Source organism: Streptomyces polygonati (assembly GCF_042650325.1).
In the GTDB taxonomy this organism is placed as follows: domain Bacteria; phylum Actinomycetota; class Actinomycetes; order Streptomycetales; family Streptomycetaceae; genus Actinacidiphila; species Actinacidiphila polygonati.
This window is the reverse complement of record NZ_JBHSBB010000048.1, coordinates 1-42,557: the sequence shown is the minus strand read 5'-3', so window position 1 is coordinate 42,557 and position 42,557 is coordinate 1. Positions and strand designations below refer to the sequence as shown.

Annotated in this window: 41 protein-coding genes and 3 pseudogenes; 21 read left to right on the top strand and 23 right to left on the bottom strand. The window is 70.1% G+C overall.

Translation table 11 applies throughout. From position 1 onward, the window contains the following. Window positions 1–115 precede the first annotated feature (115 nt). Window positions 116–1,279, top strand: coding sequence for a hypothetical protein (locus ACFO3J_RS33480; protein ID WP_386437821.1), 1,164 nt, complete (start codon window positions 116–118; stop codon window positions 1,277–1,279). A gap of 1,115 nt (window positions 1,280–2,394) precedes the next feature. Here the strand turns inward: ACFO3J_RS33480 and ACFO3J_RS33475 are convergent. Then, window positions 2,395–2,949 (bottom strand): hypothetical protein, encoded by a 555-nt coding sequence (locus ACFO3J_RS33475; RefSeq protein WP_386437819.1) that lies wholly within the window; start codon window positions 2,947–2,949, stop codon window positions 2,395–2,397. After that, window positions 2,904–3,305, bottom strand: a complete 402-nt coding sequence (locus tag ACFO3J_RS33470) for a MerR family transcriptional regulator (RefSeq protein ID WP_386437816.1) — start codon at window positions 3,303–3,305, stop codon at window positions 2,904–2,906. Before ACFO3J_RS33470 ends, ACFO3J_RS33475 begins: the two co-directional genes overlap by 46 nt. Window positions 3,306–3,560: 255 nt before the next feature. On the opposite strand from ACFO3J_RS33470, the gene ACFO3J_RS33465 reads away from it, so the two are divergent. Further along, entirely contained in the window at window positions 3,561–4,073 is a 513-nt protein-coding gene (locus ACFO3J_RS33465) for a hypothetical protein (RefSeq protein WP_386437813.1), read from the top strand. A gap of 182 nt (window positions 4,074–4,255) precedes the next feature. After that, entirely contained in the window at window positions 4,256–4,414 is a 159-nt protein-coding gene (locus tag ACFO3J_RS33460; RefSeq protein WP_386437810.1) for a hypothetical protein, read from the top strand. Window positions 4,415–4,692: 278 nt separating this feature from the next. On the opposite strand, the gene ACFO3J_RS33455 is transcribed toward ACFO3J_RS33460, so the two are convergent. From ACFO3J_RS33455 to ACFO3J_RS33445, 3 genes are all read right to left on the bottom strand, one after another. Further along, window positions 4,693–4,830, bottom strand: coding sequence for a hypothetical protein (locus ACFO3J_RS33455; RefSeq protein ID WP_386437807.1), 138 nt, complete (start codon window positions 4,828–4,830; stop codon window positions 4,693–4,695). 112 nt (window positions 4,831–4,942) lie between these two features. Then, window positions 4,943–5,275 (bottom strand): hypothetical protein, encoded by a 333-nt coding sequence (locus ACFO3J_RS33450; RefSeq protein ID WP_386437804.1) that lies wholly within the window; start codon window positions 5,273–5,275, stop codon window positions 4,943–4,945. 129 nt (window positions 5,276–5,404) lie between these two features. Beyond that, on the bottom strand, window positions 5,405–5,671 hold the full coding sequence (locus ACFO3J_RS33445) for a hypothetical protein (RefSeq protein WP_386437801.1): 267 nt from the start codon (window positions 5,669–5,671) through the stop codon (window positions 5,405–5,407). Window positions 5,672–5,760: 89 nt separating this feature from the next. On the opposite strand from ACFO3J_RS33445, the gene ACFO3J_RS33440 reads away from it, so the two are divergent. Beyond that, window positions 5,761–5,886: a hypothetical protein gene (locus tag ACFO3J_RS33440; RefSeq protein ID WP_386437798.1), complete on the top strand. Its 126-nt coding sequence runs from the start codon at window positions 5,761–5,763 to the stop codon at window positions 5,884–5,886. Beyond that, window positions 5,880–6,224: a hypothetical protein gene (locus ACFO3J_RS33435; protein ID WP_386437796.1), complete on the top strand. Its 345-nt coding sequence runs from the start codon at window positions 5,880–5,882 to the stop codon at window positions 6,222–6,224. Before ACFO3J_RS33440 ends, ACFO3J_RS33435 begins: the two co-directional genes overlap by 7 nt. A gap of 48 nt (window positions 6,225–6,272) precedes the next feature. Here ACFO3J_RS33435 and ACFO3J_RS33430 read toward each other — a convergent pair whose 3' ends face one another. The 3 genes from ACFO3J_RS33430 to ACFO3J_RS33420 all read right to left on the bottom strand — a co-directional run bounded on the left by ACFO3J_RS33430 (window position 6,273) and on the right by ACFO3J_RS33420 (window position 8,200). Continuing rightward, entirely contained in the window at window positions 6,273–6,740 is a 468-nt protein-coding gene (locus tag ACFO3J_RS33430) for a hypothetical protein (protein ID WP_386437793.1), read from the bottom strand. After that, window positions 6,662–7,183 (bottom strand): replication-relaxation family protein, encoded by a 522-nt coding sequence (locus ACFO3J_RS33425; protein ID WP_386437790.1) that lies wholly within the window; start codon window positions 7,181–7,183, stop codon window positions 6,662–6,664. The genes ACFO3J_RS33430 and ACFO3J_RS33425 overlap by 79 nt, the downstream gene beginning before the upstream one ends. A gap of 426 nt (window positions 7,184–7,609) precedes the next feature. After that, window positions 7,610–8,200: a DUF6461 domain-containing protein gene (locus ACFO3J_RS33420; RefSeq protein ID WP_386437787.1), complete on the bottom strand. Its 591-nt coding sequence runs from the start codon at window positions 8,198–8,200 to the stop codon at window positions 7,610–7,612. Between the two features lie 1,111 nt (window positions 8,201–9,311). Between ACFO3J_RS33420 and ACFO3J_RS33415 the strand changes: the two genes are divergently transcribed. Together ACFO3J_RS33415 and ACFO3J_RS33410 are read left to right on the top strand one after the other, a co-directional pair. After that, on the top strand, window positions 9,312–9,986 hold the full coding sequence (locus tag ACFO3J_RS33415; RefSeq protein ID WP_386437784.1) for a polysaccharide deacetylase family protein: 675 nt from the start codon (window positions 9,312–9,314) through the stop codon (window positions 9,984–9,986). A gap of 57 nt (window positions 9,987–10,043) precedes the next feature. After that, complete coding sequence (locus ACFO3J_RS33410; protein ID WP_386437782.1) at window positions 10,044–10,208, top strand: hypothetical protein; 165 nt, start codon at window positions 10,044–10,046, stop codon at window positions 10,206–10,208. 73 nt (window positions 10,209–10,281) lie between these two features. Here ACFO3J_RS33410 and ACFO3J_RS33405 read toward each other — a convergent pair whose 3' ends face one another. Further along, the gene (locus ACFO3J_RS33405; protein WP_386437780.1) at window positions 10,282–10,929 is read right to left on the bottom strand and encodes a TetR/AcrR family transcriptional regulator; all 648 of its coding nucleotides are present in this window, start codon (window positions 10,927–10,929) and stop codon (window positions 10,282–10,284) included. A 376-nt stretch (window positions 10,930–11,305) separates the two neighbouring features. On the opposite strand from ACFO3J_RS33405, the gene ACFO3J_RS33400 reads away from it, so the two are divergent. Together ACFO3J_RS33400 and ACFO3J_RS33395 are read left to right on the top strand one after the other, a co-directional pair. Then, window positions 11,306–12,046: an oxidoreductase gene (locus ACFO3J_RS33400; RefSeq protein WP_386437777.1), complete on the top strand. Its 741-nt coding sequence runs from the start codon at window positions 11,306–11,308 to the stop codon at window positions 12,044–12,046. Between the two features lie 352 nt (window positions 12,047–12,398). After that, a complete protein-coding gene (locus tag ACFO3J_RS33395; protein WP_449343669.1) occupies window positions 12,399–12,899 on the top strand; it encodes an integrase core domain-containing protein in 501 nt (166 codons plus the stop codon). A gap of 674 nt (window positions 12,900–13,573) precedes the next feature. Here ACFO3J_RS33395 and ACFO3J_RS33390 read toward each other — a convergent pair. Beyond that, window positions 13,574–14,413, bottom strand: a complete 840-nt coding sequence (locus ACFO3J_RS33390; protein WP_386437771.1) for an SDR family NAD(P)-dependent oxidoreductase — start codon at window positions 14,411–14,413, stop codon at window positions 13,574–13,576. Between the two features lie 907 nt (window positions 14,414–15,320). After that, the gene (locus ACFO3J_RS33385; RefSeq protein ID WP_386437768.1) at window positions 15,321–15,977 is read right to left on the bottom strand and encodes a TetR/AcrR family transcriptional regulator; all 657 of its coding nucleotides are present in this window, start codon (window positions 15,975–15,977) and stop codon (window positions 15,321–15,323) included. 333 nt (window positions 15,978–16,310) lie between these two features. On the opposite strand from ACFO3J_RS33385, the gene ACFO3J_RS33380 reads away from it, so the two are divergent. From ACFO3J_RS33380 to ACFO3J_RS33370, 3 genes are all read left to right on the top strand, one after another. Beyond that, complete coding sequence (locus ACFO3J_RS33380) at window positions 16,311–16,691, top strand: SCO0607 family lipoprotein (RefSeq protein ID WP_386437765.1); 381 nt, start codon at window positions 16,311–16,313, stop codon at window positions 16,689–16,691. Between the two features lie 511 nt (window positions 16,692–17,202). Next, window positions 17,203–17,868 carry an SDR family NAD(P)-dependent oxidoreductase gene (locus ACFO3J_RS33375; RefSeq protein ID WP_386437762.1) on the top strand — a complete coding sequence of 222 codons (666 nt, stop codon included), beginning with the start codon at window positions 17,203–17,205 and terminating at the stop codon, window positions 17,866–17,868. 456 nt (window positions 17,869–18,324) lie between these two features. Further along, the gene (locus ACFO3J_RS33370; RefSeq protein WP_386437760.1) at window positions 18,325–19,830 is read left to right on the top strand and encodes a GMC family oxidoreductase; all 1,506 of its coding nucleotides are present in this window, start codon (window positions 18,325–18,327) and stop codon (window positions 19,828–19,830) included. A gap of 264 nt (window positions 19,831–20,094) precedes the next feature. Here ACFO3J_RS33370 and ACFO3J_RS33365 read toward each other — a convergent pair whose 3' ends face one another. Then, the gene (locus tag ACFO3J_RS33365) at window positions 20,095–20,709 is read right to left on the bottom strand and encodes an MBL fold metallo-hydrolase (RefSeq protein ID WP_386437758.1); all 615 of its coding nucleotides are present in this window, start codon (window positions 20,707–20,709) and stop codon (window positions 20,095–20,097) included. Window positions 20,710–20,713: 4 nt separating this feature from the next. On the opposite strand from ACFO3J_RS33365, the gene ACFO3J_RS33360 reads away from it, so the two are divergent. The 3 genes and pseudogenes from ACFO3J_RS33360 to ACFO3J_RS33350 all read left to right on the top strand — a co-directional run. Beyond that, the gene (locus tag ACFO3J_RS33360; protein ID WP_386437755.1) at window positions 20,714–20,962 is read left to right on the top strand and encodes a hypothetical protein; all 249 of its coding nucleotides are present in this window, start codon (window positions 20,714–20,716) and stop codon (window positions 20,960–20,962) included. Between the two features lie 37 nt (window positions 20,963–20,999). Next, window positions 21,000–21,848: a hypothetical protein gene (locus ACFO3J_RS33355; RefSeq protein ID WP_386437753.1), complete on the top strand. Its 849-nt coding sequence runs from the start codon at window positions 21,000–21,002 to the stop codon at window positions 21,846–21,848. 467 nt (window positions 21,849–22,315) lie between these two features. Next, a pseudogene (locus ACFO3J_RS33350) lies at window positions 22,316–22,411 on the top strand (hypothetical protein); the annotation flags it as partial. A 510-nt stretch (window positions 22,412–22,921) separates the two neighbouring features. On the opposite strand, the gene ACFO3J_RS33345 reads toward ACFO3J_RS33350, so the two are convergent. The 6 genes and pseudogenes from ACFO3J_RS33345 to ACFO3J_RS33320 all read right to left on the bottom strand — a co-directional run bounded on the left by ACFO3J_RS33345 (window position 22,922) and on the right by ACFO3J_RS33320 (window position 28,377). Further along, a complete protein-coding gene (locus ACFO3J_RS33345; RefSeq protein WP_386437750.1) occupies window positions 22,922–24,310 on the bottom strand; it encodes a serine/threonine-protein kinase in 1,389 nt (462 codons plus the stop codon). A 193-nt stretch (window positions 24,311–24,503) separates the two neighbouring features. Beyond that, window positions 24,504–24,659 carry a hypothetical protein gene (locus tag ACFO3J_RS33340; protein ID WP_386437748.1) on the bottom strand — a complete coding sequence of 52 codons (156 nt, stop codon included), beginning with the start codon at window positions 24,657–24,659 and terminating at the stop codon, window positions 24,504–24,506. A gap of 218 nt (window positions 24,660–24,877) precedes the next feature. Next, window positions 24,878–24,991, bottom strand: a pseudogene (locus ACFO3J_RS33335) (IS481 family transposase); the annotation flags it as partial. Window positions 24,992–25,096: 105 nt separating this feature from the next. Further along, the gene (locus ACFO3J_RS33330) at window positions 25,097–26,200 is read right to left on the bottom strand and encodes an endo-1,4-beta-xylanase (RefSeq protein WP_386437745.1); all 1,104 of its coding nucleotides are present in this window, start codon (window positions 26,198–26,200) and stop codon (window positions 25,097–25,099) included. A 372-nt stretch (window positions 26,201–26,572) separates the two neighbouring features. Continuing rightward, a pseudogene (locus ACFO3J_RS33325) lies at window positions 26,573–26,920 on the bottom strand (transposase); the annotation flags it as partial. A gap of 371 nt (window positions 26,921–27,291) precedes the next feature. After that, window positions 27,292–28,377, bottom strand: a complete 1,086-nt coding sequence (locus ACFO3J_RS33320) for a glycoside hydrolase family 11 protein (RefSeq protein ID WP_386437743.1) — start codon at window positions 28,375–28,377, stop codon at window positions 27,292–27,294. Between the two features lie 1,042 nt (window positions 28,378–29,419). On the opposite strand from ACFO3J_RS33320, the gene ACFO3J_RS33315 reads away from it, so the two are divergent. Next, entirely contained in the window at window positions 29,420–30,451 is a 1,032-nt protein-coding gene (locus ACFO3J_RS33315; RefSeq protein ID WP_386437740.1) for a hypothetical protein, read from the top strand. Window positions 30,452–30,661: 210 nt separating this feature from the next. On the opposite strand, the gene ACFO3J_RS33310 is transcribed toward ACFO3J_RS33315, so the two are convergent. The 3 genes from ACFO3J_RS33310 to ACFO3J_RS33300 form a co-directional block, all read right to left on the bottom strand. Next, window positions 30,662–31,372: a hypothetical protein gene (locus ACFO3J_RS33310; protein WP_386437737.1), complete on the bottom strand. Its 711-nt coding sequence runs from the start codon at window positions 31,370–31,372 to the stop codon at window positions 30,662–30,664. Continuing rightward, window positions 31,369–31,968, bottom strand: coding sequence for a SigE family RNA polymerase sigma factor (locus ACFO3J_RS33305; protein WP_386437822.1), 600 nt, complete (start codon window positions 31,966–31,968; stop codon window positions 31,369–31,371). Before ACFO3J_RS33305 ends, ACFO3J_RS33310 begins: the two co-directional genes overlap by 4 nt. Window positions 31,969–33,030: 1,062 nt before the next feature. After that, the gene (locus ACFO3J_RS33300; protein WP_386437734.1) at window positions 33,031–33,756 is read right to left on the bottom strand and encodes an HD domain-containing protein; all 726 of its coding nucleotides are present in this window, start codon (window positions 33,754–33,756) and stop codon (window positions 33,031–33,033) included. Between the two features lie 857 nt (window positions 33,757–34,613). Between ACFO3J_RS33300 and ACFO3J_RS33295 the strand changes: the two genes are divergently transcribed. After that, a complete protein-coding gene (locus tag ACFO3J_RS33295; RefSeq protein WP_386437731.1) occupies window positions 34,614–37,016 on the top strand; it encodes an Ig domain-containing protein in 2,403 nt (800 codons plus the stop codon). Window positions 37,017–37,196: 180 nt separating this feature from the next. Here the strand turns inward: ACFO3J_RS33295 and ACFO3J_RS33290 are convergent, their stop codons facing one another. Next, a complete protein-coding gene (locus ACFO3J_RS33290) occupies window positions 37,197–37,637 on the bottom strand; it encodes a VOC family protein (RefSeq protein WP_386437728.1) in 441 nt (146 codons plus the stop codon). A 463-nt stretch (window positions 37,638–38,100) separates the two neighbouring features. Between ACFO3J_RS33290 and ACFO3J_RS33285 the strand changes: the two genes are divergently transcribed. The 4 genes from ACFO3J_RS33285 to ACFO3J_RS33270 are packed head-to-tail and all read left to right on the top strand — an operon-like array spanning window position 38,101 to window position 40,941. Next, entirely contained in the window at window positions 38,101–38,925 is an 825-nt protein-coding gene (locus tag ACFO3J_RS33285) for a class I SAM-dependent methyltransferase (protein WP_386437725.1), read from the top strand. 12 nt (window positions 38,926–38,937) lie between these two features. Next, a complete protein-coding gene (locus ACFO3J_RS33280) occupies window positions 38,938–39,735 on the top strand; it encodes a tRNA-dependent cyclodipeptide synthase (protein WP_386437722.1) in 798 nt (265 codons plus the stop codon). Then, on the top strand, window positions 39,716–40,423 hold the full coding sequence (locus tag ACFO3J_RS33275; protein ID WP_386437720.1) for a hypothetical protein: 708 nt from the start codon (window positions 39,716–39,718) through the stop codon (window positions 40,421–40,423). The genes ACFO3J_RS33280 and ACFO3J_RS33275 overlap by 20 nt, the downstream gene beginning before the upstream one ends. Then, entirely contained in the window at window positions 40,423–40,941 is a 519-nt protein-coding gene (locus ACFO3J_RS33270; RefSeq protein WP_386437717.1) for a cytochrome P450, read from the top strand. Before ACFO3J_RS33275 ends, ACFO3J_RS33270 begins: the two co-directional genes overlap by 1 nt. Window positions 40,942–41,020: 79 nt before the next feature. Here the strand turns inward: ACFO3J_RS33270 and ACFO3J_RS33265 are convergent. Further along, window positions 41,021–42,557: discoidin domain-containing protein (locus tag ACFO3J_RS33265; RefSeq protein WP_386437714.1), on the bottom strand; the 1,537-nt coding region annotated here is incomplete at its 5' end.

The window sequence follows — 42,557 nt, the reverse complement described above, 5'->3', positions numbered from 1 at the left end:
GAGTACGAGACCGCATTCGCAGCCTGACCACCACACCAACGGTGTCCGTCAAAGCGGAACAAGCTCACTCCTGATTGTCACCTTCCTGCGGACCAGCGAGCCAGGCGTCTACCGGATGCTGGGACGGCACCGCGCCGAACTGACCGGGACCAGCATGGACCCGGCGCTGCGGGCCGACGCACGGCCCGGTGAGCGCGCCGAGCGGTGGAAGGAGCGCCTGCGACAGGCCGGTGTCACCGACGACAACCTGAACGGGGTACTCGGGCTGCTCGGGCTGCTGTTCCCCGCTGTCCAGCAAGCCGTCGGCAACGGCAGCAACGCCAATGCCGCTGCACGCTGGCGCGGGATCGGCAGCCTGGACTACTTCGACCGGTACGTCGTCTTCACCGTCCCCGCCGACGACCTCCCCGAGGCCGCCTTCGCACAAGCCCTCGCCCAGATCGCCTCAGGAACCGGAGGCGATCAGGCAGCCGAACTGCTGGTACGTCTGAGGGAGGACACCCACCGCATTATCCGGCGCATCGACCAAGCACGCACCGACGGCATCCCCGTACCCACGGCCGCACTGCTCCAGGCCCTGGCCGACAACTACGGCCAGTTGTCCGCAGAGCCGGAAGTGCTGGGCATTCTGGGCCCCGACCGGCGGGTGCGTTCCTTCGCTCCGAGCCTCCTTCTGGACCTACCCCCCGACCAGCGGCCCGCCGCGGTGGCCGCCATGGCTGTCACCTACGACGGAGCCGTCCTGGCCACCCGGACCCTCCAGAGCGCCACCAACCCCAACGACACCACATCCGAACACGCGACGACCACCGAAGCCTGGGCCGCCCAGGCCCGCGACGCCCTCACCGGCCGCCTGGCCGAACACCTCACACCAGCCGCCGGGCGGCCCGCCACAGACCTCACCGAGCAAGACGACACCCTGATCTGGATGTGGCGCCACACCGACCCCGACGGCATCCGCACCTGGCTACGCGACCGCCTCGACAACGGATGGGAACTCCTCCCCCTCCTCGCCAAACTCATCCCCCCCAGCACTTCCCCTTCCCCCTCATCGACAACGACACCTGGGCCGGCCTCGACGCCATGTTCACCCACAACGCCCTCTACACCCGCCTCACACCCCACCTCGACAACCCCGACGCCCGGCACCCCGCCGACCAACACCAGGCCGACATCCTCCAGGCACTCCGCGACTGCCGACCCGAACCGAATCAAACCACCCCGGACGCCCCCGAGACGCCGTGATGACCCGACCCTGCCCCTCCGGGACCGCCCATAGGATCAGCCACCCCCACAACAGCCGACCCGCCCCGGCCTCGCCGTTAAACAGCAGCCGCTTATTCACCCCATGACAGCAGACCAACCCGCATCAACAGCGCATGACCAGACAATCAACAAGCGAACACGGCTGACGCACAATCGCTGCCACCAGCACGCCCACTCACACGGACGTCCTCCGCAGGTTCGAGTTGCTCCCCCTACGCGCGGGGCAACACGGTCAACATGGCGCTGGGCGAGATCATGGGCCACTGCTCCCCCTTGCACGTGGGGGGTACCGCGCAGAGCCAGGTCAGCCAAAGCTTGAAGGAGGCCTGCTCCCCATGCGCGTGGGGGTACCGCGTGGGCGGCGAACATCCGGGCGGCCCGGCAGTTCCGCTCCCCCTGCTCGTGGGGGGTACCGCACCGGCCGTCAACAAGGGCTTCGGCGAGCTGCGCTGCTCCCCCGGAGTGAGGGGGTACCGCGTCGTAGGATCAGCCCCAACCAAAAAGAACGACCTGCTCCCCCTGCAGGCGGGGGTACCGCGTCGGCATAGGTGCCGAGCTTGTCCGCCAGGCCCTACTCCCCCTACGCGTGGGGGTAACGCGGCGATGGTCTTGCCCCGCTCCTGGAGCGTGTACTGCTCCCCTGCACGTGGGGGGTATCGCGTCGTAGGCCTGCGAGGCGGGCAACCGCAGGCACTGTTCCCCCAGCACACGGGGGTACCGCGCTCAACGCCCGGGGGCCTTCGACGGGTCCTCCTGTTCCCCCTGCACACGGGGGTACGCCACCGAGGCTGTCCTGGGCCCGGGACTTGGGTCTCTGCTCACCCTGCACGTGGGGGTACACCACAGCCAACGCGACGTCTTCTGGAGTTCCAGCCTCAATGCCAAACTCATCAAAGATCAACTGCTAGGAAAAAAACACATGCCCGAGCTGCGGCGACATGCCACACAGCTCGGATACGTCGTTAGAAATCAGGCGGCAGACCATCGGAATAACCTGGCCACCGAGCCTGTAGTTCACAGCCCAAGCCTCACTTTGTGTCGGCGAGCAGGGCATCGTCCCACTGGCGGGCGAGTTTCTTGATCTTCTTCTACCGCTCGTGGAACCGGTCCGCCCGCGCCCGCTCTTTTTTATCCGGACAGAGCGGTGCGCAGCCAGGTGTCGGCGGCGCCGGGGGATGACGGGTCGGGGGAGGCCGCGTCAGGGGTGGAGAGGCGGGCGACCAGCCGCCAGTAGTGGTCGATACGGGGCTCGGCCGCGATCTCGGTGGTGAGGGCGCGGCGGAAGGCGGGGGTGTCGCGAACGCCGCGGGCGCCCGCGTGGGCGGCGACGAAGCAGTCGAGTGCCTCGCCGGCGTGCGGCGGGCGGCCCGCGCGGATCTCGGGCGCCACCAGCGCGAACGCCTCCAGGAGTCCGTCGTAGAGCACGGCCGGACGGTGACCGTCACCGGGCCGGTGCACGGCGGGCTGGCTCTTGGGGAGGTCGGGGCGCAGGCCGCGGAGGCTGTCGTGCAGCCGGGCGAAGTCCAGCACCTGCGCGGGGGTCGGGTCGTCCGGAGGCTTCGGGACGGCCTGGTCGAGCACGGCCGACACCAGCCGGGCCGGCAGCCCCGCAGGCAGCCAGCGCCGCCAGAACAGGGTCAGGGCCTGCGTGCCGGGCGGGGCGGGCACCGCGCCGATAGCCACAGCCGTTCCGCCCGTTCCCGCGGTCCGCAGTCGCTCAGCAGGCTCAACGAGGCCTCGCGCCAGCGCAGTTCGGCCAGGCGTGTGGCAGTCTCGCGCAGCCGCGCGGCGACGACGTCCTCCAGCGCGTCCTCGTCGCGCAGAACCCGGCCCACGTCGGGCACCGGTATGTCGAGCCCGCGCAGGGCCCGGATCAGCCGCAGCCGTTCCAGCGCCTCGGGACCGTACCTGCGGTGACCGCCCGTGCTGCGCTTGCCCTGCGGAAGGAGTCCGCGGTCGGAGTAGAAGCGCACCGTCTTCACGCTGACGCCTGCCCGCGCGGCGAGTTCCCCGATGCTCCACAAGGTTGTCTCAGTCACCTCTTGAACCTCCCTCCGGGGGAGTTCCTACGCTGTCCGCATGCCCTGGGGGCCGGTCCGCCCGGCTCGCAACGGCAGAGTCCGGCGCGGGGTCGACGGGAGAGCCCGGCGCCCTGTCGGCGGCCGCCACCCCGGGGGACCGGGAAGAGGGACGTCACAGCATCCGCTGCCGGTGGGTGGGCCTCCGCAATGCCCAGGCCACTGGAGATCAAAGCCGCCTCACGGGCGGTCGATCCAACGAGAAGGAGCAGAAGGATGACACTCACGAAGGTCCGGACACAGATCGGGGTTCTCGCGGCAGCGCTGGGGCTCGCATTCGTCGGCGCCGCCTCCGCGACGGCGGCCGCCGCACCCCAGACCGCCGCCAGGCACGCAGACACCTCCGCAACTGCAGCCAGCCTGAGCGTGTGTACCAAGCACTTCACGGACGGGCCGGCGGACGCCGTGTACGCGTGCGGCACCCAGGTCTGGATATTCCAGTGGCCCAACGGGCATTACGAGGTCAGCCTGGTGGGCACCGACGGCGCCGCGTGGGATTCCTGGCAGCTGTCGGACGGGACCTACTCCGCGTGGACGAGCATGGGCGGCCACGACTTGATATGGGGTATGGAGTTGGGCTACGCCGACGGCAGTTCCGGATCCAATCTGGTGACGATGCGGGCAGTCGGCAGCGACGACCACTACTGGTGCCGCACCTACGTGTCGGGGTGGGGCAACTGGTACGACTGCAACAACACCACCTTCAGGACATCGGGACGTGCGCTCTGAGCGCTTCGTCTCGGCCTGAGGCGGAATGGCGACGGCCTGCCTCTGCCCCCTCATATGAGGGGGCAGAGCGGGAAGTTCGCCCGCCGGCGGCTGCGAGCGGTGGGGGCCACTTGCCGGTGACCGCCGGCGTTCACCTGCTGGCGATGCAGGCGAGGCGAGAACGGTGGAGAACGCCCCTGTCGATGGCGGTGAACTGGACGGCGAACGCGGTGCACACCGCCCGCTGGGAGCGCACGCACGGTTTGCTCCTGTGGTGGGTCGAGGTCGCGGCGCAGCCGCTCGGGAAGGTGCAGCTCTACTACTCCTCGGTCCGACGTCCGGCGCCCGCGTCGGGCACGTAGCGCACGCAGGCTGGCCACGAAGGCCCGACCACACGGTTGCGTAGCCGCCCGCCGTCGCCGCCGCGGTCACCCACCGCGCCACTCAGTTGGAAGACGCGGGGGTCCACGGCGGCGATCCCCGGGGGGGGCAGGAACCGCGCGGGGACGCGAACCGGCGCCGCTGCCGAATTCCCGCACCCGGTCTTCTTCCTGGTCCTCCAGGGCACCGTCACCGACAAGGAATGAAGCGGCTGGAATGAGCTGACCCGCACCCCCACGTGGGTGGCGGGCGGCCGGGATCAGGTCGGGCGCAGGCGCCCCGTACGCAGGCCGGCAAGTGGACGGCGAACCCCGCAGCCGCCCGGCAGCACCATGCCCGCGAAGGACGCCTCCAGGTGCCCAGGAAGCACGTCGAAGTCGCGGACGGTGTCGGGCACGAGCCCGGCATGTTCGCGGACAACAGCCGCAGTCGGGCCGACAAGCTCATACCGGAGCGGCGAGCAGAACTGGACGTAGTGAGAGTGCGCTGACAGCGGGAAGCGGCCGCGGTTACGTCCCCTCCGGTTCGTCACCGGGGACCCAGGTGACGGCGGACAGCTCGAACGACGTCTGCGACAGGAAGACGTCCAACGCCTCTTCCCAGCCCATGCCCTCCGGATCGCCGCACAGCAGAGCGAACCCCCCAAGGGGGGTTCCGGGCGTGGCGGCCAAACAGAACACCAATCCGGCAGGAAGGCGCACTACCGCGGTGTGTTCGCCGTGTACCTCGTCGAGCTCGACGCCGAAGGCCAGGTTCTCCAGATCCTCCACCGTGGTACCGAGTTGCGCTACAACCAAGAACGACGCCGGCCGCCAGTCCCCCAGCGTCAAAGACTCCACCACACCATCCTCCCTCACCTCATGCCCCGCTGTCCGAGCTGAGGGATCCGCCGGTAGGACGCTGCGCGGCGGGCCGGCCGACCTCGCGGAAACTGCTGTTCGAAGGCGCCACGGGCCGGTAGGCCAGGTCGATCATGTCTGCGCGTCACCCGCTGTGTTGATAGCCGCCCTGAGCCGGAGCCAGGTGGGATCTCCTGCCGTTGCCGTGTCCACCGTTGCCGGATCGCCCGGGGTCCAGGTGCGGTCCCCGTCCGTGAGGACGAGGTGCTCCTCCAGGTCGCAGCCGTCGGGAACCTCGGACGTAGCGTCGAGGAACTCCGCGACCGCTGACGCTGCGACCGTGGACGCTTCGCTGTCGTCCGCGGCGAGGGTCTCCTCGGGGTCGGACCGCACGGACACGGGCACGAGTTCGCCGCCGCCGCTCGCCAGGACGAGCTCGCCTGCCGCCGTGGCGGCGGCGCGGATACGGGAGAACCGTCCAGCAGGCCGTGCTCGACCACGCGCGAGGCCCCGATGTCGACCTCGGCCAGACCCGGCTGCTGCGCCGCTACGGCGACCCGCTCTTCTACACCGTCGGGCGCCGCCCGGGCCGGTTCGGGACCGAGCGGTGCTGATCCAGCGCTTCGACGAAGGGGACATGCCCGACTTCGGCGAGCTGCTGACGGGCCGCACGGAGCGCGGCGCCCTGGTGTGCACGGCCTTCCAGCTCCACCCCTGGTACCCGGCCGTCAGCCGCACGGTCCACGGCACCACAGTGACCTCGGACGGACAGGACGACCTCCAGGTTCAGGCCGCCGGCCCTCCGGCTGGCGGAGGCGACCGGAGCGCCCGCCGTCTGGGCGTCCGCACCGGACTGGAACAGGCCGACCCCGCCGAACTGCGCGAGATGATCGACGCGCTCACCCACGCGGACATCATCACCGGCACCCTGGAACCCGAACCGTCGCGGTAACCGCCTGCCGCAACAGGCCCCGTCCGGTATCCGTCCTTGTGCGGCCTTTCACCCGCCGTGCTCGCGCCGTCCGTTGATCAGGGCGGTCAGGCGCAGCGGCGTCTCACTGGTGGGGCTGCGCCAGACCGGGTGGAGGGGACCGTGCTCCTGGAGCGCGGGGAGCGTGGTGACGCCGATGGCCAGCTCGCGCCAGCGGATGCCGCGCAGGGTGCGGATGCCCGCCAGGACGTCGGCGGCCCGGTTGTCCAGCAGGGTCTTCCGCTTGTCGGCCAGGACGACAGGCAGGGGCGGGAACTTCGACTCCGCACGTGCCCGGGGGCAGCGGGTGAACCAGTCCGGCAGCCCGCCGGGGCCGGCCCCGGCGGGACGCGGGGTGCGCGGACCGGCGGGACGGTGGGTGTAGGAGCGGTAGCGGTCGTACGCGGCGACCTTGCCGATCAGCCTGCCCACCGACATGGTGGCGCGGTCCAGTTCGGCGAAGACGTGCGGCAGGTCCAGGTAGCGCAGGTGCAGCACCGCGTCCGGGACGAGCAGACCGCCCGATCCGAGGGGTGGGCGACTTCCACCTCCCAGTCGCCGACCTCGCCCACCGCCGCACCGGACCGGCGGGAGAACGCGATGGCCGTGTCGGTGATGGCCAGGGCGTGCGCGAAAGCCGGGGAGGCGGCCACGTGCTCGCCGGTCACCTGCGTGGTGCGGTGGTCGGCCAACCCCGCGCGGCGGGCCTCGCTCAGGCCGGCGGCGGTCAGGAACCAGATGTGCGGCCGCCGCGTGTCGTTCGCGGCCGCCAGGCCGTCCTTCGCCAGGGCGCGCAGGTGCTTGCGGACCGTGCTGGTGTCCGCGGCCTCCGGGGTCAGCCACGTGTGGAGCTGGCGGGGCGTGGCCACCCGGGTGCAGGCGAGCACCTGCAGTATCCGAAGGCCGTGCTCCACCCCGTAGCCGGTGGAAGCAGGAGCCACAGAGGATTTGGCGCCCCGGGCGAAGCGGGAAACCCCCTTACGAGCAGGCACAACTCCGCGCGGGTCCGCGCCGCTCGTGGGTCCGCCGGTGTGCCCGTGAGCGGGACCGTGGGTGTGCCCGCGGTCGGGCGGCGTCCGCTCGGCCGGGGAGAGGCGGGCTGTGTCCGTACGGGGCGGCTGCTCGGGCGGTCCGGGGACCGGGTGGGCGGGGGTCGTCACGGTGGTCTTCTCCTGCCGGTCGGCTCCGCACCCCCCGGGCGGGAAGGCACGGCCCGGCGCGCACGGCCGTGAAGCGGCGCGGCGCGCACCGGAGAGCAGCCGCCATCGTGGAAAACAACCCCTAATGGGCGGTAAAGCTGGTGGATCTTGCAGCTGCTGCTTGACAGGCCTCTCCATCTGACTCGGACGGTCCAGTCACATGAGGAGTTACTCCGGCAAAGGGCTCAACCGGCCGCTCATACGCGGGTCGTCCACCTCTCCCGGGTGCGTCAGCCGAATACCGAAAGCGTTCTCGACAAGCGACAGGACGGCGTAGAGAGGCGCTCCGTCGCCAGGGACGAGCCCCAACGGTCGCATGTACTCGTTGAGCCGTGCCGGGTCCTGCCCGGTCGGCTCAATCGCCTGGAGAGTGTGAAACTCGACGATGACGTCGCCGTCGGCCGCGTACTTGAACCAGTACATCGGCTTCTCGTTGTAATGCAGGGCAACGGCCTCGGTGCCGACGGACACGGCGCTCAGAATCTGCTCTTCCAGCCCGTGCAAACCACCCTGTTCCCACGCCCAGGTCCATGAGCCGTCGATGCCCGTGGTGACGACGGGTTCCTCATCGTCGAGAAGGTTGTCGCCGAAGTCGTCCGACAAATCTATGCCGTCGCGAAGTGCGAGGGTTTCCTGGTCAACCCCCATGCGGGTGAGCAACTCGACAGGGCTCAACCCCCGTACGAAGGTCAACGTGTAGATGGGGAAGTCGCCTACCCGGAACATCTCCAGGCCGCGCCCTACGGGTGCACTTGTCATCCGCGGATGCTGTCACACCCCACTGACATCACAGCCAACCGCCGCCGCTTGACAGATCAACTGCACCGGATGTCCTGTCCGCAGCCTGACCGCCTCTCCCGGCGGAAGCGGTCCAGGGGAAACACCACGGCCGGCACCAGCGGACAAGGGGCACCCACCCCACAGCACGAACACTGGCGGCAGCGCGGACGACGGGGCCCGGTCCGTCTCCGGTCACCCCCGTGGTCCGCACTGGGACGCACCCCGATGCGCGCACTCAGTGCCCGGCGCGGTGCGCAGTGCAGTGCAGTGCGGTACGGCGCGCGCACCGGAAACCGGGAGGGCCGCACCCCAGACGGTGCGCGCACTGGTGCGGTGCGGCCGGTGTGGGAGTCGTTCCACGCTGCCGGGTTAGCATGATTCCACTCCGATACGCGAAGATATTTACGATTCCCAGATCATTGATCAGCTTTCATGTAGTTCCCAGACGTTCCATGACGATCCTGGACAGTATCGGGCGTTCCCAGTTGCTCCCGTCCGGGCGGGCACAACCGCCCGGGACAGCAGGTGCGGCGTTCGCCCGGGCCGCCGCTTACCAGCGTTCCACGGGCTGTGACCTGCGGTAGCGATGTCCGTGGAACGACTGCCGCACCGCCGCGCCGATGGTGTTCCACATGCCTCGCACTGCGCTCCACCAGGGAATCGAACCGAATTAGAACAGTGAGCGAGGACATGGACCGGGAGTTGCCGCAGGCCAACGGGCCGCTGGTGAAGGTCACACTTGCTGCCGCCGCGCGGCGCCGGACGCGATGCCTCCCTGACCCCCACGGTCGGCGCCGCGAAAGGGCTGCGCAATAGACGGTGGGGCTGTTTCCGTACCGGCGAAAGGTCAGGCGCGGAATGCCCCGTCGCCTGCTTCCTTGACAGTGTGCATGCCGTGGATGAGCGTCCTATGTGCGCCGAAAAGCCGCAATACCGGAGATATCGACCCGCCGGACCACCAGCCCGTCTGTCATCGGCCCGTCGGCCCAGGTCAAGACCGGTACAGCGGCGTCGGCAGCACGTCGGGCGTCGCACGCATCCGTCGGCGGGGTGCCGCTCGTTCCGCCCCTTTCGGTCGAAGGGAACGGCGATGGCATCAGACGACGCTTTCTGGCCCGGCGGCGCTCGGCTGGCGGTATCGCTGACGGTGCAGTTCGAAACCGGGGGGCAGCCGATCAGCAGGGCCCCCGGCCCTATCGATGAGACCATCCTCCCCGGGTATCCGGATCTCGGGCAGAACAGCTTCTACGAGTACGGCGCCCGGGAGGGCCCGCCCCGGCTGCTGGACCTCTTCGGCAAACACGGCGTCAAAGTCAGCGCGTACATGATCGGGGAAGCGGTCCGCCGCCACCCCGAGCTGGCAGCGGAGTTCGTGAGCCGGGGACACGAGGCCGGCGCGCACGGGCTCAGATGGCAGCGTCAGTACCATCTGGGGCGCGCCGAGGAAAAGCAGTGGATCGCCGACAACGTGCGGGCCATCCATGAGGTGACCGGGGCCCGCCCCGTCGGCTATACCGACTACTGGATCCGGCCGGGCGTCAACACGCTCGAGATCCTCCAGGAACTGGGGTTCCGCTACCACATCGACGATATGTCGGCGGACGAGCCCTTCCTGCAGAAGATCAACGATCAGCCGTTCGTCACGGTGCCGTACACGGCGCACCTGAACGACATCGTGAGCTACAACTTCGGCTGCCCTCTTCGTAGAGCTGCTCGAACTCGTCGACTACCTGCCGCTCGTAGGCCGCCGGGTCGAACCCACTGAAAGCGCCGGCTTCTCGTCCTGGCCCTTCACGACCGGCTCTCGGGGCACGCGTCGCGGGTGCGCGTCCTGGATCGCGTCCTCACGCGGTTGCGGGAGCGCGACGACGTGTGGTGGGCGCGCAAGGACGAGATCGCGGACCGGGTGCTGGCCCACCAGGAGAGCGCCGCGTGGGTCGACCGCGCACCGGCGCCTGTCAGCGGGCTCCCCGGCCGCAGCGCCTGAGCGCGGCGGGCTGGCCTCGGGCGGTCCCGGGGACGGCTCCGGATGAACGCGGCCGCCCCGAGGAGGGCAGCTCTCAGCCGAGCAGTTCGTGGTGGAGGGCGCGGGCGAGCCAGTCGCGGAACTCCTCGTGCGTCCAGTCCCGGTCGCCGACGAGGTGCCGGTGCAGCCCGGGGTCGTTGTAGACGGTGACCACGTCGGCGGCCCGGTCCGGGGCGAGGCGCGGGACGAGGGCGCCGGCGGCGGCGAGGAGGGCGACGATCTGCTGCGCGCCCTCGCGCCGCTGGCGTCCGATGTCTGCCCACAGCGCGGCCACGTCCGCGTCGGTGTCGGCCGCGGTGCGGACGGCTTCGTACAGGGGCGACACCCCTGCCACGATGCGCGCGAGGATGTCGGCGTAGGCGGCAATGATGGCGGGGCCGTCGCCCAGTTCGCGCATCCTCCGCGACTCGGGCCGGTCGGCGAGGGGGGCGGGGTCGTCGTCGCCGATCAGCGCCTGGTCGTAGGCGGTCCTGAGCAGCCAGGGCTTGCCACCGGCCGCCGTGAAGACGGTGGAGCGGCTCACTCCCGCGGCCTCGGCGATGGCGTCGATCGAGGTGGCCGCGTAGCCGCGTGCGGCGAAGAGCCCGGCTGCAGCGGTGACCACCGCGCGCCGGGTGGCTTCGGCCTGCCGGGCCCGGACAGCTGAGCGGTAGGTCGCTCTGCCGGGCTGGTTCGCGGTCATGGTCCCTGCTCCTGGTCCGTTCTGCCGTGCCGGCGCGCCGCCTTGCCCGCGCCTCCCGTGCGGCCCGGGGGCCAGGGTTCCGTCGATGTCGAGCCTAGCGGGCATGTCGGCGCGCCCATCCGCCCCCGCACCGGCAGCGACCTCAGCGCCGGCGCTTTTGCGCCTCGTGAGGGCGGCAGAGGCCCGTGGCGCGGACCCGTCCCGCACATTCATCAGACTCTGAGTATGATAGTTTTGCTCTCAACATTCGGGTCGCCGAGCCGGCGGTATCCCTCCTGGCCGTGCAGCAGTGCGGGGCCGGCAATTTGCCATGTCTTCATACGAAACGCCACACCTTGGAGTAGTCCACATGTCTGTTATAAACAGCTTTATTCCCATGGTTCCGGCCCCGGGCGAGTTCGCCGGGCGGCGCGCCCTCGTGACGGGCGGGTCGCGCGGGATCGGCGCGGCCCTGGCGCGGCGCCTCATCGACGGCGGGGCGACCGTGGTCACCAGCGCCCGCAGCCGGGTCGCGGGCACGCCGGAGGGATCCACCTTCATCAGTGCGGACATCCGCACCGCCGACGGGGCCCGCCGCCTGATGGAAGAGTCGCTCGACGCCCTCGGCGGCCTCGACATCCTGGTGAACAACGCGGGCGCCGCCCGCGTGCACTTCGACGAGATCCCCGACGAGGAGTGGGAGGACTCCCTCGCGATCAACTTCATGTCGGCGGTCCGGCTGACCGCAGCGGCCCTGCCGGCCCTCAAGGAGAGCGAGCGGGCGTCGATCGTCAACGTCTCCAGCGGCGTCAGCGCCAACCCGCCCGCGCCCCTCATGCACTACGCCGCGGCGAAGGCGGCTCTGGAGGCATGGTCGAAGGGCCTGTCCGCCCAGCTCGCCCCGGCCGGCATCCGCGTCAACACCGTCGTCCTCGGGATGGTGGACACCCCCGGTGGCACCGAACTCCTGGAGACGATGATGGGCGCGACGGGCGCGAACGCGGCCGCCGCGCACGCCCAGATCCCGCTGGGCCGCGTGGGCGACCCCCGCGACGCCGCCGAGGCGATCGCATTCCTTCTCTCCGACCGGGCCCAGTGGATCACCGGCAGCCCCCTCCACGTGAACGGCGGCGCCTGACGGCGGCAAACGGCGCCGGATAACAGGGCCGCGCGCCGGCACCCGGGGGTCGCGGACAAAGGCGGGTATGCCGCCGGGGTCCCGGAAACGGCCAGGCGCAGCGAGGCCGGAGCGGACCGGGCGGGCACACGGTGTCCGCATGGATGCCGACGCCCGCACACCGGGCGCGGCCGGGAGATCCGGGACGCCTGGGATGCGTCCGGCCCCGGGCCGGGGCCGCAGCGGGAGGGCCTCCCCCGGTCACCCGCTTCGGTCAAGGGAGCTTCGGCGGACTCAACCGGTCGTCGCAACACCCTCGTGAACTGGGGGTTTGTGATAGGTGCGGGGAACCGGCAGCGGGCGGTGCGGGAGTATCACGGGCAGACGCCCTCGCCTGGAAGACCCCCGCCGAAGCCCTCGACGAGCACCTGTAATCCCTCCAGGAATCCGGTGCTGCGACGACCGGCTGAACCCGAGCAGTACACCAGCCAGCAACTCGCCGCCCCGCCACCGGGATCCGCCTGTCGGTCGGCGCACCGGCCAGCGCCGGGACAACGCACTCGCCGAACCGTTCTTCACCACCATCAAACGCGAACTGCTCGACACAACCACCTGGCCCACCCGAGCCACCGCACGCACCTCAATCTCCGACTCCATCGAGAGCCGGTACAACCTGCACCACCCGCACAGCAGCCACGGCGACTACCAAACCGCACCCCCCACCCGACCACCACACCAACGGCGTCCGTCAAACCAGAACAAGCTCACATCCTCCCGGGGCAGAACCCCCGATCTCGAATGTCCGCCAAAGCGGATCAAGCCCAGTCAACGGCGGCCAGGCCATGGGCCGAGGTCTCCTTCTCCCCTCCGGTGAGTGCCGTCAACTGCGCGGCGACGGGCCTCATCGGACACCGGAGTGTCGCGATCCTCACTCCGCTCGTTCAGTCGTGCCGGGAAGGTATCCGCCGCATTGTCACCGGTCGGCGTCGGCAGGAACCGCGAGGGATGGTCTTCCAGGCGAGTCGCCTGAGCGGTTCTGAAGGGCTTGCAGGGTGATCGGGTGCTGTTCAGCAGCGAGCGCGGCCATGCTCTCTCGCCACGGCATGACGCCCGGCACGTACGCACCGACGCGGCCATCGGACGGCGGATTGCAAGAATGCCCACCGGCAGGCCGCGGCCGTCCGTGCCCCGGGTACCTTCGCCTCCCATGTACCGCGCGGGCTGTGGGTGGCGACGGACCTCGTCGGAACGGCGGTCCGTACCGGCCATTGTGAGAGGCAGCCGCTCATGTCCGCGCCATCCTGGACCTTGATGGGCTGATGTGCCGTCAGGTGCGCGGCGTGACCTCGGGTGCGGCGGGCCGTTGTGCTCGACGTACACGATGCCGTGCGGTCCGACGTGTGGTCGGGGGAACGGAAGGAACCGCTGGTGCACGTCGGCCACCGGTTCTCGCGGGTGGAGCTGCGATGGCGGCACCACCTGCCACGGCCGGCCCGCCCACCTCGCAAGGGGTGGCGGACGGGCCACCCGATCACGCAGGCCGCCGAGTCACTCCTGCACACCCTGCGCCAGGCGGGCGATGTGGTCCCACGCCCGGAACTCCGCGATCCTTCGGTCGTACTCCTCCCGCAGCGGCTCGATGCCGCCCGTGCCGAAGAGCACGCGCAGTGGCGGGTCGGCGGCGTCGACGATCGCGAGCAGCGCGTCCGCCGTCGTCGCCGCGTCGCCCGTGACGAACGGCGCGTCCTTCATCCCGGCCATGAGCGCTTCGCGGACTGGCTCGTACTCCGGCATCGGATCGACTGCCGGAGCGGTGGCACCGAGGCCGGTCGCGAAGGTGAGCGGCTCGATGAGGGTGACCAGGATTCCCTGATGGGCGACCTCGGCGGCCAGGGCCTGACTCATGCTCTCCAGCGCCCACTTGGAGGAGTGGTAGAGGCCCATAGTCGGGTACGCGACGAGGCCGCCATAGGACGAGACTTGAATGATCCTGCCATGTCCGCGGGCCCGCATGCCCGGGAGCACGGCCCGAGCGGTCCACAGTGCGCCGAAGAAGTTCACATCGAACTGCGCCCGCGCCTGCTCCTCGGAGACCTCTTCGACGGCTCCCCGCAGCGCGTGGCCGGCGTTGTTCACCAGGACGTCGATGCCGCCGAAGCGGTGTTCGGTTTCTCCCACGGCCTGCCGGACAGCAGCGGAGTCCGCCACGTCGAACGCCAGCGGCAGCACCTGATCGCCGAACTCGCCCACCAGCGGATCCAGTGACGAGGAGTTCCGGGCAGTGGCCGCAACGCGGTCGCCACGGGAGAGTGCGGCCCTGGCCCAGTGGAGGCCCAGTCCTCGGGAGGCTCCGGTGATGAGCCAGACGGGGGGTGACGAGGTAGCCATCGAGTCGATCCTTTGCGCAGTGTGGGTCAGGACAGCGCCGGGTAGGCGGCGCGGTCGACGGAAGACCAATCGGAGATCCATCTCCGTTTCACTGTACTCCGAATCGGAGATGGATCTCCACATCGTTCGGATGCACGATCCCGCGCGCGCCCCGCCGGGCCGACCGGAACCAGGCCCGCTCTTGCCGGCCTGCTGGGGCTTCGCCGGGCATGCCCCTATGGGCCATCCGCCGCAGCCGCCTGCCGGCGTGGGCGGAGATGTGTCAGGGACGGCGGCCGGGCCGAGGACTGTCGCCCCTACGGATCCAAGAGGACGGTGCACGCGGCGCGGGTGTCGTCCTGGGGCAGCCCGACATCCTCGGCCAGGACATCGCCGTGCCATTCCCTCGGCGCGTGCCGCCCGGCCGGGGCCGGGTCGCCGGCTCCCGCCGCTTCAGCCCCCGGCAGCCTCGAGTTTCCGCCGGAGGCGGATGCGGGCGGCTACGTCCTGCTCGCCGAGCGGCGCCACGGGGCACTGACGCACGGCTGCTTCGGTAGGTCCGGCCACCGCGTCCACATACGTACGGCCCTCCTCGGTGATAGCCGATCAGGGAGGCCGTCACCCTGGCCGACGCTGCGGCGCGGGTGGCCGCTGTCGATCAGTTCCTGCACCGGCCGGGACGCACGGGTGGGGCTCACGCCGACGAGTTCGCCGACCGTCGCCCGCACGGGCTACGGTTCCAGATCCCGCAGACGGCAGAGGATCTCGAAGGCGCTGGACGAGATCTTGTGCCGCTCCATCAGCACGGCCTCATCAGCACCCTTGTCGCGTCGGCGACCAGCGGCTACCTGCACTCCCGCCGTCCGGGCGGCCCGGCACTGCTCCCCCGCGCCGCCGTCCACGGGTACCTGACTGCGCTCCCACCGCGTCAGTCCCCTTCGCCGTTGACCAGGGCGAGGAACTCCCCACGCCCCAGGGGCGGGACGGGCAGCGGAGTGGGAACCCCGGAACGCAGGCCGTCGAGCAACAGGGGGACGAACCGGCGCCAGAGATCGGGGGCCGCCCTGCCGTAGGTATCGATGAGCGTTGTCATCAGGGACATCAGCACCCCGATGTCTGTCGATGTGATCTCCGCTCGGATCGTGCCCTGAGCCTGTCCGCGCTCCAGCAACCGCTCGATGCACGCCTCGACCCGGGTGCGGACATCCGGCAGCAGCGGGCCTTCGGGAGAACTGCGCAGGAAGTCAAGGAGTGCGCGCTTGGCGGCCTGCGGCCGCAGGACCGCGTCGAAGAAAGCCGCCAGTCCGGCCAGGGCGTCCCTGTGCGCGGCTGCCCGCTCGGCCTCCGCCAGCATGGCATCGAACGAGTCGGCGAGGACGGCGTCAGCGAGTTCGTACTTGTTGGCGAAGTGCCGGTAGGCGGTGCCCACACCGACTCCGGCCCGCCGCGCTACGTTGTCAAGAGTCGGACTGAGGCCGCCCGCGTCGAACAACTCCCGCCCGGCGGCGATCAGCGCCTCCCGGTTGCGCGCGGCGTCCTTGCGCCGGGGCCGCACCGACTGTCCGGGCTCTTCCGGCTCGCCCATGTCCGACCTCCCTCGACCGACCCCAGCCTAACTGAGCGGAGCAGCACCTCCGCTTCCGCGCCGGACCCCATGGGACCGGGCGGCTCCGTCGTTGCCGGGTACTGGCTGTACGTCCGCCGGGTGCTCGACGCCCGTTCAGGGGCCGGCGGAAATGCCTGCGCCCTTCAGCCCGTCCGACAACACAGGGCCGGGCGGTGCGCGCCTGTACTCACCGGGACCGGCCGTACGGACCGCCCGTACTCACCCTCGGTTGAGTACGAGCCCCGATGAGGGCACTGCGGCTGCTGGCCAGACTGATCTCACCAGCGAGAACCAACGTGAGAGGCAGCAACCGTGAAGATCACCGGCCGACACCAGACCCTTCCCGTCGCACTCCCCGCGACCCGCCCCCGAGGCCTTCCCGGTTACCGTCCCGGACGCCGCGGCACCCGGTGGTCGTCCTTAGCCGGCCTGTTCCTGACGGCCGCCGCATTGACAGGGCTCAGCACGGCCTGCGACACCGATGTCCGCGACCACATGTGCATGTCGAACGAATACCCGGTCGCCGCCGTCGGCTCCTCGCTCGGCGGCGCCTGCGTGACCAACGGCCAGCAACCGCCCGCCGGTTACGTCCGCTACCCCAAGGGCCAGGTCCCCCTTCATGTCGACGACACATGGGACACCTACTGGCAGTCCCACACCCTCGACGCCCACGGCCACCCGGCCATGAACTGACGCCCGCCCGGCCGGGTACCTCCTACCGATTCCGCGCGGCCGGTCATCCCGCCACCCCGGCCAACGGGGCGCCGCCCAGAGCGGCAACCTGCGATTGACGGGGCCTCCGGTCCAGAGCTGACCGGCGGCCAGGATCCAGCCGCCGACGGCCAGGTGATCGTGGACATCGAAGGTGTCCCGTTCTTCGCGCCCTCCGGGAAACACGACGCCACCGGCACCTGGAAGAAGACCTTCGGCCCTGCCTCGCCACGCATCTCAGGGCGATCGAGCGGTCGGGCTGGGACCGCTCCGCGGCTCACACCGTGGCCCCCGATCCGGAGATTGGCTCCGAGTTCTCCAGGAAGGCCGGTTTCGGGTCACCGGACGGCCGGGTGGCCGTCGCGTCAGCGACCGTGGGAGAAGGGCACGGACATGGGCAAAGCACTGGAAGACACAGTCGCGCTGGTCACCGGTGCCAGCAGCGACATCGGGGCCGCCACCGCACAACGGCCCGCCCGGGAGGGTGCTTCAAGTGGCCCTCGTCGCCCGCAGGGCGGACCGCCTGGCAGAGGTGGTCGCCACGATCGAATCCCAGGGTGGCACGGCCAAGGCCATCGTCTCCGACCTCACCACGCGCACGGCCGCTCACGAGGCCGTCGAACAGACGGTGAGCACCCCCGGCCGTCTGGACACGGTCGTCAACAACGCCGGCGTCGTGCTGATGGGGCCGTTCATGGACGCTCCGGAGGGCGAATGGGAGCGGATGATCGATGTCAACGTCCTGGGGGTGCTGTACGTCACGAATGCGGCACTTCCACAGCTGATCAAGGCCGCCGAGCAGGGCCCTCGACGGACCGCGGACCTGGTCAACATAAGCTCCTCCGGACGGCCTGTCGCCCGTCCCGGCACGGCCGTCTACAACCTCACGAAGTTCGGGATCAACGGCTTCTCCGAGGCGCTTCGCCAGGAGACGCAGCCCCTGCGGGTACGGGTCAGCGTCATCGAACCCGGCAACGTCGATACCGAACTGGCCTCCCACACGCGGGAAGAGCTCCGCGCGGGAATCGAGGCCCAGATCCAGGCCATCGAGAGGCTGCAGCCCTCAGACGTCGCAGAGACGGTCGCCTACATCGTCACCAGCGACCGCAGGGTGGCTGTCAGCGAGGTGTTCGTCCGCTCCGGGGACCAGAACTGGTAGGCCTGGCACACGGGTAGCGGGGGTGGAGCCCTCGTACGGCCCGGTCCACCCCCGCGCTTCCCAAACGGAGCTCGAAAACCTCGTAGACAATGCCGCCGGGCGATTCTGTGTATTGAAAGCCGACCGCCCTGGCCGCCCCCTTCACCTCGGCCACTATTTCGGCACACCGCACAACCGTGTGCTGCTCGCCGCCGGCATCGATCCGGCCAGCACCACTATTTTCACACATAGTGCCCTTCCGGCAGGCGACCAGCGGTTCCTGGCCTTGCTCGCCGCCCTGTGCCAGGGCCGTCCGCCCCAGAACATCCCTGATGAGATCGGCTCAGGCGGCGCCAGCGCACCAGGATTTCCGTACAGGACCACCTTCACGATTCCGTAAGGCCCCGGCAAGAGCGTGTCGCAGAGAACCGCGCCAACGGCGTCATGTAAAACGGACGTATAGGAAGGGGATCTCCCATGGAAAACTTCGATTATTTGGTGATCGGCGGCGGGACCGCTGGCTGCGTCCTGGCGAACAGGCTGTCCGAAGATCCGGCTACCACGGTTTTGCTGCTGGAAGCCGGAGCGGCGGACGGGCCGCCGATCATGTCGGATCCGGCCTTGTGGCCCATGCTGGCCGGCACGGAAGTCGATTGGGGTTTTTCGAGCACGCCGCAATCCCAGACGGACGACGCCGTGCATCCGCTGGCGCGCGGGAAGGTGCTCGGGGGGTCAAGCAGCATCAATGCACTGCTGCATTTCCGAGGCCATCCCCTCAGCTATGACGACTGGGAAACAGCAGGGGCTACAGGCTGGAATTATCAGTCGGTGCTGCCCTTTCTCAAACGGAGCGAAACCGCGCCGGGGCGTGATCCTTCTTACCGGGGTACGAGCGGCCCGATGCGCGTGGGTCCATCCGATCAAGTCAATCCACTGTTCGATGCTGTGATGGACGCTGCGATCGAAACAGGATATTCCCGAACAGACGACCTCAACGGTGCGGACGGCGAAGGCGTGAGCTGGAGCGAAGTGAACGTCGTTGACGGTGCGCGCCAGTCCGCCGCCGACGCATACCTGCGACCCGTCCTCCATCGTCGCAATCTGACCGTGCTCACCAACGCGCCAGCCCGCAAGCTCCTCATTGACAAGGGGGCATGCCGCGGGGCGGTCTACAGCCGAGGCAACGAGGAAAAAACGGCTTACGCGCGGCGTGAGGTCGTTCTCGCCAGCGGGACGATCGGGTCGGCGCAGCTCCTGATGGTGTCAGGAGTGGGTCCGGCGGATCATCTGCGCGAAGTCGGAGTCGACGTGGTGGCGGACCTCCCCGGAATCGGAGAGAACTTGCAGGACCACACACTGACGCCCATTTCCTACTCGGCTTCGCAAGAAGTAGGCAGGGCCTTCGTCCGCAGACCCCTGATCCGTTTCAGCAGCGGCCTCTCCGGACAGCCGGACTTGCAGATCATCTTCTTCGATTTTCCCCTGTATCCGCGTGCACGGCCCGGAGCCGAGAGCGGATACACCGTGACCGTCTCGCTGATGAAACCTGCCAGCCGCGGGTCGATTCGTCTTGTCAACGCCGACCCTTCCGCCCATCCCCTCATCGACCCGAATTACCTGGGCGACGAACGCGATATGGACCGGCTTTTGGTGGGTGTGCGACAGGCCCGGAAAATCGGCGAGGCTAAGGCGCTGACGGAATGGCGTGAGGCAGAGGTAGCCCCCGGCGCGGATAGCCGGAACGACAGCGATATCCGCCATTACATCCGCCGCAGCCTTTTCTCGTACAATCATCTCATCGGTACCTGCCGGATGGGTACGGACACTCACTCGGTGGTGGATCCCTACCTTCGCGTTCATGGAATCAGCGGACTTCGCATTGCCGACGCTTCGGTTATGCCCTCGATTATCTCGGGCAACCCGAACGCGACGGTCCTGGCAATCGCGGAACGGGCAGCCGCGTATCTGGCGTCCAGCGAATAACGGCACTCGGCGACCGCGACGGTCCTCTCGCGCGTCGATACGGTGCAGACGGTATCGAGGTGCTGTCCGTCTCGGCCGGGTGGTCGGGGTTCCCGCGCTTTTCGATTTCGCCGCTCGCAAGGGCCACACCCAGGCCGGCAACGCCCCCCGACGTCGCGCTCTCCCGGGCCACCAACAATCCATCAAGATCATCGCGGATCGCCCGGCTGGTCTTGGCGATGTTGCGGGTCTGCCGGCTGGGCCACTCGGTCGGACAGGCGCGGCTCATGCCGGCCGTGCGTCGGCGCCCCGCAGGCGCTGTGCCAGTTTGGCCAGTGAGCGTTCCTGAAGGCGCCCGTAGTGCGCGACGCGTACGTCGCCGCGGGCGGCGTCGATGATGGCGAGCTGGCTTCGCCGGGCGATGTCCAGGTCGTCGGCGAACAGCGGGAGTTCGGCGCCGTGCCGCGGGAAAAGGGCCTCGCCGAAGGCGTCTCCGGCCAGGACGGTGCCGGTGGGCAGCTGCACGCTCGCCGAGCCGGGGGTGTGGCCGGGGGTCCAGAAGGACCGGCCGATGCCACCGTGCTGGGTGAGGTCTTCATCGTCGTCGAGTTCGAGGTCTGGGATGACGGGTTCTTCCAACCCGCGCATGACACTGGGGGCGAGTACCCGGCCGAGGGGCCGGCGGGGGGTCACGTACAGCTGGCCGCCGGCGCGCAGCGCGCCGGAATCGGCGTGGTGGATGGCCACGCGGGCGCCAGTAGCGTCGCGCAGGGCGTCAGCACCGCCGACGTGGTCGTAGTGGAAATGCGTCAGCACGATCAGCTGCAGCTTGGCGTGGGTCTCGGTGAGCTTGGCCAGCACCTTCGGCGCAGGGGCCGGGGCGGCGGGGTCCACGAGCATCGCCGTGGGCCTGGCGATGCTGCGCCTGGACGCCGCGCTGCGAGTCCTGCCCGAGGAGGTCTTCACCCAGGCCCGGGACCGGGTGCTGGCCACGATCGTCGCCGCCGTGCCGATGGAATCCCTCAGCCACCCGACCGGGCGATGTGCCGCCTCTCATGCCCCGCCACCGCCGACCGGGCCCGCGCCACCGGCTCGGCCGCCAGGCGTCCGGCCTCTGCTGTCGGGCTGGATCATCGGCGTTACCGTGGAATGAGGGGGATTGTCCGTTTTCTAGCAATTCAAGGGATGCCATGGGCGACGCGGAGATCATCGAAGAGCAGAAGCGGTCGCAGACGCCGGAGGTCGGTGACGAGACTCCGGACCCCACAGCGGCGCCGCAGGCCCAGCAGGCCCAGCAGGCCCAGCAGACACCGGATGTCCTGCTCGACGTGCCCACGCTGCATGTGGACGAGATCGATCTGGAGGTCGAGGATCTGCGAGGTCGGGTCTCGCTCCAGGCCGAGGTCCTCGATCTGCTGAAGCTCAACGTCGGCGTCGACCTGGTCCTCGGGCGGGTGAAGCTCGACATCACCGGTGTGGACGCGCAGGCGCTGCTCAAGGTCCGGCTGGACAATTTGGCGCAGGTCATCGGCCGGGTGCTGACCACCATCGACCGGAATCCGCAGATCCTCGAAAATCTCACGTCCTCCGTCGGATCCGCTGTTGACGACGTCGGGTCCGGTGCGGGCCGGGCCGCCGGTGACATCGGCCGCGGTGCCGGAAGCGGGGTGGGGAACGTCGGTGAGGGGGCCGGGAAGTCCGCTGAGAAGGTCGGCGGCGGGGCCGGCCGAGCCGTCGAAGGAGCAACCGAGGACGCCCGGAAGATCGCCGGGGATGTCAGCGGCAGCGCCGGGCGAGTCGCCGACGAGGCAGAAGAAAGCGGCACCGCGGACGAGGACGACCGGGGCGACGCCGAGGAGACGGATGCGCGGTCGCACAAGGTGCGACGCGGCGCCGTCGACCGGCACCGGAAAGCGCCAGCAGGCGCCGACGGACACCAAGGCGCCCCGCGTCGGGCCGACAGCTCGCGCCGGGGCTCGGCGACAGAGCGGCGCGGGGGCAAGCGCGCCGCGGCCCGGCGGCGCGCCGAGCACCGATAGCGTCCTCCTCGACCGGCCCTCATGACCCGGCGCCGGACTGAACGGCCCAGCAGAGACCAGGCTGATCAGCCCGGGCGCCGCTGGTTCCCGGGCAGGGGCGACCGTGCCGGCGTCATCGTCGCACGGCCACCGCGCCTTCGGTGCGTTCGAGAAAGACGATCCGGCACGGCGCTACGACGCTGGAGATCACGGCCGACACCCTCGAGGAAGCTCTCCCGCTCCTGGAGGAGCTGCTCGGTGGACCGTGATCTGTCCAGGTCCCGTGCCCTGCTGATCGGGAACGCCAAGGACGCCCATCCGGATGTCCTCAACTTGGGCTGGGGCAAGGCCGGCCCGGCAGCGATACGAGATCTTCTGACGGGCAATCTGTGCGCGTGGCCGTCCGACCGGGTGACCCGCCTGCCTGATAGGCGCACCCTGCGAGTTGGCGCTCGAGGTGGTCTCCGCCGTCCGTGAGGCTATGCGGAATGCCTCGCCCCCTCACCGGCCACTATGGCGCCGTCTGGTCGGTCGCCTTCAGCCACGACGGCCGCACGGTGGCCGGGGCTTGTGGCGACTCCACCATCCAGCTCTGGCACCTCGACGCATCACAGTCCGGAACACGGTGGTTCAGCCAACGGTCCAGGACTGTGTGGAGGTGTCCGGCACACCTGGGCGGCCGAGGAGCCCGAGCACTGGGCAGCCCAGGTCGCACCCTGCCCGGTCTGCCCGGTGAGCTGCGCGGCCCTGGCACGCGCCGCCGAGGACGCAGACGATCTGCCGCGGCGACCGTGTCCCCACCCGGGTTCGCAACGAGGACGGTGGACAGCGCATCGGTACTGCGAGGATGGGCCAGAACTAACTGGGCGGACGCGGCCATCCGTGCCGGCAGAGTCCGCGCCAACGCCGCCAGCGACCCCCAGCTCAGGCAGGCGTTCCTTGCACCGCTCCCGCGTCCCCCTGGGCCAGGCACCCACCGACCAGGTCAGCGCCCGGGAATGGGCGACAAGGCAGACTCCCCTGACGGCGTATCAGCCCGATACACTCAGAAAGGTACCCCTGACCAGCAGCAATGGCGAACTGCAACGGGAGTACTAGGGCTGGAGCAGCTTGGCCACCGTGCCCGGGCCGGCCGCGGGGGCTGGCTGCACGCCCGCCGCCTTCTTCTTTCCAGCGGCTGGATGCTGCGGCGATCCGGCTCCCCTGGCCGCGGGCGCCGGTGCTTTCTTCTTGCCGGGGGGAGCCGGATGGGCGGCCGGCGCGGGCCGGTTTACGGCCGCGGGCGGGGCAGGGTGGCCAGCCGGGAGGGACCGTTTCGGCACGACTGAGTGTCGTGGCTTTCCGGAAGGTGCGCCGGTCGTCGGGGAGCCGATCGGCGCTGCTCTGCCCCCGCTGGACGGTGTGCCGGTCGGAGTGGCCTGGCTGGCCGGACTGTCCGGACTGGCCGGGGCAGAGCGGTGGGTGGTCGCGTCCTGGGCGGTGGGGCCGCCGTCCATGGCCAGCAGAGTCGCCCCCGTCGCGGCCAGCACGACGACGGCAGTGAGGCCGGCCAGCGCACCCCGCTGGCGCCCTGGGCGCGCGGGATCACCATGGCCGGTGGTCCGGCTGGGTCGGGTGGGGACATCGAGGGCGGCACCCGCACGCGGTGAACGGGAGAGGGCCGCTCGGTGCAGCAGTTCGGCGCAGCGCTGGGCGTCGGGTCGCTCCCGGGGCTCGGTGCGGGTCATCGCCTCGATGACGTGTGCCAGCTCTGCCGACAGCCGCTGCGGGATCTCCGGCGACCGGAGCAGCCGAGCCGCACTCGCTTCCAGCGGCGCCCCCTGATATTCTTTTTCGCCTTTCACCGCTTCGAGCAGAACCAGTCCAAGCGAGTAGATGTCGCTGGCCGGACTGGAACCTCTGCCGAGAACCTGTTCCGGGGCCAGATAGGGCACCGTGCCGACGACGGTGCCAGGCTCCGCTCGGGTGGGTTCGTCAATAAGACGCGAGATTCCGAAGTCGGCCAGATACGGGGTTTCGTCGGGACCGAGCAGGACGTTCGAGGGCTTCACATCGCGGTGGACGATCCCGGCCGCGTGGGCGTGCGCCAGCGCGAGGGCCAACTGCCCGCCGAGCCGTGCCACGTCCGCATCGGTGAGCGGGGCTCCGTCATGGATGCGCTCCCGCAGAGTGATGCCCTTCACCAGGTGCATCACCACGTAGGCACCGCCGAGGTACCGGCCTGCGTCGTAGACCGCGAGCAGAGCCGGGTGCGCCAGCCGGCCGAGCAGGATGGCCTCTTCGCAGAACCGATCGGCGGATATGGCGGTGGCGCCCGGGCGGAACACCTTGACCGCCACCTCGCGGCGCAGCCTCAGATCGGCCGCCCGGAAGACGTCGGCAGTCCCGCCGGTGCCCAGGATCTCGTCCAACCGGTACCGGTCGTCGAGGACATCGCCGGTCCGCGGGCCGGAAGGGCCAGCAGGACGTTCATGGGCAGACATGAGACCCCCGTAACGACGAGATGTGACCAGCCGCCTACCCCGGCACTCGTGGTGCATTCGGTCGGATCGGTGATCCCGACGCTCCGGCGGGCGCCGGGCCCGGGTTCGGTTCCCCGTTGATCTGTGATGCGCTGCCCTGTACCGGGCGCACGGTGGGGCAGAGCTGCTGTCGGTGTCCGGCGACCGTTCGCGGTTATCTTCTGCGGCTGCTCCAGATGATGGCCGAGGCCAGGATGAATGCTGGGCGGGTGTGGTGTGTGCCGGCCGCAGCATCCGGGGTGAGGTGGTGGTCGGCGAGGTCGCGCAGGATGCCGCGTGCCTGCTGGAGACTGCCGGGCGCGGCGATCATGAGTTCGAATGCGGTTCGGGCGGCCTGCTGTTCGGAGAGGGTCTCCTGGGCGAGGCCGAACATGATGGTGCGCAGGTTGTCGGCGAAGACATCGGTGATGGACAGCTCGGGGCACGGGTGACGGATGGATCCTTCGCGGTTGGCGAAGGATTTTCCGAGGAGGGCGATGACGGGGCTGGACTGGATCCCGCGGCTGGTGGTGTGGGTGACGCCGAAGGTGAGTTCCGTGAGATGCCCATCGCGGCGGCCACATGCGCGACCGGGCGACCCGAGCGGACACGCACAAGGATTCGTCTGCCGTGAACGGTCAGCCGGGCATTACGGTGGGACACGAAGACCTCCGTGCGGTGCAGTCCTAGACAGCTCCACCACACCGGAGGTCTTCGCCATGATCAAGCACCGGCACGTGTCAACAACGCTCGTGATCAATACACCTACTAGCTCCCGGAGCCGTGGCGGGGGACGCCTGCCGCGGTCTTCAGGTCCTGCTGGAGTGTGGAGTACGCCGTCTTGGGCTGCATGCTGACGTTGAAGAGCAGGCCGTAGCCCTCACCGCTGAACGTCCCCGGAATCCACGAGTCCCCGTCGTGGACGCCCCAGACCGTGAAAGAGATGCACTGGCGGACGAGCTCGCAGCCCTTGAGCAGCTCGGAGAACTCGTAGGGCTGGGCGAACTCGGCGAGCGAGCTGGTGGGCACCTGGTCGGTAGCGTTGTTGACGAAGGTGCGCACGTCGGCCTCGGTGACGGCGACCTTCAGACCCAGGTCGCCGAAGGCCTGCAGATCGGCCTGGTACTGCTGGGCGTTGAAGCCGTACTGGGTGTCGAGGTGGCCCTGCTCGCCGATGCCGTCGATCGGGACACCCTGCTTGCGCAGGTGCTTGACGAAGGTGTAGACAGCCTGGAATTTGACGTTGGTCCCGTCCTCGCCCGCGATGTTGTAGTCGTTGTACATCAGCAGGGCCTTCGGGTCCGCCTTGTGTGCCCAGCGGAACACGTCGGCGACGATGCCCGAGCCGAGGTGCTGAATCCAGAAGTCGTCGGCGTTCAGGCCGTCCGCTTGCGGGGTCTCCCAGGAGTTGGCGAAGACCTCGTTGACCACGTCCCACTGCCAGATCTTGCCCTTGAAGTGGGTGACCTCGTCGGTGACGTGCCTGCGGAGGATGTCGCGCAGCTGCGCGTTGCTGATGGAGCCGTCGCCGACCCCGGTGGTCAGCCAGCTCGGGAGCTGGTTGTGCCACATGAGGGTGTGGCCGCGGACCGCCTGCCCGTTGTGCTGCGCGGACCGCACCAGATCGTCGGCGGCCTTCCAGTCGTAGACGCCCTGGCTGGGCTCCACAGCGTCCCACTTCATGGCGTTCTCGGCCGTGACAACGGAGAACTGGGTATTGACGATGCCGGTGTAGGCCTTGTTGGTGCCCAGTTGGGACGCGTCGACGGCGGTGCCGAAACGCAGGCCCTGCTTGGACGCGAGCGCCCGCAGGGAGGTATCGGCGGCCGTGCCGTTCTCGTGGGCGAACGCGACAGCGGCGGGGACCAGCATGAGAGCGGCGGCACATGCGGCGACAACTGCGGATCTGCGTCGAAGCTTCACTGCGACTCCCGGGGGTCGGCGGCCTCGAAAGTTTCGGGCCAGCGTTCGATCGGAGCTGCAAGTTAGACCCGCCGATCTCGGCGAGTCAATGGCGCGGGCACATCCGAAATGCCACTGTCAGGGCATCTCATTCGGCTGCCGAAATCCCCTCGACGGTCCGTCAGCAGCACCGCCCCCGGCCCCGGTGGCCGCCGCCGGTCCGCGCTGCGACTCACCCGCGACCGGCCCGGCCCCGGCTCCGCGGGCGACAGGCCGGTCCGCCCGCCCGGGAGCGACGTGGACTGCCCCGCCGCGGCCGGGCAGCACGGGACCCCTTCAGCTCCGCCCCTCCGGCGCGCGCAGGGCGACCGCGTCCAACACGCACCGCGACCATGCCAGGTCGCCGTCGGCGCCGGCTCCGTCCTGGAGCAGGCGGTGCAACTCGGCCCAGACCCCCGTCCGGCTCCACTCGGTGAACCGACGGTGAGCAGTCGGGCCCGAGGGACCGAAGAGCGCGGGCAACTGCCGCCAGGCGCACCCGGAGCTCGCGACGAAGACGATCGCGGCCAGCACCTCCCGGTCGCCGTACCGCCGCCGGCCACCCCCCTGGGGTCGGGTCGGGGCGGCTGGCACCACGCACTGGAAGAGGTCCCACAGCCCGTCCGGAACCAGTCGCTCCACGATCGTCACCTCGCCAGATTACGCATGGACCAAATGAGACAGCCTCGGAATGCGCCAGAGCCGCTGACTTCCCCGGCATCACTCCACTACGGCGATCGAAAGTTTCGAACAACAGGACTCCCCAACCGCGTGTCCGTCAACCGCGCGGCCGCCGACCGCGATCCACCGTCGCGTTCAACGAAGCGGCACCCAGTAGCCGACTGCGCCGCCGCTCCCGTCCGGCGGCTTCGTCTCCGCAGGAAGCGGAGCCGCCGGTGCTCGGAGCCCCGACCCATCGGTCGGGACTCCGAGCAAGGGCGAGGGGTGGGTACCGGAGTCCTGGTGCCCACCCCTCGTCCTCATCGCGGTCGGTGCCGGCTCAGCCCCGCGTCAGCGGCGTCTCAGCGGGCGGTGCAGGAGACCGTCGGAGCGCCGTTGCTGCCCGAGTAGTTGGCATTGAACCCGAAGGCAGTGCTGGCACCGGCTCCCAGGGTGCCGTTGTAGTCCGCGTTGTTCACGGTCGCTGTGTTACCGGACTGGGTGTAGCTGCCGCTCCACAGATTGGTGACGGTCTGGTTGCCGGGGAAGGTCAGCTTCACTGTCCAGCCGTTGATGGCGGCCGAACCGTTGTTCTTGACGGTCACCGCACCCGTGAAGCCGGCACCCCAGTCGGAGGAGTTGGTGAAGGTCGCCGAGCAGCCGCTGCCGTTGCCCGGAGGCGGCGTACTCGGGGGCGTGCTCGGTGGTGTGGTCGTGGGAGGCGGCGTGGTCGGCGGTGTTGTACCGCCGCTGCCGCTGCCGAGGGTGATGTTGGAGCTGCCGCTGCTCTGGTAGCCCTCGGTGGCCAGGATCTCGTAGTTCATGGTGCCGAGGTTCATGCCATGGCTGGCCCAGGCATTGAAGTGGTTGGCCACGGTGATGGTGCCGCCGGTCCGCTTCGACTGGCGGACGCTCCAGTACTGGTTGAAGGTCGAGCTGTTGCCCTCGATCGAGGGGGCGTTGACGCGCTGCGTCTCATAGATGTCGTAGGTGCCGCCGTCAGAGGTGACGGTGCCCTTGAAGGTGCCGGTCGGCCGGTACGAGCCCCAGTTGTCGACGATGTAGTACTCGACGAGCGGGTTGGTGCTCCACCCGTACAAGGACAGGTAGGCGTTGCCGGAGGTGCTGAAGGTGCCGGAGTAGGTCACCGGGTTGCTGTTGCCGGGATTCCAGCCCTTGCCGGCCACGAAGTTGGCCACGTTGTTGAACGCCGTGCTGTATTGGCCGCCGGCCCCCATGGTCATGGACGCCTGGCCGCTGTTCTGGCTCCAGAACGAGTAGAAATAGCCGTTGTTGGTGCCGGTGCTGTTCGAGTTGATGGTCGTGTCGGCCTGAGCCGCGCCGGGCAGCGCGAAGGCGACCATGACCGCAGCCGCCACGGCGACAATCGCTCGGATGGCGGCCACGACATCGCGTCTGCGACGCATGTCGTGGGTCAGTGTCCTCATGGGGTGTTTCCTCCAATGGGCGTGGGGGGAGGTTGCGCGCCGTGGCGCCGGTCGTCACCGGCCGGGATGACCTGGACGACGGGGGCATGACGCACTTTCCGGCTGCCAGGAGTACTGCGACCGGAGGACCGGGTCATGGTGCGGCCCGGATCACCGGCGACGGGTCACCGGGGATGCCGAACAGTCTGATCCGCGCTCCTGGGGTGTCAATAGTTTCGGTAGAAGTTTCGAATATTTCTCCTGATGGCGCGTTCGGAGGTCAGACGAATTCCCTGATCAGAGGCCATGAGGGACGGTGAAGTCGCTCTGGCTGATCCACACATCGGCAATGCGGGTGGCAGAACAGCCACCAGCGAGGTCCATCATTACGAAAAGTTTCGAAAGTGCCTGAGCGCGTCCTGGCGGCCTGTGGGGTGGCGGAGATCTTCCAGGTCGCCCCGTGTAGGCGCTGTTCCACGCCGCTGAGGCTCACCTTGAGTCGTTGCGGCGAAGGCCCTGGCGAGCCCGCGAAACCGACATCGGCATAGTCGTCCCGTCCCCGCCTCAGGAGCAGGTGCGAACGAGCCCTTGACGCCAACACCCCCTACCACCAACGCTCCGGGTCGGCCCGGCCCGGTACATACGCCCGGTGGGCGGCACGGTGCGGCAGGCGGAGGAGAGACCCCGCTCCCGCTGGCCCGAAGTGGCCGTCGGTGCAACCTTCCGCGGAGCGGTGGGGTGAGTAGAGCGGAACCCGGGCCGTCCGGGCCGGGGCAGCGCCGGGAGTCCGGCAGCGCGCACCACCACCGGAAAGTGGGGAAATTCGATGATGAGCGGTATCGGCAGGTCAGGGGACGGGCAGAGCGGCGCAGCGCCAGCGGGGCGGACGCCGCCGCGCGGACGCGCGGGGGCGGCACGGCGGCTCACGGTGCCGGGGATGGTCTGCGTGCTCGCGGCAGCCGCACTCGCAGGTACGGGTCATGCGTCGGCCGCCCCGTCCGGGAACCGGGCGGCGATACGTGCGGCTGCCGCGACAGTCACCTGGCAGCAGACCCCGGTGCAGATGCGCTGGGGCAACCTTCTGGGCATCGGCGGCGATGGCACCCCTGGAAACACCTGGGCCACCGGCTTCTCCCTGACGGACGACGGGCAGGCCACTCTTGGAGCCGCCGCCAGCCGCTGGGACGGCAACTCGTGGGTGCAGACCCCGGTCCCGGTTCAGGCAGCGGGAAACGTCCGCACCTACGGCAGTCGTCTCGACAGCCGAGTCGCCGAAGTCGCCCCCGACGACGTCTGGGCCAGCGGTGACATCGAGACCGACGCGCCCGGCAGCGGCATGCAGCCGCTGATCGAGCACTGGGACGGCACGGTCTGGCACCAGACCCCGGCCGATGTCCTTCCGGCCGGCAGTCAGTTCTACGGACTGTGCGCACTCTCGGCCAAGGACGTATGGGCCGGCGGCCTGATCAGCGACGCGCCCGGTCTGGCCCACTGGGACGGCCGGACCTGGACCGCGGTAACACCGGCTGCGTTCAGCGGGCTCCCGGCGTTCAGTTACGTCACCTCCCTCAGCGCCGCGGGGCCGAGCGATGTCTGGGCGGTGGGTGCCGGCAACCTGTCCGCGCACTACGACGGGCGTACCTGGACGGAGGTCCCGCTGCCCGCGGTCGGCGACGACGAGATCTGGCTCGAGGGTGTGCGCACCGATCCGGTGCTCGGCACCTGGGCGGTGGGCTACCGGGTGGGGGCCGACGGAGTACGCCACACGCTGGCGTTGCACGCTGTCGGCGGCGCGTGGCACCAGGTGTCCCTGCCCGCGGCGGCCCATGCCCAGCTGGAGGATGTGGCGTTCACTTCAGCCGGCCCGGTCGCGTTCGGGTACGTCGACAGCGCCGCCACTGTCGCCGCCTACGGCGTGACGCTTCCCCTGACCTCGTCCGGGCGCGGCCGTGAGGTCGCCGCGCCAGCGACGGCCTCCGGTATCAATGGCGCCTTGGCCGGACCGGCGGGCAAGAGCGTGCTCGTGGTGGGCACCGGTCCGTTCGGCGAGTCGATCTTCCCGCCGTTCGCCGCCCGGACCACTTCACGGTTCTGACCCGTGGCGGGGGCGGCTGTCGCTGAGCCGGCGGGTCAGGCCAAAAGGCCCGACGGCGTACGGTTGCCTGCTGCCCCCGCTCCCCCCGCTGCCGCGCTGCCCCGCGACGCCGGCGCGGTCCGGTGTCGGGAGCGGGGGCTCCTCCTGCCCGTGTCCGTCGCGGACGGCTGCCCGCCTGCCGGTTCCCTCCGGGCCCGGATTCCTCCACGGTCAGTTCTCTGCCGACCCGGTGACCGTGGCCAGGATGTCCCACCGCTGGCCGTACGCCGTCACCGTCGTTTCGGGAAGGGCGCCGGAGGCCGGGGGTTTCGCGGTGGCCAGATAGCCGACGGAGTATCCGGGGGCTCCGGGCAGCGTGGCCAACCGGAGCGGGTAATGGTGGCCCTGCATGGTAAGGGTCATGTGCGCCGGGCTGCGGGGGCCGATGAAGAGCGGGACGTACACGGTGCCGTTCGGCGCGGTTCGTACCCGGGGGTCGATCCAGGGGACACCGCCGTCATCGCTCGCGGCGGCCTCGCACTGCCACGCGCCTCCGGCGGAGGAGAAGCAGACCTTGGTCGGGGCCAAGCGCATGCGCAGACCCGCCCCGATGTCGACGGACCGGCCCGGCGGGACCACCTCGACCGCCGACCCCTCAGTGCCTGCTGTGCTGCGCCCGGACGCCGCCGGCGTGAGTCCGGATGGTCTGCCCGTCGCCCGGTCGCGCATCTCCCCCGCTGCCAGGACGGCGGCGATCATGACGGCGGCCGCTATCGGGAGGACGGTCGCGAGACGGCGGGCGCGGCGCTGTCTGCCGGCGCGTTCCCGTACCGCTTCCGCGGGCCAGGGCGAGGGGGTGAACGCGCTGGCCGCGGTACGCAGGGCATGCCGGACGGCGCTTTCGGTGTCGTCCGGACAGTCGTCGTGCGGTGATGGCTTCACGGGGCCGCACCTTTCTCGGCACGCCGGGCGAGCGCGGCGGTCCCGGTCGGGCCAAGAGCGGGCGCCCCGGCCAGTTCCGCCAGCGCCGGGTGGTCGCGCAGCTTGCGCAGCCCTCTGCTCGCCTGGCTCTTCACGTTGCCCAGGGAGCACCCCAGGATGTCGGCGACTTGTTGCTCACTCAGATCCTCCCAGTACCGAAGGACGACTGCGGCCCGCTGGCGCGGCGGCAATGTGGCCAGGGCAGTCATCAGTAAGGCGCGGTCCTCGATGCGGGAGTGCTGGTCGGCGCGGGCGCGTTCGGGCAGCAGCGGGGTCAGCAGATGCGCGACCCGGCGTTTGCGAAAGCGGCTGATGTTGTTGTTCACGAGGGCGCGGTGCACATAGGCGTCGGGTACGTCGAGGCAACGGATACGCGACCATCCGAGGTAGACCTTGGCCAGCGTGGATTGCACCAGGTCCTCGGCGTCGTGGTGGTCTCCCGTCAACAGGTAGGCGGTGCGCATCAGGTGGGGCCAGCGCGTGGCAGCGAAGGTGTCGAAGTCCCAGCTCTCGTCGTCCTGCGGCGCCGGGCCGGGCGGCGCGGACCGCCGAGGCATACCGCCCGCAGGCTGACGGTCCCGCGACGCTGCCCGCGCCTCCTGCGGCGCGATGTCAGAGCCCTTCAAGAAGCTCCTCCGCGCCACCGCTCGCCGCCGCGCCTCTGCCGGCGACACTCCTCCAGATCCGCATCGCGCTCCTGTTCATCCTGCGTTCCGCTGCTCTCGTGTCCGTCGGCGCGGACCGGGCCGGCAGCGGCCCGATCGGAGCGGCACCGCCCGGTTCCTCACCGGCGGAACCCCGCCGTGCAGGCGCGGGCCCCGCTCTACTCACCCCCTGCGCCGGCGAAAGGTTGCACGGCCGCCGAAGAGCATCGGAGTGTCGTTGCCGCGTATTGCGTCCATGCGGTCATGCCGCCAGTCGGTACTGATGGAACTCGCCGCTGAGGCCGTTACTTCTTCATACGGTGGGGTGGTTGACCTGCTGGTGGTCGGTGATCGGTACGGTCCGGGGGCGCGGCGTGCGGGCCTGGCATCCCCGGGTCCGCCGGCGGTCGGACGGTCCGCTGGCGCGGACTCCGGATCGTCGCGGCGGCCAGGAGCAGACGGTCCACCCCGCTCGGGTGCTCAGCGCGGAGCTGGTCGGCACGACCATCGGTGCCTGGATTCCGCCCGGCACCGGGGTGTGGCTGTACCTGGAGCACGGTCGGGCCTCCGGCTGCCGGTGGAGCGTCGAGCGCTCGCGCCTGGACACGAAGGCCTCGGTCGGGTGGAGCTCCATCGGCATCCGGAAGGTGCCGACCGGCGTCGGCGGCCGCGGCGCGGTCATCAGCCGAGTTCGGCCACCGCGGCGGAGCCGCGGATGATGATCCGGGCCAGATAGGCGGTCATACCCGGGTGAGCCCGCCGGCGAGAGTTGGTCGGTGTGCCCCCGAGCGCGGGAGTCCAGCGCCCCCCACGGCAGGACCGCGCACACCCAGCTCGGCTTCGGCGCCACGCCTGAGGCGCCGACGTGCGTGAGGAACCGCCGACAGGTGACGGGCACGATGTCGTGCTCGGTCGCGCAGGTCGGGCAGGTCGCTCAGGTGCGGAGCGAAAGGGAGGTGCCGGGTCGGGCGGTTCTCATAGGAAGTTGTTGGGCCAGATCATGGTGCGCCACATGTGGGCGACAGGGGAGTTGTCGAAGCCCAGGCCCTGGGGCGGCTGGCGGAAGCGGCGGGCGACGATGTCTTCGAACTCGTCGAATTCGATGTCCACGTCGGGATCGAAGGTGTACACGTCGTTGACGGTGACCATGCGGGCCGACATGTACCAGCGGTGGCGACGAGCGGTGCGGTAGGCCTGACGGGCGTGTGCCGGGGGCTGGTACTCGGTTCCGAAGAAGACTTCGTAGGCTTTGGGATAGCCGTAACCGACGCTGTCGTCCGGGAAGTAGCGCAGCACCTCGTGCTGCCGGATGGCCCACGCCACTTCCTCGTCGACGTACGGCTCGACCAGTTGCGCGCCCCAGTGGCCATGATGGCTGCGCAGCAGCCCGGCGACGGAGATGTCGTGCAGCAGGCAGGCCAGCACCACGTTGTCGTCCATGCCCTGCTGCCGGGCCCGGCGGGCGCTTTGGAGCATGTGCCGCACGGTGAACGGGTCCAGGGCCAGCCGCAGCCGGAAGAAGTCGGCCAGCGTGGGCTGTTCGGGCATCGTCGGCAGTGCGTGGTGGTCGCCCATCATGAACACCTCGCCCGGACCGAGCGAGGCCAGCACCTGGTCGCCGGGCAGATGGCTCCCGGTTCCGAGGGTGGCGGCCGCCGGCGGGCAGATCACACGGGTGTAGTCGTGCTGGCTGTGGGACAACGCGAGACCTTCCGGATCGTGATGCTCCCGGCACCGGGCCGGGCTGACCGATCCCACCAGAAAAAACAGCGCCCGCACCGCCCTTGTCACCCGCCCGGCGGAGCACACATCGCAGGATCACAAGAACGAGCGAGGGAGCGGACCCCCGTGAGGCAGGGTGACGATGGCGACACGGCGTCGGCGAGGATCTCGTCGTGACCGATGACGAACTGCTTGAAGCAGTCCGGGCCAGGGTGCTGGAAGGCCGTCCGACCGGCCTTCCCAAAAGGCCGCCTACGCCTGAACCGGCTTCCCCGGCCGCTGCGGACCAGGCGGAGCAAATTGTCGGTCACCCCCCGCCTCCGCTCCTTCGCCGGCTCTCCGTAGAGGTCGCCGGTGGTGGCTTCGGGCCGTTCAGCGGTGTGGTGGGGGGCGACTGACGGTGAGGTGTTCGACGGGTACGTCGAGTACCTGGAAGGCGAACCGGATCCCGATGAGCCGCCGCCACCGCCCCGGGCGGGTGTTCTCGACGAGCGGCTGCACCCCGCTTTCATGGACGTACTCGGACTGCGGGAAGAGTCGAAGAGTCGTGGTCCCGGCCCGCGCAGGGTTGAGAGCGTGTCGTCATGTGCCGCGCCGGTTCGGACGTGTTGCCGAAGAACGGCCTCTGCGTCCGGCCCGGGCTCGGCGGGAGGGCTGAGGGTGCGTCAGGTCACTGGGGCTGGTGTTGCCGGCTGTGTACGGACTGTTGCGGAAGCGGCTTGTGCGGGCGGTAGGGCAGCCGTATTGTCCCGATCGGACTGCTGTGTGAGGCCGTCGGCGCATACTGCCCGTGCCCGGCCCGCACGGCTCGGACTGTTCTCGTGGGGGGATCAGCTATGAGTGGTTTACGTCGTCCGTGGGAGAGATCCGTACCGCCGCGCCGGGGGCCGGCCCGGCCGTTCGTCAGGGCGGTGGCCGTCGTCGTCGCCGTGCTGGCGGCCCTGGTCACCCTGTGCGGGCCGGCCGTGGCCGGCCCGGTCCGGCCCGCCGCGGCCGCTGCTGCCGCCGGGGAGAGCATCGGCAGCGCCGGCCTGCTGACCGGAACCGTCACCGGCGCCCTGGTGAGCGGCTCGAACGACTGGTGGGTGGTCTACGCCGCTTCGCCGGGTGCCGCGGTGACCGTCACGGTGCGCAGTACCGCCGCCGAGAACGCGCCCTGCGCGGGCATCCAGGCCGTGCTCTACAACGGGGACGGCACCCGGGGGCAGCTCAGTTCCACCGGCGGGATCAGCGCCGGATTCGCCGCCCAGCTCGCCGGACGGCAACTCGGCGCGGACCGCTACTACGTGGCGGTCACCACGTGGGGCTGCGCCTCGGTGGCCCCCTACAGCCTGGAGCTCACCGGCGGCGGGGGGCCGGCGCTCGCGCCGCCCTCCCTGCACATCCAGGCCGGGCGCTCGATCGGCTCCGCCTCGCTTCCGCTGCAGGGCGGCCACTCCTACGGCGGCACCCTGAACGGCAACGGCGGTGAGGACTGGTACGTCCTGTACAAGAAGGCCGACGCCAACCTCGCGACGCTGCGGGTGCAGGACACCACCGCCGACACCACCATCGCCTGCGGCGGCATCACCGCCACCCTCTGGGGATCGACCGGCACCCGCGACCAGGTCCAGTCGGTGTCCCTGCCGGTCAACGGCGCGGTCACCTTCGCCGTGCCCGCGAACGAGGCCGGCGACGCGCAGGGGCGGTACTTCGTGGAGCTGGTCCCGTGGGGCTGCAACACCGGCGGACAGACCTACACCGTCGAGCCGGAAGCCGCGGCGGAGTGGACCGCCCCGGCCGCGGTGCCGGGCGGCACGCCGGTGGCGGGCACCTCGATCGTCTCCGCCTGGCCGCCGCTGGCAGGCGGCACCCTCTACGGCGGCACGGTCGACGGGGCCGGCACCGAGGACTGGCTGGTGCTCTACAAGAAGCAGGACTCCGCCACCGCGACGGTGCGGGTGCAGAACACCACGGTGGACGGCTCCGCTGCCTGCGGCGGCATCACCGCCACGCTCTGGGGTTCCGCGGGCACCGGCAACGAGGTGCAGTCGGTGTCCCTGGCCACCAACGGGACAGTCACCTTTACGGTGCCGGGCAAGGAGGCTGGCGACGCGCAGGGCCGGTACTTCCTGGACCTGGTCCCCTGGGGCTGCAACACCGGCGGACAGACCTACACGGTGGAGAGCGAGTCCGCCGCCGAGTGGGTCGTCCCGGCGCGGACACCCACCGCCGTGGCCCGCGCCGCCGGCAGCGCCGCCACCGCCTGGCCGCCGCTGCCTGGCGGTGTCGCCTCGGCGCAGCACCTGGCGTCCGGCAGCGGCCAGGACTGGTACGTCCTCTACAAGAAGGCGGACGCCGCCACCGCGACGGTCCGGGTCCAGAACACCACCGTGAACGGCTCGCTGCCCTGCGGCGGCATCACCGCCACGCTGTGGGGGGCGACCAGCACCCAGCAGCTCAGCTCGGTCTCACTGCCCGTCAACAGTACGTACGCTTTCGTCCTGCCCGGGCAGGAATCCGCCAGCAGCGTCGGCCGCTACTACGTGGAAATCACCCCGTGGGGCTGCAACAGCCTCGGCCAGGGCTACACCATCGAACCGGAGGCGGCGGGCGAGTTCAGCGCGGCCTCCCGGGCCCTGCCCGTCGGCCCGAGCCGTGCCGCGGCCGCGGGCCCGCTGGCGGGCGGCACCAACTACGCCGCCGCGCTGAGCTCGGCGACCGCCCAGAGCTGGGCCTACTTCCACGCCAACAGCGCGGCTTCGCTGCTGGTCCAGAACACCACCACCGGCACCGGCAGCTGCCGGACGGTGCACGTGGCGCTGGCCCAGACCGGCTACGCCACTCTGAGCGCCGCCCCGGCACCCGGCGCGGTGGCCGTGCTGTCGGTCCATGCCGCGGGCGACTACGCGGTGGAGCTGACCACCGGCGGCTGCACGCCCTCGCCCGCCATCGGGGTACTGCTGGACCTGTCCGGCAGCATCCGCGGCCCGGTGCTGAGCCTCTCCCCGACCACGCTCAAGGCGGCCGCGCTGAACAAGAGTTACAGCGCCGCGGTCAAGGCGTCCGGCGGCAAGGCCCCGTACACGTACACCGCCCCCAGCGCCCTGCCGGCCGGCCTCACCCTGAACCGCACGACCGGCGCGATCACCGGCAAGCCGACCAAGGCCGGCAGCTACACCTTCATGACCGCCGTCGCCGACTCCACCGCGCCGACCCACGCCACGCTCACGGTGAAGATCTCCCTCAAGGTCTCCTGACCCCACCGTCGTCTCCCGCTCCTCCTTCGAGCGGGAGACGACGGCTTCCGGCCGGGCCCGCGCGGCGCCACCACCGCCCGCGAGGCACCGGCCACCGCAAATCCATCCGCCCCCACGCGGGCGACGGCGACCGCCGGCTGCCGCGCCTCTGCCGCGACCGCGTGGTCGGGTCGCTTCCGCTCAGCGCAGTTGCTCGGCCAGTCCGACGATGATGCCCTCGGGGCCGCGGATGTAGCAGAGCAGGTAGCTGTCCTCGAACCGGGCGATCCCGCCGAGGAGTTCGGCGCCGTGAGGGCGCAGGCGGGCAACGGTGTCCTCGATGTCGTCGACGGCGAACATGACGCGGTGCGTGCCCAGAACGTTGTGCGGCCGGTCGCGCGGCCCGGCGCCGATCGCCGCGGGACTGCGGTACTTCGCCAGCTCGAGCCGGCTGTGACCGTCCGGGGTCCGGACCATCGCGATGTCGCAGTGCACGCCGTCGAGTCCGGTGCAGCGGTCGGCGAAGGGGCCCTCGACCTCCGCTCTGCCCTCCAGCTCCATACCGAGTTCCACGAAGAACGCGATGGCGGCATCCATGTCCTCGACGACGATGCCGACGTTGTCCATCCGCTGAATCGCCACGCTGGTCTCTCCTTCTTCCTCGGGCGGCCGGGGGTGGCCGCCGATGTCCCTGGGCCGGAGGCCACCGCGGTGAGTGCGGCGACCCGAGGGGTGGCGCCGCGGGAGACGGGTTCGTCCCCTCGCGCCCCGCGGCCGGGGCTTCGGGGTCTGGCGGCTTTCACGATCGCACAAGGATTCAACGCGTTCACACTTTCGGCGAGCCTGTGCGCCCTTGCCGCGCCGTGACGCGGCAAGGATGACGGACACGAAGCACGGCCCCGAAGGGCGGAGTCCCGGTCGCACGGGCGTCATCGACCGAAGGTCCTCCGCTCCCCCACCGGGGATGCCCGCCGATGCCGGCGTCGAAGGTTTCTCCGCATCAGTGGAGTGGTTGTCCCGCTCCCGGGGGGCTTTCCAGGACGTGGCACCGGTCATGGGGCCGGCACGGGGCCGGGCATGACACACAACAGTGAGGAGATCGGGGATGGATTCCCAGTTCGACACGGCGGTCGCGGCGTACGAGCACAGTATGGAGGCGATGCCGTTTCGGGAGCACATCGAGGAGTACAGCTTCCTGAAGGCGGTCGGCGACATCAGCGGGCACGACGTGCTCGACCTCGGATGCGGCAGCGGGCTCTACACCCGTCGGGTCCGCGGCGCCGGGGCGGCCCGGGTGGTCGGGATGGACGAATCGGCCGCGATGGTGGAGCACGCACAGCGGCGTGAGGAGCGCGAGGGGCTGGGCGTCGAGTACCTGGCCGCGAACGCCGCCGACCCGGCCGCCGGTGACCTGCCGGGCATCGCCGGGGCGTTCGACGTGGTCACGGCCGTGTATGTGCTGCCCTACGCCCCCACCCAGGAGGCGCTGGAAGGGTTCTGCGTCACCGCGCGGCACGCGCTGCGCGCGGGGGGCGGGCGGTTCGTGGCCGCGGTCCTCAACCCCGAGTTCCGCACCGATCCGCAGTGGTACCGCGGCTACGGCATGCTCCTGAGCGCGCAGCGGTCACCGGCGGAGGGCACCCCGGGGCACATGCGGGCGTGGGTCGGGCCCCACGTGCTGGACCTGGACTTCTTCCGCTGGTCGGCGGCAGCGCATGAGCAGGCTCTCGAGGCGGCCGGTTTCGACCGCGTCTCCTGGATCCGTCCGACCGTCTCCGAACAGGGCCGCGAAAGGTACGGAGAGGCGTTCTGGGACAACTACCTCAGCTGCCCGCACGCGCTGATCGTCGACGCGCAAGCCGGCCCCCGCGCCGACCCCGCCACCGGCGCCGCCCCGACGGGGAACGCCGAACCGACCCCGCGGAAGTGAGGGCCCACTCCCATGAGCCGACTCCCCGCAGCCCACACACCCGGCCCCGGCACCTCCACCGGCGTGAACGTCCCGCCCGACGACGCGGCCGCACAGCACCTCCCCGATCCCAGCGGGTTCCAGGTGGAAGGGCTCGACCTCAGCAGTCCCCGCCTGTCGGAGAAGTACGGCACCGTAGTGCTGGGTCTGTCGCCGTTCAACTCCTTCTATTCCACCGAGACCGTGACCGCGCTGTGCCGAAGCGCCGCGGTGTCCTTCCCCGATGTGCACGTGGTCCTTCCGGGGGCCCCCGAATCGGCGTTGCGGTACATCTCGGCGGGCAAGGAGCCACGCCGCGCCGTCCTGCGTTCCAAGCGCGTCATCCACGACATGCGCAACGTGGCACGCCGCACGCTGGCCGACTGCGGCGTGCCCGACACGGACTCCCGGGTCCATGTGCTGACCCGCTTCGCCGCCCATCCGCGCTACCGGGAGATCCGGGCCCGCGTCGAGAACGCGTACCGCACCCAGGCCCCGATGCGGGAGGCGGTGCGCGCGATGACCCGCACGGCATTGGCGACCTCCACCGACGCCGAGCCCACACCGGCCCAGATCGAGGACAACGCCCGCTACATCTTCGCCGAGTCCCCGCTGCTGCTGGATGCGACCGGGGTACTGGGCCGCCCCAGCGCACTGTTCGTCTACCACCGCAGAGTGCCCGTCTACGACGTGGTGGCCGCCGGCCGGGTGCCCGGCCTCACCGTCGGGACGGGTCACGTCCTGTCCGTGCTCACCGATGAGAGAAACGACCATGACGACGATCCCCGATGAACTGACCTGGCCCGACTCCTTCCCCGGCCGCGGGCACGGCCTGCCCCCGGAGATGTTCGACCTGCTGCGGCGCGAGCGTCCGGTGGCCCGGGTGGCGTTCCCCTCCGGCCACCGGGCATGGCTGGTGACCCGCCGCACCGACATCACCGCGATCGGATCGAGCCGCGGCTTCTCCCGCGACCTCACCGGCCCCGGCGGGCAGCGCATCGCCGGAGACGACTTCAACAGCGTGCCCGGCGGCATCTTCAACCTCGATCCGCCCGCGCACACCGTCGTGCGCCGCGTGGTCCAGTCGTTCTTCAACCCGGCCGCCGCGACCGCCCTCCGGCCCGCGGTCGCCCTGGCCGCCACCGACCTGGTGGCGACGCTGCGCGACGGCCCCAACCCGGCCGACCTGCACCGCGCGTACGCCCACCCGCTCGCGGCGACACTGGCCTGCGACCTCATGCGCGTGCCGCCCCGACAGCGCCGCAAGATCGTGCCCCGGCTGCGCTCGCAGGTCGACTACACGACACCGGCCGCCACCATCGAGACCTCCACCCGGTGGATGCTCGACTTCGCCGCCGAGGTCATCGACGCCAAGACCGCCGACCACGACGACCGACGCGAACCGCGAGACCCGATCGAGGCGCTGCTCCGCGCCCACCACCGCGGGACCATCACCCGGCAGCAGTTGCAGCGACGGTGATGTACCTCTTCGTCACCTCCGCCGAGCCCGTCACCGGCCCCGTCACCACCGGCGTCTACACCCTGCTGCGGCACCCCGAGCAACTCGCCCGCGTACTGCGCGACCCCGGCCTGTGGCCCACCGCGGTGACGGAACTCCTGCGACTGCATCACAACGGGATGACCTCCATGCCCCGCGTCGCGCTGACCGACACCGAGCTGCACGGCGTGCTCATCCGCGCCGGCGACGCCGTCGTCACCCCGTGGGTCGCCGCGACCTGGGATCCCGAGCACTTCAAACAACCGGACCGATTCCGCCTCGACCGCAGCACACAGGAGGACCCGGCCATCACCTTCGGCACCGGCCCCCACTTCTGCCTCGGCGTCAATATGGCCCGGATGTTCCTGGAGACCGCGCTCTCGACGCTGTTCGAAGACCTCCCGGATCTGACCCTGGCGGCCAAACACGAGGACATCGCGTGGGAGCCGGACACCTACTTGTTCACCCGGCCGGTGGAACTGCCCGTCACCTGGTCGTGAGTTACCGGGCGCAGGGACATGCGGCGGGAACTCCGCCATGCCGGCGGCGACATGGCGGAACCCGACCGGCTCCCGACGGTCAGGAGCCGAACACCTGGAACTCGGAGGCCTGGGCGGCGGTCCAGCCGGTGTTGGCCGTGATGTTGAGCCGGACGTAGCGGGCGTTGGCGGCGGTGAAGGTCAGCGTCGCGGTGTTGCCCGAGGCCGGGTTGAGGGTGACCGCGCTGGAAGACTTCAGCGTGGCCCAGGTGTTGTTGTCGGTGGAGCCGAGGACGCTCAGCGTCTCGGTACGGGTGGCCCAGTCCGCGGACGGCGGGAGCTTCACGGTCACCTTGCCGACGGACTTGCCGGCGCCGAGGTCGACGGTCAGTGTCTGCGGGAAGGCGTTGCTGTTGGACTCCCAGTACGAACTGGCGTTGCCGTCCACCGCGTTGGCCGGTGCGTAGTTCTGCACCGAGGAGGACGCGGAGGCCGCGTGGCCCTGCGCCAGGTTCACGGTGGCCGGGGTGGTGGGAGGCGTCGTCGGCGGGGTGGTCGGCGGGCTGCTGGGCGGAGTGGTCGGCGGGGTGGTCGGAGGCGTGGTGGTGCCGCCGGTCGGGACGCCGCTGTTGGTCCACACCGGAGCGGGCCAGCCGTTGCACTGCTGGCCGGTGTTCCAGCCGGAGTTGCCGCCGCCGTCGACGAGGTCGAGGGAGGAGCCCTCGCAGTTGTAGACGGGCTTGGCGGCTTGGCCGATGTTCTTGGCCTTGACGTTGATGAAGGTCATCGACGCGGGTGCCTGTCCCTGGACGGCGAAGGTGCCGGCGCCGTCGATGGTGACGTTCTTGAAGGTGACGCCGGTGACGCCGCCGCCCTCGATGGACTGGATCGCCTCGTAGGAGCTGTCGAGGATGTCGGTATCGCTGATCTGGATATTGGCGTTCACCTGGCCCTGGAGGCCGTCGAACCAGATGGCGCCGATGCCGAAGTGCCAGTTGTAGTCGCTGTTGCCGGTCCGGATCAGGGTGTTGCGGGCCGCCGTGATGGTGCCCGTCACCCCGTTGGGGCCGCCGCCGTTGACGCCCGGGTAGCGGTTGGCGATGTGCAGGCCGCCGCCGTTGCTGACGGTGTCGGCCATGACGTTGTCGGAGATGGTGAAGTTGTTGCCGCCGTACGTGACGATGTTGTTCGCCAGGATCGGCGCGACGACGGTGTCGTGGGTGAAGCTGTCACCGGTGTTCGGGGACTGCTCGGGCCAGGAGGCCAGACCGTCGTCGCCGACGTTGCGCACGAAGGTGTTGGTGACTGTGGAGTTGGTCACGCCGGAGTGGAAGTTGACCCCGTCGGCGGTGGTGTCCAGGATGCGGCTGTTCTTGATGGTGAAGTGGTCCATCGGGCCGTCCATCCAGGCGCCGACCTTGACGTGCTGGATCCACAGGTCGTCCACGGTGGAGTTGGACATGGCGCCGCCGAGGCCGTTGACCTGGTCGTCGTCCACCCGCTCGGTGATGTCGCCGATGATGGCGAAGTCCTTGAGCTGGACGTTCCGGCTCGGACCGCCCTGGTTGGCGTACTTGCCGTAGAAGCCGGCCGCGTGGCTGCGGTTGACCGGGTCGCGGCCGCCGAAGACGGTGTAC

Excerpts from the sequence above, each read along its gene's own strand:
- ACFO3J_RS33480 (WP_386437821.1), top strand. The coding sequence starts at position 116 with ATGCTGGGACGGCACCGCGCCGAACTGACCGGGACCAGCATGGACCCG.
- ACFO3J_RS33345 (WP_386437750.1), bottom strand. The coding sequence starts at position 24,310 with ATGTCTGCCCATGAACGTCCTGCTGGCCCTTCCGGCCCGCGGACCGGC.
- ACFO3J_RS33420 (WP_386437787.1), bottom strand. The coding sequence starts at position 8,200 with ATGACAAGTGCACCCGTAGGGCGCGGCCTGGAGATGTTCCGGGTAGGC.
- ACFO3J_RS33400 (WP_386437777.1), top strand. The coding sequence starts at position 11,306 with ATGGTTCCGGCCCCGGGCGAGTTCGCCGGGCGGCGCGCCCTCGTGACG.
- ACFO3J_RS33295 (WP_386437731.1), top strand. The coding sequence starts at position 34,614 with ATGAGTGGTTTACGTCGTCCGTGGGAGAGATCCGTACCGCCGCGCCGG.
- ACFO3J_RS33355 (WP_386437753.1), top strand. The coding sequence starts at position 21,000 with ATGGGCGACGCGGAGATCATCGAAGAGCAGAAGCGGTCGCAGACGCCG.
- ACFO3J_RS33460 (WP_386437810.1), top strand. The coding sequence starts at position 4,256 with ATGGCGGTGAACTGGACGGCGAACGCGGTGCACACCGCCCGCTGGGAG.
- ACFO3J_RS33370 (WP_386437760.1), top strand. The coding sequence starts at position 18,325 with ATGGAAAACTTCGATTATTTGGTGATCGGCGGCGGGACCGCTGGCTGC.
- ACFO3J_RS33465 (WP_386437813.1), top strand. The coding sequence starts at position 3,561 with ATGACACTCACGAAGGTCCGGACACAGATCGGGGTTCTCGCGGCAGCG.
- ACFO3J_RS33305 (WP_386437822.1), bottom strand. The coding sequence starts at position 31,968 with ATGCCTCGGCGGTCCGCGCCGCCCGGCCCGGCGCCGCAGGACGACGAG.
- ACFO3J_RS33285 (WP_386437725.1), top strand. The coding sequence starts at position 38,101 with ATGGATTCCCAGTTCGACACGGCGGTCGCGGCGTACGAGCACAGTATG.
- ACFO3J_RS33415 (WP_386437784.1), top strand. The coding sequence starts at position 9,312 with ATGGCATCAGACGACGCTTTCTGGCCCGGCGGCGCTCGGCTGGCGGTA.
- ACFO3J_RS33390 (WP_386437771.1), bottom strand. The coding sequence starts at position 14,413 with ATGGCTACCTCGTCACCCCCCGTCTGGCTCATCACCGGAGCCTCCCGA.
- ACFO3J_RS33315 (WP_386437740.1), top strand. The coding sequence starts at position 29,420 with ATGCGCTGGGGCAACCTTCTGGGCATCGGCGGCGATGGCACCCCTGGA.
- ACFO3J_RS33320 (WP_386437743.1), bottom strand. The coding sequence starts at position 28,377 with ATGAGGACACTGACCCACGACATGCGTCGCAGACGCGATGTCGTGGCC.
- ACFO3J_RS33385 (WP_386437768.1), bottom strand. The coding sequence starts at position 15,977 with ATGGGCGAGCCGGAAGAGCCCGGACAGTCGGTGCGGCCCCGGCGCAAG.
- ACFO3J_RS33275 (WP_386437720.1), top strand. The coding sequence starts at position 39,716 with ATGACGACGATCCCCGATGAACTGACCTGGCCCGACTCCTTCCCCGGC.
- ACFO3J_RS33330 (WP_386437745.1), bottom strand. The coding sequence starts at position 26,200 with ATGCTGGTCCCCGCCGCTGTCGCGTTCGCCCACGAGAACGGCACGGCC.
- ACFO3J_RS33340 (WP_386437748.1), bottom strand. The coding sequence starts at position 24,659 with ATGATCGCCGCGCCCGGCAGTCTCCAGCAGGCACGCGGCATCCTGCGC.
- ACFO3J_RS33365 (WP_386437758.1), bottom strand. The coding sequence starts at position 20,709 with ATGCTCGTGGACCCCGCCGCCCCGGCCCCTGCGCCGAAGGTGCTGGCC.
- ACFO3J_RS33280 (WP_386437722.1), top strand. The coding sequence starts at position 38,938 with ATGAGCCGACTCCCCGCAGCCCACACACCCGGCCCCGGCACCTCCACC.
- ACFO3J_RS33405 (WP_386437780.1), bottom strand. The coding sequence starts at position 10,929 with ATGACCGCGAACCAGCCCGGCAGAGCGACCTACCGCTCAGCTGTCCGG.
- ACFO3J_RS33270 (WP_386437717.1), top strand. The coding sequence starts at position 40,423 with ATGTACCTCTTCGTCACCTCCGCCGAGCCCGTCACCGGCCCCGTCACC.